This is a genomic window from Flavobacterium sp. LS1R10 (assembly GCF_003968825.1).
Lineage (GTDB): Bacteria > Bacteroidota > Bacteroidia > Flavobacteriales > Flavobacteriaceae > Flavobacterium.
This window is the reverse complement of record NZ_RYDH01000004.1, coordinates 230,686-288,356: the sequence shown is the minus strand read 5'-3', so window position 1 is coordinate 288,356 and position 57,671 is coordinate 230,686. Positions and strand designations below refer to the sequence as shown.

The following is a 57,671-nucleotide window of genomic DNA, read 5'->3' as shown; positions in this document are numbered from 1 at the left end:
TACTTTTTTTCTGTTGATGTATCCTAAAGCATCCACGGCATTGATGGCGGCTTCTGCATTGTCAACTAATTGCATCATGAAATTATCATTGGGCTCCGTTGTTCCTTCTCCAATGATAGGAAAAGCAGCGTCATCAAGAACGACATAGCCTTTGGTTACCCAATATACGAACGATCCATAACTAGGAAATGTAAATTCGTTCGGGTTTTGTGTGCTTTGTCCTGCTGAATTTTTGTCTTTATATTCAGCTGGATAAGCCCAAATCAACAATGGCATTTTCTCTTTTTTGATTTTGTCATAACCAACAGGTAAATATAACGTTCCGGATAATTCAACACCATCTTTACGCTTGTATTTAATCACTTCTTTACTCACATTTTTGATACTTTCAAAAGGATTTTTGAATGCGGTAATTGGTGTTAGTTTGTTTTTTTGTTTAATATTTCTAAGGTAATAATTAGGGTATTTATTTTTAGACTGGATTTGGACTAAAACCGTTCCTTTTTTGAAGTCTTCAATCTCCAAAACGTCTTCTTTTTTATCGGTGTAAGTCGAAGTATACAACCGTTTTGCTTGCAACGTTTTCAGATTAAATTCACTTATAAACGGGAATTGCCCGTTTTTAGTAAATCCATTACCAATAAGATATGCATTGTCATTTTCGATAGCCAAAACATACCTGTTGTATTGGTTTTTTCTGGTTTCAAAATTTCCAGGATCAGAATATACATCCTGTGAATTTCTGTCGAAAATTACTTTTGGAGCCTGACTTGGATTCGAGGGATTTATTGCATACGTTTTGGTATTACGGGTATCATACCATTCATCTGTAATTATAGCCACGGTATCATTTCCCCAAATTATTCGGTCGTAGCGTTGTGGTGTTTTTACCAATGAAGTAGCGGAAAGATTAAAAGGTGCGTTCCAAAGAAAAACTTCATCTCTGAATTCCACTTTGTTTGCAGGATCTCCACCGTCTAAAGCTTCAGCATAAGTTAATGTTGCGGGTTTGTCGGTTCTCCAGCTCATGTTTCTTTTTCCTTTTCGAACGGCCATAAATCCTTTAGGAATAATCTCCGTCAGCGGCACTTCATTGACTACTTTTACTTCGTTTCCAGCTTTGTCATAGATTACTGATTTTGAAGGAAAACGACTCAACGGGACAATGTATGAAAAGGGTTTTTGAATCGTAGTCAGCATTAGATAATTGCCGTCAGGGGAAAAACTTTCTCCCGCATACATAGCTGCATTTTTGAATAAAGTTGCTGTTCCGTTCAGGTTTACTTTGTACAATTCAGAAGTCATGATGTTCTCAAAATTGATTTCATCATTCTTGTTTTTCAACATATCCGGATAAGTTCTGTTCTGCGATTTTACACCATCGGCGTTTGAAATTATCGGACCGGTTGGTAAATCTTTTTTGGCATCCAAAAGAGCTGCTCTGTTTTTTGGTAACATTTTCACCAAAATAGTTTCGTTGTCATTCATCCAGCTGAACGGACTTCCAATATTAGCATTCACTGTTGCTTCCGTTAATTTGGTGGCTTTCGCCGAAGCAACATCGATAACCCAAAGTTCTACTCCGGAAGCTGTGGTGTGCGAAAATGAGATTTTTGTATCATTTGGAGACCAACCGATAGTACTGATACGAGGATTCGTTGGCAAACCTGTAACCTGTACTTCATTTTTGTCTTTTATTTTGCGTAATTTCAGGTTGTTCACGTATGTAACAGTACTGGAAATATTTGTAATTGGATTAATCCGCAATCCACCCAAACGCAGTTCTTCTTGGTTTAAATCGTCCAGTGATTTATACGTATTTCTGTACGTAAGCAACATGTATTCTTTTTTAGTATCCATCGATACTGAAGGTGCTCTTTCATAATCCGCTAAATCCAATATGGACTGAGATGGTTTTTGATAGGTTAAGTTTTCTTGTGCAAAAGTGGTTAAGCTCAGTCCAAGAAATAAAAAAAATGGAATTTTTAACTTCATAATTTGAATGATTTTAAATTAGCATTGGCAGTGTCAATAATTGGTCTAAAATAAATCAATCTTGTTACATTTGGAAACAAAAACTTTTTTTTAACGTTTGAGTCAGATCCGGATGAGGTCACAATAGTATTATTTTTAAGCACTTCAACAGATTGTATTTGTAAGTATAACAAGAAATTGCGCAAAAAAGCATAAAAGTTGTAAATTGCTAAAAAAGTAGTAATTTGTGTGCTCATATTTTCAAGTATGTTTTAAATTTGTACTCGTATTTTAATAAAATAACAATAATATATGTATCATTCAAAAATAGCAGGATTGGGTTATTATGTTCCCGAAAACGTAGTGACTAATGACGATTTGTCCAAAATTATAGACACTAATGATGAATGGATTCAGGAAAGAACTGGAATTCAGGAGCGAAGACATATTATAAAAGGAGAAGACACGACGACTTCTATGGGAGTGAAAGCTGCCAAAATTGCTATTGAGCGTTCTGGTGTTGCTAAGGAAGACATCGATTTTGTGGTTTTTGCCACATTAAGCCCTGATTATTATTTCCCTGGTCCAGGCGTTTTAGTGCAACGGGATTTAGGGTTAAGAACCGTAGGCGCATTAGATGTAAGAAATCAATGTTCTGGATTTGTTTATGCTTTATCAGTGGCAGATCAATATATCAAGACTGGCATGTATAAAAACGTATTGGTAATTGGATCAGAAGTTCATTCTACCGGATTGGATATGACCTCGCGCGGAAGAGGGGTTTCAGTAATTTTTGGAGATGGTGCAGGAGCGGCTGTTTTGAGCAGAGAAGAGGATTTGACCAAAGGAATTTTATCCACACACTTGCATTCTGAAGGGCAGCACGCCGAAGAATTAATTGTAAAAGCGCCCGGAATGGGAGGCCGTTGGATAACAGATATCTTGGCAGATAATGATCCGGATGATGAGAGTTATTTCCCGTACATGAACGGACAATTTGTATTTAAAAATGCAGTGGTTCGTTTTAGCGAAGTAATTAATGAAGGATTACAAGCAAATAATTTGCAGGTTTCGGATATTAATATGTTGATTCCGCATCAGGCAAATTTGAGAATTTCACAGTTTATCCAAAAGAAATTCAACTTGACCGATGATCAGGTCTATAATAATATTCAGAAATACGGTAATACTACCGCCGCTTCTATACCAATCGCTTTGACTGAAGCATGGGAAAAAGGCAAAATAAAATCAGGAGATACGGTTGTATTAGCCGCTTTTGGAAGTGGATTTACTTGGGGTAGCGCCATTATTAAATGGTAAATAGTAGTACAATAAATCGTATGTCGATTCCAATTGTTCTTTGATAAATAGTCTAAGCCTGCGCAAATTATTGTGCAGGTTTTTTTTATTTAAAGAGGAACCGTTATATTTATAGTTCAAAAGTGATGCAACCAATAGTAATACAATCAAAATGACTAATCGTAGAAATTTTTTGAAAACAGCTGCTTTCGCTTCCGCAGCTATGGCTTTACATTCATTCAAAGGGAAACCAGAGGAAGAAAATGATTTTTCATCTAAAAAAGGAAGTAAACCTATTGTGCTTTCGACATGGAATTTTGGAATCCAAGCGAATGCAGCCGCTTGGGAAATTTTAAAAAATAACGGACGAGCTTTAGATGCTGTCGAAGCCGGAGTAAAAATTCCAGAAGCCGATCCTACGGAACGGAGCGTAGGCTATGGCGGAAGACCAGATCGAGACGGTCGCGTCACACTTGATGCATGTATCATGGATGAAAACGCCAATATAGGCTCAGTAGGATGTTTGGAGTTTATAAAACATCCCATTGCGGTGGCTCGCGCTGTGATGGAAAAAACACAGCATGTCATGTTGGTAGGTGATGGTGCTTTGCAGTTTGCGTTGTCGCAAGGTTTTGTAAAAGAAAATTTATTGTTGGAAGAATCTGAAAAAGAATGGAAAGAGTGGTTGAAAACCAGCCAATACAAACCCATTGCCAATATTGAAAATCATGATACCATTGGGATGATTGCATTGGATGCTGACGGTAATCTTTCTGGCGCATGCACCACTAGCGGAATGGCTTTTAAAATGCACGGACGTTTGGGTGATTCCCCGATTATTGGCGCTGGATTGTATGTAGACAATGAAATTGGTGCGGCCACGGCCACAGGACATGGAGAAGAAGTGATTCGGATTTCTGGTTGTCACTTAGTGGTTGAGCTGATGCGCCAAGGAAAATCACCACAAAAAGCGTGTGAGGAAGCGGTGGCCCGAATCGTAAATTTGACCCGTAAAAGAAATAAAAATGTAAAAGATATCCAAGTTGGTTTCATTGCCTTAAATAAAAAAGGAGAATATGGCTCGTATTGCATTCAGGGCGGTTTCAACTATGCTGTCCATGATACATCTGGAAACCGATTAATTGATGCCGATTATTTTTTGAAATAAATGAAAAAAGCACAACTGGAAATTGCCTGTTTTAATTTAGAATCGGCTATAATTGCTGAAAATAGTGGTGCTGACAGGGTTGAATTGTGTGTCAATAGAACAGCGGGCGGAACAACGCCAGATTTAGAACTTACTAAAATTGTTCGCGATAAAATCACCATCGACTTGAATGTTATGATTCGGCCTCGTGGTGGGAATTTCGTTTATTCTGATTCTGAAGTGGCACAAATGAAATCAGAAATCTTGGCATTCAAAAAACTTCAGGTTGATGGTTTTGTTTTTGGAATTTTAAAAGAAGACGGTAGTATCAGTGAACAACAAAATAAGGATTTAGTTGCTTTGGCAAACCCATTGCCTTGTACGTTTCATCGTGCTTTTGATGGAGTAGAAAATAAATTTCAAGCACTTGAATCGCTAATCGGATGTGGTTTTAAAACCATTTTGACCTCTGGACAAGAAACAAATGTAGTTGACGGTATCGATGTTTTGGCAGCCTTAGTTAGAAAAGCAACTGACCGAATTATAATTATGCCGGGCGGCGGTTTGCGTTCTGTTAATATTACCGCATTAAAACAAAAAACAAAAGCTATTTTCTATCATTCTTCCGCAATTATTGATGCAGGGGAACTAGCAAATCAGTTGGAGATCCAAGCCCTAAAAGCAAATTTAGAATCCCTGTAAAACTTTATAAATCAAAAAACCCAGAGTTGGCATACTCCGGGTTTTTCTTTTTGTAACAAACTATTAAAATGAGTTTCTTTTGATTTAGAGTAGACTAAGGAAAGGCTAGTTTGTTACAAGCATTTTGCTTTTTTTATTTAAATAACAAAAAAAAGGTTTTATATTAATAAAAACCTTATAAAATAATAGAGAAGTTTTTATCGTTTCAAAGAAAAATGGGATTTATATTCTTTTAAAACAGAGTCCTCAGTATAGGAAATTGAAAACCAGTAATCATCCGCTGGGAGTGCATATCCATTGAAAGTTCCATCCCAACCGGAACCGTTAGGCAATAGTTCTTTCAATAGTTTTCCATAACGATCGAAAATATATAATTTTAAATTTTCTTGATTTGGTATTCCGGTGATGTTCCAGGTATCGTTAAATCCATCTCCGTTTGGAGTGAAGAATTTAGGACTGTTGATAAGTTTCACTGTTACTGGAATGGTGAAAGTTCCGCAATTGGCATCGCTGACCGTTATTTCATGAATTCCGGAACTCACATTGGTGAATACATTACGCTCTTGAGGGGAACCTCCATCTAATGAATATAAGAAATTGCTTCCATCACCTACAAATGGGACGGCAATAACAGTTATGGTTTGGTTGTCCGTGAACCACCCGCTGGTTGTATAAGTTACAGAGGCTGGTTTTGAAGATTCAATAACCGTAAAAGGGACGCTGTCAGCAGTACAGCCAAAAATGGATAAGTTCGTAACAGTGAGCGTATAGTTTCCAGGTTCATTTGTTGACAAATTCTCAGCTGTACCTACTAAAGTTCCATCTTCACTTTTCCATTCAAAGGAATATTGTGGTGCAGTAAATCCACTTTCAATCAAGGCATCGGTAGTGATTCCGGTATCAATATCGATACAAATGGTAGGAACGATAAGGACTGGTTTTGGTTTTTTGGTGATAGTAATTACCATCGGTTTTTCGGCAGGACAAATCACTGTTCCTGATGTTCCTGATTGGGCATAGCCATAAATAGTGGTTGAAACAGTGATGAAATCCCGTGGGAATTTTTCAGTGTTGTTGCTTCCTGGACCACCTGGATTAGTGAAATATCGTGTTACAGGAGCTGTATACGAAGGAAGTTCAAAAGATTCACATCTGGTGACAGGAGTAATAGGTGTTATAATTGGAGTGTTATAAATGGTGACAATAAAAGGGTCTTCATCAATGCAGGTAACTCTATTGTTGTTTTCTACATATACAAAAAGCGTTGCTGTGGTAGTTATTGGGGAATAAGGAGGCAGTAATTGCACTCCAGTTCCATAGGGACCATTTGAAGCGGTGTAATAACTTCCAATCCCTACTATGGTTGGTAAATTAAAACTATTGCAGGCATATTGATCTGCTATGTCATTTACAAAAGTGACTAAAACATATATGCTGTATTCCGATACACAGCTGTTAGTGACGGTAGCAGGAGCATAAACATAGATTGTTTTTGAGGTTTTCAAAATGGTACCGGGAGGTAAAACAGGATTTGTGGGCGATGGTCCGCCTGCAAATTCGTAATATTCTCCGTTTATCAAATTATCTAAAATATAATTTTGGCCACATCGAATAACTTCAACCGGTTTTGCATCAATTGCAGGCGATTTATTAATGGTAATTAAGAATTCTTCTTGCACATAACAGGGTCCGGAAGTAGCTTTGTCATAAAAATACATGATTTGCGTTGTCGTTACAGGATAGCCCACTGGCCGAAGCGCACCGGTTCCTAAAGTTCCCGTGAAATAATTTCCTGAATGTGCTACTGCAGGTAAATAATAGACGTCGCAATGCGGATCTGTATCTGCTAATACTGGTAAAGGAGTAATATTTACCGTAATGGTAAAATCTAAATTATCGGTACACGTTTGACCTGTGACATAAAACCAAAGTGTTGTAGTGGCATTAATGAATGTTCCGGCAGGAATAACTGTTCCGCCACCCGCAGGAGCAGTTCGATATTCTCCTACTGTTAATGCAGGCAGTTTGTAGGCAGAACAGGAATTTACATCTGTTGGAGGCGTTATGCTTAATAGATTAATAAAAACTTTAAATGTTTTTTCATCAGCACAATTTTTTGGAGACGTAGCTGTTTCTTTATAGACGTAGATTTGAGTAGTTGTATTTATTACTGTTCCTGCAGACAAAAGAGATCCGCTCTTGCTACTGCCTGTATAGTAGACGCCGCCATTGAGATTCGCCGGCAGGATATAGGATGTACATGCAAATTGATTTACATAATTCGGCAATGCAGTAAAGGGTATTATTGTGATGTCAAAAGGGTTTTCTTGTGTACAAGACGGGGTAACCGTAGTGTCCTCAAACCATACATATATCCTGTTTATTCCCGGAGTATTTATTGTGGATCCAGCAGCTAATTGTGTGTTTCCTGGGGCGCTACTGCCTCCGCTTTGAGTGAAATATTTACCATAGAGCAAAGGCGGAAGCTTATATTTTGTACAATAGGTTTCAGAAGCGGGTGTGATAGTACTTAAATTTGCAATAGTAATATTAAAAGAATCTTGGTTGGTACACACTCCGGATTGATTGAAAACATATAAATTAGTTGTCGTTGTAGATATCACGTTTCCGGCAAAAAGTTGTGTTCCAGTTCCACTAGTTCCAGTCCAATATTGTGCTCCGGCATTTAGCAATACAGGTAAGGTATAAGACGTACAAACAAACACATCGTTTAATACATCGACTTTAGGTAATGGAGATACTAATAATTGAAAACTAGTAACAACATAACAATTAGGATTTGTAATATTTTGTAAACGCACCCACAACGTTGCACTTGGCGATAACAATTGGTTGCTCGAATTTAGAGTTATGATGTTTGCATTGTTATTAGCTCCTACTAATGAGGAGTGAAAAGTAAGTATCTTGTCCGAGGTATTTTGAGAACCTATGATCGATGCAATTTGTGACGTCAAATTGAAATTAGCTTTTAAAGGGCTTTCAGATAAATTTCTGGAGCATAATGTTGCAGCTGCCGGGGTATTTGCAATTTGTGGTGGCGGAACAATAAGCAATTGGAAAGACCTGATTTCATAGCATAATGTATTTGGGTTTTCAATTCTGACAAAAATTTGCTTGCCACTTTCAATACTCGCAATCGTCTGAAGGATTGGTACTGCGCCAGTATTCCCAATGGCATCTCCATTAGTTAGGTGATAGGAAATAATAGTGTCTGCGGGCAAATCATCTAAAACACCAGCTGTTCCGGACGATTGGTTAACGCCGGCTAGAATGATTATGCTGTTTTTATTTAAATCAAAATCAGAGGATGAAGCTCCGGTATCACAGGCGTAAATGTTAGGAACGGTATTTAATACACCAATCTTAGGATAAATTTCTATAATGATTTCATCGGTAACCGCGATGCATTCAGGTTCTTTATACGTGACACTGTAGGTATGAATTCCGGAACTAACCAGTGGAGTAATTGTGTTGAGGTCTAATGTTTCTCCTGTTTGTGCCGGAGAAAATGCTATTCCTTGTTTTTTCCATACAAAAGTGGTTCCGGGACTTAAACCCATTGCAGATAATGTTGGTAAAGTATTTCCAGGACAAATAGCAGTATTGTTCGTCACTGTGTAATCAAATCCTAATACATCTTGTCCGATGTTAAAGCTATTTGCTTCTAAAAAAATGGCAGAATCATAACCTGTATTATTTCCTCCATCGGCAATAACTAATTTGATGCGATAAATATGGTTGATATCTAAACCGGTCGCTGAAGCTAACATTGAAACAGTTTGTCCATTAAAATTTATTGCAGGACCAAATCCACTGCCGTTAAAAGCTCCAAAATAGTTAGGATTGGCAGAAGGACAATTCTGATTATAGGCATCATCTCTTATTGTCTCCACAGAAACCGGAACAGTTGTATTTGGAATTACGGCTAAATTTATATTTGAACTTCCAGCCGTTACATCTTTTAAAAGAAATGCAAATGCATCAGAGAAGTTACATTGGGAGGTTCCGTACTCTTCTGAAGCAAAAACAAAGGAGAAATTAAAATTAGGTGTTTTTGGTTGAAAATCAAATTCAATGTAACTCGCATTTATAGAATTAATAGTTATTCCTGATTGAGAAAGTAAATTTCTTTCCAAATCAGTGTCGCCCAGCCAAGCTGAATTACCATCACTTAAAATAGTAGTATTGGGACTGATAATTTTATTAACATCTCCGGTACTCAAAACGACACCATTTGCGAACGGGAAATTTGCATTGCTGTTTTCAAAGTAACCAATACCATTTGTTGAGCCATAAAACGAACCGGATTTATAAGTGACATTGGTTCCGGATACACAAGGTGAATTGATTAAGATATCATTAATCAATTGATCCGCCGTGTAAGTAGATGTATTGATTGTTACCGATTGTGAAAAACAAACGGCATTAAATAATAATAAAAACAGGAGTTGAATTTTTTTCATATTATTAATTAATTGCATATTTCAAATATACAAAAAACCGATAAAAAGTAAATTAATACGATGCAATAGTATTTTTAAACATATTTGTAATTTTAATCCTATAATTTACTAAAAATTCTTCTCTGAAGAATAGAATCTTTAGTAATGCTATTATGAGTTTCCATATCGATTTTCTAAATGATTTTTCTAATTAAATACTATATTTGTAACCTTAAAATAAACACATAAAATGACATTATCACAAATTCTTACGCCTTCGATCGAAAAAGCGGTTCAAGCCATATTTGGCATTGCTATTGACAAAGTAGAATTTCAAACTACACGCAAAGAATTTGAAGGAGATATCACTGTGGTTATTTTCCCATTGTTGAAAGTAGTCAAAAGTAATCCTGTAGAGCTAGGGAATAAAATAGGAACTTATTTGGTCGAAAACATGGTAGAAGTGAGTCGATTTAATGTTGTTTCAGGATTTTTAAATATTGTTATTTCTGATGACTATTATTTGGATTTCTTTAATGAAATAAAAGACGATTTACGCTTTGGTTTCGTTACTCCATCCCGAAGCGTCGGGACTGAAGACAAAGCCGTAATGGTGGAATATTCTTCACCAAACACCAATAAGCCATTGCATTTAGGTCACGTACGCAACAATCTTTTAGGATATTCGGTGGCAGAGATTATTAAAGCTTCTGGTAAAAAAGTGTACAAAACCCAAATCATTAATGATAGAGGAATCCATATTTGTAAATCGATGTTGGCTTGGCAAAAATTCGGAAACGGAGAAACTCCAGAATCAACAGGATTAAAAGGAGATAAATTAGTTGGTAATTATTATGTTGCTTTTGATAAAAAGTACAAAGAAGAAATAGCGCAATTAATAAGCGCAGGTAAAACAGAAGAAGAAGCAAAGAAACAAGCACCAATTATTTTGGAAGCGCAAGAAATGTTACTAAAATGGGAAGCAGGAGATGAACAGGTAATCACGCTTTGGAAAACTATGAACCAATGGGTTTATGACGGTTTTGCTATTTCGTATAAAAACCTTGGAGTCGATTTCGATAAATATTATTACGAAAGTAATACCTATTTATTAGGAAAAGATGTTGTTCAGATTGGTTTAGACAGAGGCGTTTTCGAAAAAGATCCGGATGGTTCCGTGTGGATTGATTTAACGGACGAAGGTTTAGACCGTAAAATTGTATTGCGTTCTGACGGTACTGCAGTTTATATGACGCAAGATATTGGTACGGCAATCCAGCGTGTGAAAGATTATCCAGATGTAGGCGGAATGGTTTATACCGTAGGAAATGAGCAGGATTATCACTTTAAAGTGTTGTTTCTTATCTTGAAAAAATTAGGTTTTGATTGGTCTAAAAACCAATTTCATTTATCATACGGAATGGTAGATTTGCCTTCTGGAAAGATGAAAAGCCGTGAAGGAACGGTTGTTGATGCCGATGATTTAATGCAGGAAATGATAGATACGGCGCAAAAAATCGCAGAAGATTTAGGAAAATTGGATTCCTATTCTGCTGATGAAAAAGCAAAATTATACAACACGATTGGTTTGGGTGCTTTGAAATATTATATTTTGAAAGTAGATCCTAAAAAGCGAATCCTATTTAATCCCGAAGAATCGGTAGATTTTGCCGGAAATACCGGTCCGTTTATTCAATATACGTATGCCAGAATTCAATCTATTATTCGTAAAGCGAATTTTGACTTTTCGAATAAATCAAAAGTTGCAATACTTCATGAAAAAGAGAAAGAATTGGTGAAACAGTTAGCGTTGTTTCCTGAAGTGATACAAAATGCAGCACAGCATCACAGTCCGGCTTTGCTTGCAAATTTCACCTATGATATAGTTCGGGAATACAACTCATTCTATCAGGCGGTCCCTATTCTTGGCGAAGAAGATTTCGAAAAGAAAATTTTCCGAGTTCAATTATCTAAAAAAGTAGCAGATACTATAGCGGCTTCCTTTAAACTATTGGGTATTAGTGTGCCAGAAAGAATGTAATAATGGCATATTTTTTGCGTTAATAATTACTTAATAATTTAAAAATACGATTATGAAAAAAATTTCAATCTTAGCTTTACTTGCACTTGTAATAAGTTCTTGTACAAATGATCCCGCTTCAGGAGGGAATGTAACCTTGAAAGCCTCCGCGGTGTCTACAACAGCTAAGACTTCTCTAAATTCTCGTACTGCTGCCTCTACAGTAGTTTTTACTGATTTTAAAATTAATATTGGGAATATCGAATTTGAAACCGACATGGAAGATGCGATGTACAGTATGGATCCTAAATATGATGACGTTAAACTTAATGGGCCATTTTTATTAGACTTGCTTGATCCAAACCTAACGTTAAGTCCATTTATTACTTCTGTAAATGTTCCGAATGCGAGATATGAGGAAATCGAATTTAAATTCGAAAAATCTACTTTACTTGATGAAATGAATGGTAAGACTTATTTGATTAAAGGAACCATAAATGGGAAACCATTTATTATCTGGAGCGATGAGGATGCCGAACTTGAATTGGATTTTGAAGACCAAAACAAAGATTTCACTATCAACAGTAATGATTTGTCTTTAAACATTAAAATACATCTTGATGCTTTAATGAATAAATTAACAACTTTGGCAGACCAAGGCCTATTATTAGATACCGATGGAGACGGAGTTATCGAAATTAGTACTGGTAATGAAGATAGTCACAACGATATTGGCGACTTCATAAAAAATTTACTAGAAAATGAAACAGATTTAGACGACAACGATTAATCTAAAGTTAATTGATCGTATAATAAAAGAGGCTATCTGAAGAAGATAGCCTCTTTTTATTTATAATACTATTTAAACTTCAAAATCAAATGCTTAAATTTGCGCCTTAATTAAAGAGAAAAAAAAGTATGTTCGATAATTTAAGCGATAAACTAGATAAAGCCTTTCATATACTTAAAGGTCACGGAAAAATCACGGAAGTAAATGTAGCCGAAACGTTGAAAGAAGTTCGAAGAGCCTTGCTTGATGCGGATGTCAACTTTAAAATCGCCAAAGATTTTACCACCAAAGTAAAAGAAAAAGCAATTGGACAGGATGTATTGACAACGCTTCAACCTGGACAATTACTAGTAAAGTTAGTAAAAGATGAATTGACAGAATTAATGGGTGGTGATGTTGCCGGAATCAATCTTTCCGGGAATCCAACGGTTATTTTGATGGCTGGTTTGCAAGGTTCGGGGAAAACTACTTTCTCGGGGAAATTAGCGAATTATCTTCTTACAAAAAAGAACAAAAAACCACTTTTGGTGGCCTGTGATATTTACCGTCCAGCGGCAATTCAACAATTATATGTAGTTGGAGATTCGATAGGAGTGGAGGTATATTCTGAGCCAGAAAATAAAAATCCGGTTGAAATTGCTCAAAACGCAATCAAACATGCAAAAGCAAATGGATTCAATGTCGTGATTGTCGATACTGCTGGTCGTTTAGCTGTCGATGAGGAAATGATGAACGAAATAGAACGTGTTCATAAAGCCATCGAGCCACAAGAAACCTTGTTTGTAGTGGATGCAATGACCGGACAAGATGCTGTGAATACAGCAAAAACCTTCAACGAAAGATTAAATTTTGATGGGGTTATTTTGACTAAATTAGATGGAGATACGCGTGGTGGAGCAGCAATTTCGATCAAATCAGTTGTTAATAAACCAATCAAATTCGTAGGTACAGGGGAAAAGATGGATGCCATTGATGTATTCTATCCAATTCGTATGGCCGAAAGAATTTTGGGAATGGGAGATGTTGTGTCTTTGGTCGAAAGAGCCCAAGAGCAATTTGATGAAGAAGAAGCACGAAAAATCCAAAAGAAAATTGCCAAAAATGAATTCGGTTTTGATGATTTCCTTTCTCAAATTCAACAAGTAAAGAAAATGGGTAATATGAAAGATTTGGTTGGAATGATACCAGGTGCTTCAAAAGCCATGAAAGATGTGGAAATAGAAGACGATGCTTTCAAACATATTGAAGCTATTATTCACTCGATGACTCCAGTTGAAAGGAGCAAGCCGGCTCTAATTGACGTGAAAAGAAAAGCCCGAATTGCTAAAGGCTCCGGTACCAAAATCGAACAGGTGAATCAATTGATGAAACAGTTCGAACAAATGAGCAAGATGATGAAAATGATGCAAGGGCCAGGAGGTAAAAACCTTATGAAAATGATGGGTGGTATGAAAGGTGGAATGCCAGGAATGAGATAAAATGAGTCAAAAGCCGAAAGTCTTAAAGTTGTAATGACTTTAAGACTTTCGGCTTTAATACATTAAACTAAATAAAAATGCAATTACTAGACGGAAAAAAAACTGCGGAAGATATAAAAAGCGAGATTGCTATTCAAGTGCAGAAAATGAAAGCTGACGGGCAGAAAGTGCCTCATTTAGCAGCGGTTCTTGTTGGATCAAACGGCGCAAGTTTGACTTATGTTGGCAGCAAAGTAAGATCATGTCAACAAATAGGATTCGAATCTACATTGGTTTCTTTAGCGGAAGACATCTCGGAAGTTGAATTATTGGCAAAAATCAAAGAACTAAATGAAGATGATGAATTAGACGGTTTCATTGTTCAATTGCCTTTGCCCAAACACATCGACGAGCAGAAAATTCTGATGGCTATTGATCCTGATAAAGATGTGGATGGATTTCATCCAACCAATTTTGGAAAAATGGCTTTAGAAATGGAAACGTTTTTGCCTGCAACGCCTTATGGAATAATGGAATTGTTAGAACGTTACAAAGTAGAAACAGCGGGCAAACATACTGTTGTTATTGGACGAAGCCATATTGTGGGTCGACCAATGAGTATTTTGATGAGTCGCAAAGGTTATCCAGGGGATTCAACTGTAACTCTTACGCACAGCAGAACCAAAAATATAGAAGAATACACTAAAAATGCCGATATCATTATTACGGCTTTAGGAGTTCCTAATTACCTAAAAGCAGATATGGTGAAAGAAGGTGTTGTGGTTATTGATGTGGGTATTACCAGAGTGGAAGATAGTTCACATCCAAAAGGATATGTGATTACCGGTGATGTTGATTTTGAAAATGTAAGTAAAAAAGCATCGTTTATTACTCCGGTTCCGGGTGGAGTAGGACCTATGACCATTGCAATGTTATTGAAAAATACGCTTTTGGCACGGGAAATGAAAAGAAATAAATAAAGAGAAAATAGTTTTGATTGAAAGCCTTAGACACCAGTTTAAGGCTTTTTTTAGTTTAAAAATGTATAAAATTCTGATAATTGATGCGGAAATAGAATTTAAAGAATACTTTTGTACCACTTAAAAAAAGACCTTTAAAATGGACGATTATTATTCGGAAATGTTGAACTAATATAGCGCTTGAACGATTTTCAAGAGGCTGTACATAAACCTATAGAATTTTTGAAATGAGAGCTTTTTACAAAAACAATAACGGATTAATTGCCACCGCTGAATGGACTCCAAACTGCTGGATAAATATTGAATGTCCTACCAAAGCCGAAAAAAAATATTTACTCGACGAATTACAAATTCCTGAAGCATTTTATAACGACATTGAAGATATTGACGAAAGACCAAGGATAGAAATTGAAAATGGTTGGACTTTGATTATCATGCGAATTCCTGTGAAGAGTAATGATGTGAAGTTGCCTTTTCATACGATTCCTGTTGGAGTTGTTTTTAAAGGAGAAGTTTGTATTACCATCAGTTTTCATAAAACGGAAATGCTTACTGATTTTGTAACCTATACCAAACGTAAGAATATAAACATTAAAGACAACTTCGATTTAGTGCTCAAATTATTGCTTTCTTCCAGTGTTTGGTTTTTGAAATATTTAAAGCAAGTCAATCAAAAAATAAGATTAGCCGAGGACAATTTAGAAAAGTCAATTAAAAATGAAGAATTACAAGCGTTGCTTCAAATAGAAAAATGTTTGGTATTCTTTATGACTTCCTTGAAAGGGAATGATATCCTATTGCATCGAATCAAGAATATAAAGTCCCAAAAAGAATATTTTGATTTAGATTTACTGGAGGATGTTGAAATTGAATTGCGTCAGGCACAGGAAACCACTAATATTTATAGCGACATCTTAACGGGAACTATGGATGCGTACGCTTCTGTGATTTCTAATAACATGAATACGATTATGAAGCAGATGACTTCGATTTCGATTATTCTGATGATTCCAACATTGATTGCCAGTTTGTACGGAATGAATGTGCCTAATGATTTACAAGACAATCGTTATGGAATCTGGATTGTCATTTCTGTATCTGTTTTATTATCTGCTTTTGGTGTGTTTTTGTTCAAAAGAAAAAGATGGTTTTGATAGAAATAGATTTCAACTTTAAATTTCACTATTCCTGAGACTATGGATTTACTTTAATAGTGTATCAAAAAGTTTTAATTTTCCAAAATAATGATTTTGAAATAAAAGTATAATACTATGTTTAGGGTTAAATAATAGCTGTATACACCAAATAATGGTCTTTTTTAGAGTTAAAGCGCCTTGTTAATGATGGCTTTATGAAATATTTTTCGCATAATTTAGGATAGGCCAAATTTATAAACTACATTTATTTCTCAAATAAATTACTATCTAATGAGAAAAAAATTACTGTTTTTATTCGTACTTTGTTTTGGTATCACTCACGCTCAAAAGGACTACTTGAACTATGAAAACCTTACTAAAAGTCTAAAAGAGCTTGACGCCAAAAGTAAATATTGCACTGTAAAATCAATTGGTAAAAGTAGTGGAGGCAGAGAAATATGGGTAGTAACAATTTCCGAATCAACCACTCCAAAACCAGCTTTGCTTATCACAGCCGGGCTTGACGGAAAATACCGTGCTGGTACACAGATCACCTTAAAAATGATTGATAACGTATTGAAAAACGAGAAGTTAGCTGCGATTTTAAAAGAAAAAACGATTTATTTTGTTCCTGCTGTAAATCCGGATGCCATAGATGCTGCTTTTGGTGCTGTAAAAATGGAAAAGCGCGGTAACGATACCAAAACAGATGATGACAGAGACGGTAAAATAGGCGAAGACCCTTTTGAAGATTTAAATAAAGATGGTTTAATTACGCAACTTCGGATTGAAGATGTAACAGGAAGTTTCATTGAAAGCCCAGAGGATTCCCGTGTTTTAATAAAAGCAGATCCAACAAAAAATCAGGTTGGCAAGTATGTTTTAATTTCAGAGGGAATTGATACCGATAAAGACGGAATGTTTAATGAAGATTTTTCAGAAGGAGTCAATATCGACAAAAATTTTACTTTTGACTATCCTGCTTTCGAAAAAGGGGCAGGAGTTTATGTAGCTTCTGAGCCAGAAACCAGGGCACTTCTTGATTTTTTATATTTGAATCAGAATATTTATGGTGTACTTACTTTTGGGATGCACAATAATTTATCTGAGACTCCAAAGTATGATAGTAAGTTAGCTAGTTCTAGAATTATTAAAGGATGGTTAGAAAAAGATAGTAAAGCAGCAGAGCAGGTTTCTAAATTATATACCCAAAAAGCGACAATCAAAGGCGGCCCTAAAATGCCGATGACCAAAGGAAATTTTGCGCAAACCGCTTATTTCCATGCAGGGAGATTCAGTTTTTCAACACCAGGCTGGTGGGTTCCTAAAGTAGAGGCTAAAAAAGATTCGCTGTATTCTAAATTAGAAAAGCCAGCAGAAAAAGATAAAGAGGAATTGAATTCAGAAGTCTCTTTTTTAAAATGGGCTGATAGCCAAAATATAAAAAATGTTTTTGTTGACTGGTCAGTTATTAAACATCCTGATTTTCCAAATCAAAAAGTAGAAGTAGGAGGTTTTATCCCTTATGCTCTGAACAATCCACCTGTGAAATTTTTAGAAGAAACAGCGAATAAACATGTGCTTTTTGTGGAAGAACTTTTGGCAGCCATGCCAAAAATTGAAACAAATGTTCCCGAAGTAGAAAAGATAAAGGAGAACTTATACCGCGTCACTATAAAAGTGGCCAATAAAGGGTTGCTGCCTACTTATACTGAAATAGGAGACAAAATCCGATTTGTTTCTAAAATGAAAACAGAAATTCTACTCCAAAAAAATCAAATCATGGTTTCTGGCAGGAAATATTTTATCCGTAATAGTATGCAAGCGGATGAATCAGAGGAATATTCATGGTTGATTTCAGGTACAGGAAAAGTGACGATCACTACAGGTTGTGCCACTGCAGGATTTAAAGAGGTAATTGCTGATTTGAAATAATAAGTTGACTTCAAAAAAATAAAAAAGGATATTGAATCCTCACCGATAAAAAGTAAAAAAATGAAAAAATACATACTATTCAGCTTGTTCAGTTTTGTTTTTTGGGTTACTAATGCTCAAAAAAATGGTATTGCTCCACAAGATTTAAATGGCATCCGTGCCATTGGTTCCCCTGCTAATCCCAAAGTAAAAATGACTTGGGATCAGTACCATGATTATGCACAGGTGACTCAGCTAGGAAGAGATTTGGTGAAAGCCTATCCAAATTTAGTTAAAATGGAATCCGTAGGGAAATCCTATGAAGGAAGAGATCTTTGGGTATTAACGATCTCTGATTTCGATTCCGATAAAGTTGAAAACAAGCCTGGTTTTTATATCGATGGCGGAATTCACGCAAATGAAATGCAAGGTGTTGAGGTTGCCATGTATACGGCATGGTATTTAGCGGAGAGTTTTCAAACTATTAAATTCATAAATACTTTATTAAAAGAAAAGGTGTTTTATATTGTAATGACTATCAGTCCTGACGGGCGGGAAAATTTTATTTACAAACCGAACAACTCTAATACCTCTCGTTCAGGAATGCGTCCTTTTGATAATGATGGTGACGGTCTGGTGAATGAAGATACGCTTGATGATTTAGATAACGACGGGAATATCGTGATGATGCGCAGAAAATCAAAAATAGGACGATGGAAAACAGATCCTAAATATCCTACTCGCATGTATCAGGTCAAAGGAGATGAAATAGGAGACTATGAAATGTTAGGGTATGAAGGTTTAGATAACGATAAAGATGGTTTAGTAAATGAGGATTTGATTGGGACGTATGATCCAAACCGAGATTGGGGATGGAATTGGCAACCTAATTATGTTCAAAATGGGGCATTGTTTTATCCAGGTACACTTCCTGAAACCCGTGCTATAAAAGCCTTTATTATCAATCATCCCAATATTGCCGGAGCACAAAGCTACCATAATTACGGCGGAATGTTTTTAAGAGGTCCCGGCGCTGCAGAAGACGATGCGTTATTTGCTCCACAAGATATTGAAGTGTACGATAATATTGGAAAGTTAGGGGAAAAAATGATTCCCGGTTATAATTATTTTGTAATTCACAAAGACTTGTACACTGTTTATGGTGGAGAAATTGATTTTTTGTCTTTGACTCGAGGGATATTTACTTTTAGTAATGAATTGATGACTTCCTATAAGTTATTTAACCAAAAAAATACCGCTGGACGATGGGATAATGATGAATTCAATGAATTTGATAAATACCTGTTGTTTGGTGATGGCTATGTAGAATGGAAGGAGTTTAATCATCCGCAGTTTGGCGATATTGAAATAGGAGGTCCTAAAAAGAATTACATTCGGAATCATCCGGGGTTTATGATTCAGGAAGATGCACACAGAAACATGGCGTTTTCATTGTACCATGCGTATCAGACTCCAAAATTAGAAATTGTAGGTATTGAAACTGAAAAGCTTTCAGGGGATTTAGTTGCAGTGACTGCCACAATTATGAATACAAGGATCATTCCAACCCATTCGCGACATGATGTAAAAAACAAGATAGAGCGTCCTAATTATATCAGTTTAGCGGGTAGTACCGTTGTAGCGGGTATGACAGTTCAAAACGAAGATTTGAATTTATTTACAGAACAAAAATTCAGTCCAGAGACCATTGCAGTACCTATTATTGAAGGGATGGGTAATGTAAAAGTAAGATGGATCGTTAAAGGAAATCCTTCAGGAGCAACGGTAAACGTTTCCAGTGCCAAAGGCGGAACAGTCTCTGAGAAAGTAAAATAGATAAATACTACTGTGGTTTTTAATCAGTACAAACGTGTAATTTGTTTTAGAGTGAAGTGCTATTCAGTACGCTTTAAAATGGTTTCTAAAAACCCAGACTAGCTCTGGGTTTTTTATTTATAATTGTTTTTTAATAATCGCCTCGTCCTTTAAATCTAGGATCATCTCTTTTGATAAATTCCGTTCTTCTTTTTGGTACTTCTGTTTTTGGTAAACTGGCTTCTTCGGTTTTGATCGAAGGTTCGATGAGTTCGTTTAATTCTTTGATTTCGGCATCAGTCAAATCACGGAAACGACCCACAGGAATGTCCAGCGAAATATTGATAATTCGGATGCGTTTTAATGCCGTAACTTCATACCCCAGGTATTCACACATTCTACGAATTTGACGGTTTAAACCTTGTGTCAACACGATTTTAAAAATGGTAGAACTAATTTTTTCTACCTTACATTTTCGGGTGACGGTGTCTAAAATTGGTATGCCATTTCCCATTTTTTCAATAAAACGATCGGTGATGAGTTTGTTGACCGTTACGGTATATTCTTTTTCGTGATTGTTTCTTGCACGTAGTATTTTATTGACGATATCGCCGTCATTGGTCATAAAAATCAATCCTTCACTGGCTTTGTCTAATCGTCCTATAGGAAAAATACGTGTGGGATAATTAATGTAATCTACAATATTATCGCGAACCTCCAGATTTGTGGTGCATTCAATTCCTACCGGTTTGTAGAAAGCAAGATATACAGGTTTTTCATTTTTCTCACGGATTAGTTTACCGTCAATACGCACTTCATCATTTGGTGAAACTTTAGTGCCTAATTCCGGTACAACTCCATTGAGGGTTACTCGACCTTCTGCAATGATTTTGTCAGCTTCGCGGCGGGAGCAATACCCGGTTTCTCCTATGAATTTATTGAGTCGTTTTAGATTTTCTTCCATGATACAAAAGTAATGAATTTGGAAATAGTTATAGGAGTTTTGTATAATCTTTGTCATTTGGACAAAGCAGAAATGGCATAACGATCATACTATTCTGATGGTGTTTGTTTTACTCCGTTTCAAATAAAAAGCGGGAGACTTTTTTATACAACCCATCGTCATGCATGCTATGCCCTAACCCATTAGTTTCAATGAAAATAGAATTTTTCCAGGTGCTGGCTATTTTTTTTCCTTCTTCAAATAAAACAACTGTATCATTAGTGTCATGAGCGATTAATCCTTTTGTTTTTATTTTAGTAGCAAAATGCTTGGCTGAGAATTTTTCAAGTTTTAGTTTAAAATGGTGTAGATAATGTGCTTCAAGTCCTTTTGAAATTTTAGAGTTTAAACTCAACATTGCAATATAATTATCGAGAATGATTTTGAAATCACTCGGCGATCCTAAAATCACCATTTTCTCAATAGTGTTGTTTTGATAAACAGATTGATAATACAAGCAGGTTTTTCCTCCTAAGGAATGGCCAATTAGGTATTGCGGTTTAAATTTTTGAACTATAAAATCAATAGATTTAGCATATTGGGGAATATTAAATTCCTTTCCACTTGATAAGCCATGAGCAGGAGCGTCGATTGCTATGATTGTACTACCGGATTTTTTTAAATAGGGTACCATTTTTTTCCAGCGTGAGGCATTGCTTTCCCATCCATGCACGAGGAGTATTACAGTATTATTTCCTTTCCAAGTATAGGTTTGAATGTCGTGTCCGTTATGCTGAAAAGTTTCCGCAGCTGTTTCTTGTAGTATTTTAGGAAGTTTTGCAGCAGTAAGCCTGCCTTCTCGGGGTTCGCTAAAAAGAGAATAAGCAAGTTGGGTTGCCTTGTCAAGAAATACGTAGCTTAATAAATTTACGTATAATCCAATAGTTTTAGTAAACAGATAATAAAGTATTTTTTTCATAAAAAAAAAGTCCCGATTGGTATCGGGACTTAACTATAATTAGAATTTAGAAAACAATTGTTCCATTTTCTCTTTTTCTTCGTCAGCCAATACACTGTCGACTAATATTCTTCCGGAGTGTTCATCAGTAATGATTTTTTTTCTGGAAGCAATTTCTACCTGTGTTTGTGGGGGTATCGTGAAGAAAGATCCTGCAGAGGCTCCTCTTTCGATAGAAACAACAGCTAAACCATTGCGAACACTTGTTCGGATTCTAGTGTACGCTTTTAGCAATCGTTCTTCTATTAAAGCTTGGTATTCTTGTGATTTCTCAGTTAAGAACGCTTCTTCTTTAGCTGTTTCTGCCATAATGGCGTCTAACTCTGATTTTTTATGCTTTAAGTGATTTGACTTCGCTTCTAATCTTTCTTTAGAACTAGAAATTACTTCTTTCTTGTGTTCGATTGAAGCTTTCATTTCTTTAATTTGTTTTTCAGACAACTGAATTTCTAATTCTTGAAATTCAATTTCTTTAGTCAACGAATTAAATTCTCGGTTGTTACGAACCGTTTCTTGTTGCTTAGTATATTTTTTGATGGACTCTTTGTGCTCATCAATTGCATTCTTTTTTACTTTGATTAGATCCTCAACAACTTCGAGTTCTCCTTTCAGTTTTTCTGAACGGGTGCTTAAACCTGCAACTTCATCTTCTAAATCGTCTACTTCTAAAGGAAGTTCTCCTCTTACGTTTCTGATTTCGTCAATTCTAGAGTCAATAAGTTGTAAATCATAAATTGCTCTTAACTTGTCCTCAACACTTAATTCTTTCGTATTCGCCATATTCTATAAGTACTTAACTGGATTTGAATTTTCTTCTGATAAAATAACTGCAAAATTAAGGATTTTTTTCCGAAGATACTCAACAATATAATTTTTTGTATAACGTTCGCTTTCAAAATGTCCTATATCGGCCAAAAGCAACTTGTTTTCGGCCTCATAAAATTGATGGTACTTCAAATCGGCAGTCAAATAGGCGTCTGCTCCGGCCTGAATTGCATTTTTTATGGCAAAACTTCCCGCTCCGCCAAGCACAGCTACTTTTTTAATTGTTGCACCTGTAAAACCGGAATGCCGAATTCCGCCGCACTCCATTTTTTCTTTTGCAAAAAGCAGAAACTCTTTTTCATTCATGGGATTTTTTAATTCGCCTATCATGCCTAAGCCAATATTTTGGTGTTGGTTTTGCAATTCATAAATTTCATAGGCCACTTCCTCATAGGCGTGGCTATTGAATAAGGCTTTCAGGATTTTTTTTTCTAAATGTTTTTCGAAAGTGACTTCGATTTTGATTTCGTCACCTTGTACAAATTCAAATCGTTCTCCAACCTGCGGATTGCTGTGCTCGTTTCCCATATAGGTTCCAATTCCTTTCGAATTAAAACTGCAATTTGCATAATTCCCAATCGTTCCCGCTCCTGCGTCAAAGAGGGCATTTCGTACTTCTTCCGCATTTTTAGGAATCGTGTAGGTTACTAATTTCCGAATGAAGTTTTGCTTTGGAATCAGGATTTTAGTATGTATTAATCCTAATGCATCACTAAATATTTTATTTACACCTTCTTGATGATTGTCTAGCGCAGTGTGAACGGCATATATAGCTATGTCATTTTTTATGGCTTTGATAACAGCGCGTTCCACGTAGTTTTTACCCGTTATTTTTTTCAATCCAGAAAATAAGATGGGATGAAAACAAACCACCAGATTGCATTTTTTTGCAATTGCTTCGTCAATTATATTTTCTAAAGCATCATGGCAAACTAAAATACCTGTAGCCTCCGTTTCCTGATCGCCAACCAATAGTCCTACATTGTCAAAATCTTCAGCATAGGCGAGTGGCGCCATTTCTTCGAGTACGTCTATTATTTCTTTGATTTTCATGTTTTTGACTCTGATTTACACAGATATATATTTATACACAGATTCAAAGTTATTTTTAATTTGCGAAAATTTGTGAAATCTGTGTTAGATTTTTAAATCAAAGATAATTTATTCTACTTTCGTAAAATGAATTTACTTCGAAAATTACTATTCCCTTTTGCCGTTTTGTATGGTTTAGTAACGTGTATTCGAAACTTTCTTTTCGATAAAGGGGTTTTAAAATCATACTCGTTTGAATTGCCCATTATTGCTGTTGGGAATCTTAGTGTTGGAGGAACCGGAAAAACGCCCCAAATTGAATATTTGATTCGCTTGCTTTCGGATAAATATAAAATTGCTACACTAAGTAGAGGCTATAAAAGGCAATCTAAAGGTTTTATTTTGGCAGAAGCCACTTCGAATGCAGAAACCTTGGGAGATGAACCTTTTCAGTTTTATCAAAAATTCCCATCGATTCAAGTTGCGGTTGATGCCGACAGAAAAAATGGAATAGAGCAATTGCTTTCGCAATCCATAAAACCAGAAGTGATTTTGCTTGATGACGCTTTTCAACATCGAAAAGTAAAAGCGGGTTTTTATATTTTATTGACTTCTTATGGTGATTTATATTCGGATGATTGTATGTTGCCAACCGGGAATTTACGCGAAAGCCAAAGCGGAGCGGCAAGAGCGAATGTGATTATGGTGACTAAATGTCCTCATAACCTTTCATTTGAGGAGCAGGATGACATTAAAAAGAGGCTAAAAGTTGGTAAAAATCAAGAATTATACTTTACTTTTATAACATACGATGGTTATATTTATGGTGAAAATTTAAAGATAAAGGGGAATGAAATTCAAGATGCTGCTAAGGTACTAGTGGCAGGAATTGCAAAACCGGAACCATTTTTCGCCTATTTTAAGGATACTAATGAGGTCTGTTTGTCTTTTCCGGATCATCATAATTTTACCGATAAAGACATTTTAGAAATTAAAAAGTTAGCTCAAAACAACATGATTATCACTACCGAAAAAGATTATATGCGATTGAAAGGAAGTTTACCAAGCGGACAACTCTTTTATCTGCCTATAAAAAGTACTTTTATTTCCGGGAGTGAAAATTTTGATAAAACAATTACAGATTATGTGGGAACAAGTACAGGAAACCGTTAGTTACATTAAGCAAAGAATTGATTTTACGCCAGAATATGGTGTGATTTTAGGATCAGGATTAGGGAGTTTTACCGATGAAATGAAGGTAGAATATACACTGCCCTACAATGAAATTTTAAATTTCCCTGTATCGACGGTACAAGGTCATAAAGGGGCCTTGGTTTTTGGAACAATAGGCGGTAAGAAAGTAGTGGCCATGCAGGGACGGTTTCATTTTTACGAAGGCTATTCGATGACTGAAGTGACTTTTCCGGTGCGAGTGATGAAGTTTTTAGGGATTGAGAAATTAGTGGTTTCAAATGCATCAGGCGGTGTGAATCCGGCTTATAAAGTAGGCTCTATTGTGATGCTTACGGATCATATCAATATGACGCCGGAGCACCCTTTACGTGGGAAAAATGACGAACGTTTTGGGCCTCGTTTTGTAAATATGAGTGAGCCGTATTCGAGAAAAATGATTGCAAAAGCGACTGAATTAGCTAAGCAACTTCATATCGAGGTTCATGAAGGAATTTATCTGGGGCTTCAAGGGCCTACTTTTGAAACTTTGGCTGAATATAGAATGGTCAAGATTCTTGGTGCAGATTGTGTTGGGATGTCAACCGTTCCTGAAGTAATTGTGGCCCGTCACATGGATCTGGAGACCTTTGGAATTTCTGTAATTACGGATATGGGTAATGAAGAAAGTATTGGCACTATTTCACACGATGAAGTATTGGAAGCAGCAAAAAAAGCTGAACCGCAAGTGAGGAGTCTTATTAAAGAATTGATTTTAAACTATTAATGACTAGATGTATTCAGCGATTGTTATGTAAAATTCCTCTGGGGCGAACGGTTTTGTAATGACTTCATTCATTCCAAAAGACAAGAGCATTTTGCGGTTTTCATGCAATGTGATCGCCGTAAACGCTATGATGAGGGTGGTTTTATCAAATATTCTAATCAATTCTGTAGCGATCGTGCCGTTGATACCCGGTAAATGAACGTCCATAAGAACCAAGTCAAATTTGTTTTTCCGAACTAAATCAATGGCATCTTCCCTATTGTCAACTAATTCACAAATGATTCCTTTATTGATCAGCATCTTTTTAGTGATCATTTGGTTAATTTTATTGTCCTCTACCAAAAGTTTTTTTTTATATAATAATTTAGAATCATAGTTTGCTTTTGGTTTGGTTTCCTCTTGTAACGGTTGCTCACTTATTTTAAAGTCCGGCAGGAATGAAAATGTAGATCCTTCTCCTACAGTACTTTTTAGTTTAATTTGGCCACCCAGTATTTTAATTAATTTTTTTATAATAGTTAATCCTAGCCCCGTGACGCCATATTTTCGATTTACTTCTATGGAACTTTGGGAAAAATTGTCAAAAACACTTGCCAGTTTATCTTCGGGGATTCCAATTCCGGTATCAGTAATTTCATAATATAAAGTTGCATTTTCATTCTGCAAAGAGTGCAGTTTGGTAATTACGTGTACGGCTCCGTTTTGTGTAAATTTTAGCGCATTGTTGATTAAATTTCATTTGGGTTTTCTACCAATAACAAATGGGTAATTCCGTTGATGGCATTCAGAGGGGTTTAAAACTTGAAAATAAAGTCGCGCTCTTAGAGAACGTTTCTATGTTGTTATCATACTCTTTTAAATCAAAATAAATTTTATCCAGATTATAATTCTGAAGTGCTTGATCTTCTATGTTTTTATTTCGAGTCGCATAAAGGATTGCTTTTTGAGGGTGTAGCAGTGCCTCTTTTAATTGTTAGTTTGAATGCTGGAGTTCCTTAACTAGTGTAATATAAAATACTGTCCGTTTTCTCTGTAGATTGAGGAAACAGTGAGGAGTAAAAAACAATAATAAACACGAAAAAATAATTCATTTGTAATTAAATTTTTTCGTGGTTATTTTCTGTCAATAGTATTAGGTCAATTATTCTGGATGAATAACCAATTTCATTATCATACCATCCAACTACTTTTACCATTTTATCAATAACCGAAGTGAGTTGAGCATCGAATATACAAGAATTTTTATTGCCAATGACATCAACTGAAACAATTGGGTCCTCGGTATAATCTAAAATACCTTTTAAAGTAGTTTGTGCAGCATTTTTGAAGGCGGCATTTATTTCCTGTATTGTTACTGTGCGCTTTACATTGAATGTGATGTCAGTCAAGGAGCCGTCAGGGACAGGTACCCGGATGCCGCAACCGCCAATTTTACCTTCAAACTCGGGAAATATTTTTGTCAACGCTTTTGCAGCGCCAGTTGTTGTGGGTACAATAGATTGACTTGCTCCTCTGGCGCGACGCAAGTCTTTATGTGGTTGGTCGTGCAGACTCTGGTCTGTGGTGTACGAGTGAATCGTAGTAATGTAGGCTTGTTCTATACCGCAAAGGTCATTGATTACTTTGATCATTGGAGCGGCATTATTGGTAGTACAGCTGGCATTTGATATAATGGTTTCCGTTCCGTCAAGTATACAGTCATTGACACCTAAAACGACTGTTTTGATAGTGTCTACTTCTGATGGTGCGGAAAGGATTACTTTTTTGGCCCCAGCCAAGATATGGGCATTCAGCGCTTCAAAAGTCTTGTATTTACCTGTGGATTCGATTACGTAATCAATGTCTACACTTTTCCAGTCCAGATTGGAAATAGTTTTTTCATGGAAAAACAAAAAATGATTTCCGTCTACCAGAATTCCTTTTTCATCATCGCTGACCGTAAAGGGTAACACCCCGTGAATACTATCATATTTCACTAAATGGGCCATTGTTTTCTTGTCGGCAATATCATTTATGGCAACAACTTCTATTGAGGGATGGTTTAAAAGTAATCGGAATAAATTTCGGCCGATTCTTCCAAAACCATTTATGGCAATTCTTGTTTTCAAATGGATTCATTTATTCGTTTATTCGTTTATTTGGTTAACCGATTAAACAAATAAACGAAGAAACTATTTATAATATATGTTTTTGTGCTTTGTAAGAGGACCGAACTAATGGTCCGCTTTCTACATGACGGAACCCTAGTTCTAAACCAAATTTCTCGTATACTGCAAATTGATCGGGTGTTATGAATTCTTTTACCGGCAAATGTTTTTTGCTGGGTTGCAAGTACTGACCTATTGTAACAATATCCACATTGGCTTCCCGCAAGTCCCGCATGGTTTGAAAAACTTCGGCTTCCTGCTCGCCCAGACCTAGCATAATACCTGATTTTGTTCTCTTAATTCCTTTTTCTTTCAAGTAGCGTAATACGGCTAAACTTCTGTCGTATTTTGCCTGAATGCGGACTTCACGGGTTAATCGGCGTACCGTTTCTACGTTATGCGAAACTACTTCAGGATTGGCTTCTACGATACGGTCAATATTTCTTTCGATACCTTGAAAATCAGGAATCAGCGTTTCCAGTGTTATATTGGGGTTCATTCTTCGAATGGCTTTTACGGTTTCTATCCAAATGATTGAGCCGCCATCTTTTAAGTCATCTCTGTCAACGCTGGTAATCACGGCGTGTTTGATATTCATGATTTTGATAGAACGCGCTACCTTCTCGGGCTCATCCCAATCTACGGTTTCGGGTCTTCCTGTTTTTACCCCGCAAAAACCACAAGAGCGCGTACAAGTGTTTCCCAGAATCATAAAAGTTGCTGTTCCTTCACCCCAGCATTCACCCATATTAGGGCAACTTCCGGAGGCACAAATTGTATTTAAGCTATATTTGTCCACTAAGCCACGAAGCTCAGTGTATTTTTTTCCTATTGGGAGTTTTACCTTCAACCATTTTGGCTTTGCAGTTGGTAAAGTATTTTCTAAAACTATTTCCATATTTAAATTTTCAAAGTACAAAGATAAGGAATAGAGTTTATTTGTAGATTCGTTTCGTTGTTTATTTGAATAAAGAGATACGGATACTTTGGCAGTACTAGAGTCGCTTTTCTTAGGAAGTAGTCGTTCTGATTTTCGGTATATCCATGCTTTTTGCTATGTTTCTCGAAATGGCGGCAAGGGATACCACTACCATCAGAGCTCAATTAGATTAAGGTACACTCGTAAAAAAAATCAGGTATAAAAAAGCTTCAAAATGAATGGAATCTTTTTTATATCTGCTATTTGTTTTCTATTTCATTTTTGGAATTATTCAATTTGTTAGAGTTTTATGGAATAATGAAGTATATGTTTTTCATGGTTGTGAAGATGTAGAAAATTCTCAAGGATATGTAAGTAATTATAAAGAAGGAGATATTATAGGAAGACCGTTAGTTTATTTTACTTTTTTTGGAATAGTGACGAGTCTGATAATAGACATATATTGAATTTAAAAAACAAGATAAACTTTTTAAGTAAGTTACCCTTTTTGATATTTCCAATAATAATTTTGAGGCTTTTATATTCTTTTGGTTTAGATAATAAATTTGAAAATCAAAAAATAGATTTGCTATATTCTTTAAGATAAATTTACCTTCTACTTTTAATGATTTCTGCCAATAATTTCTTGGCACGAAGCAACTTAATTTTGACATTACTTAGCGGCTCATCAATCTTGTTAGCAATTTCCTGGTAACTCATTTCCTGAAAATAACGCAACTGTATCACCTCTTGATAATGGGGTTTCAATTCTTTAATGAATTGCAGTAATCGGGAAAGATTTTGTTCCGTTATCAATTCATCTTCCGCAGATGGAGTAGTGTCGGCAATATTGTAGGCTTGCTGGTCGTGTTCATCGGTAATTTCTACAAAAAGACTCGATTTTTTTTTCCGCAATAAATCGATGTGAACGTTTTTTGCAATAGCAATAAGCCAGGTGTTGAACTGGAATTCCGCATTGTAAGTGGCTATTTTATCAAAAGCTTTCGAGAACGTCTCAATGGTGATATCTTCGGCATTGGTTTCGTTTTCGGTGCGTTTCAGCATAAAACCATATACTTCATTCCAGTAATGATTCAACAGAAAAGTGAAGGCAACTTGATCGCCTTGTTTTGCTTTTTCTATCTGTTCGTTTATTTCCAATGGACTGGTTTTGAGAATGTATTTGTTATAAAAATATTGATTTGAGTAAATAGCAATACCAATTCAATTATTGGATACCAATATACAACATCTTTTTCTTTTAATTTGCCTGCCGAAAATCCGATGACAATCCATGTTACAAGATACCGAAGCGCAATTAAACTAAGCACTAATATCCATTGGAATTGAAAAGACAGCAATACAATGGGCAATAAAATGAATAACAATTGCGAACAGTAAAACAGACCTAATTGTAATTTATCAAAAGGTTTGTAATAATTTGCCGTAGCCACATGTCGTCTTTTTTGAATCAGCCAGTCTTTGTAAGTTTTTTTTGGTCTGGAAAGCGTAATGCTTTCCGGCGTGAAAGCAATAGTGGTATTTCTAGCATTTGCCGCCTGGTTTACAAATAAATCATCGTCACCGGAACGAATTTGCATGTGATCAATAAAACCATTTACATTGAAAAACTCTTCTTTTTTATACGCTAAATTTCTTCCTACACCCATGTACGGATGTCCTGTTTTTGCCCAGGAAAAATATTGAATCGCGGTTAACAAAGTTTCAAAACGAATTATTTTATTCAGGAAAGAATTGGCAATTTTTTCATATTTCCCATACCCCAACACGATAGTTTTTTGCATCGTAAATTGAGAACTCATGGCTGTTATCCAGTCCTTTGAAGTGGGATAACAATCCGCATCAGTGAATAGTAAATACTCTTTTTTTGCGGCTTTTATTCCTAATGTCAACGCATATTTTTTGTTTCCCCAAAAGGCTTCGTTGTTTTGTACTTTTACCAAACGAATATTTGGATATTGTTTTTCAAAACCTTCAAAAATAGCCAGAGTAGCATCACTTGAGGCATCGTCAATCAAGACAATTTCAAAATCAGGATAGTTTTGTTCCGCCAGTAAAGGGATGAAATTTGCTGCATTTTCTTCTTCGTTTTTGGCACAAACAATAACTGAAATGGGGATTCTTTTTGGTGTTATTTTTTGGATTTTGGCGAAAGCAAATTTCCCAAAAACACCTAGATAATATAAAATTTGAACCGCAATAATAAAAATAAAAAAGTAAAGAATTAGTATAAGCATCTGAGTTTAATGAGTGTTTAAATCCCCGATCCCGAAGCTTCGGGACGGCAGAGTGCAAAGGTATGAATAGAATTAGGAATTGTAAATTATAAATTATGATTTTTAAAAGAATTTATAGTGGGCATTTCTTCATCTCATTTGCAACTGCTATTGACTGAAAATCTTTTGTTTTTTCTAACTCAGAAATGATGTTTTGATGGTTTTTTTCGTCTCTGTTTTGAGATAATTTTTTTGTGGCTTGAATTTCAGTTATTTCAATTTCAAAGGCGACAATACCGCGAGTTTGCATCATGGTTTTTTTAGATAAATCTGCTATACGAATCGGGTTTTCAGAATTCTGTTCGTACTTATCGACCAGTTTTTTTAAGGATTCAATGATGGCTTCTCCTTCAATAATTTTTATTTTTCCGTACACATGAACCGCAATATAGTTCCATGTTGGAACATTTTCATGATCGTACCAAGAAGAAGAAATATAACTGTGAGGTCCGGAAAATACAGCTAAAATTTCGTCGTTGTCTATAAAACCATTCCATTGTGGGTTTTCTTTAGAAATGTGCCCACATAAAATTTCCTTGCCTTCTTTGTTGGTTTCCAGTTCCAAAGGAATATGTGTGGCACACAATTTCCCATTGGTTTGATTGATTAAAATACCAAAACTATTCTCTTGCAGAAATTTTTTGATTTCTTCCTGATTTTCGTTTTTGTAGATTTCTGGAGTGTACATTTTAGGATTGGGTTTTTGGGAATTAGGAATAGGGATTAGTAAAACGATTTTAAAATTTATTGGACTAATGCCAAGCACCTAAATCACATTTACTTCGGCCTCAATATGGATGCCAAAAATTTTAAAAATAGTGTCCTGAATATTTTTAGAAACATTCAAAATTTCCTGTCCGGTTGCATGACCATAATTCACTAAAACCAGCGCTTGATTTTTATGGATTCCGGCATCGCCAAAACGTTTTCCTTTGAAACCGGCCTGTTCTATCAGCCATCCAGCAGGAACTTTTACTTCAGTTTCTGAAATATCAAAATATTTCATTTCAGGAAATTTCTTGTAAATTTTTTCGAAATCGGATTTTAACAGAATCGGATTTTTAAAGAAACTGCCACTGTTTCCCAATACTGCCGGGTCGGGTAATTTGCTTTGTCGAATGGTAATTACAGCATTGCTGACGTCCTTTAAAGTCGGATTGCTGATGTTATTTTTGGTTAATTCAGCCGAAATATCGCCGTAAGAAGTATTGATTTTATGGTTCTTTTTAGTCAATTTAAAAACAACTGATGTAATGATGTATTGGTTTTTTATTTCGTTTTTGAAAACACTTTCCCGGTAACCAAAATGACATTCGTCCTTTGTGAAAATTTTTATTTCCTGATTTGCTACCGTCATTGCTTCACAGGAAACAAAAGTATCTTTGATTTCAGTTCCGTAAGCACCAATGTTTTGGACCGGCGTAGTCCCTACATTTCCGGGAATTAGTGACATGTTTTCTAATCCTCCAAAATTTTGATCGATGGTCCAAAGCACAAATTCATGCCAGTTTTCGCCCGCCTGACTTCTGACCCACACAAAGTCTTCGTTTTCTTCAAGGATTTTTTTGCCTTTCAAATCGATATGAATCACAAGGGCATCAATGTCTTTTGTCAAAAGCATGTTGCTACCTCCGCCCAAAATAAATTTTTGCTGCGTTTTATTTTCTTGTAAAATAGTTATCAAATCCTGTATAGAATGAATGGCGACAAACTGTTTTGCTTTGGCTTCAATACCAAATGTGTTGTATTTTTTTAAAGAGAAATTAGGTACTATTTCCATAAAAGAAAGGGCGTTTTGTGTTGTTGAATCCTGCACCAAAAGTAAGGATTAAAATTTAGTTGCATACGTTTTCATCCAGATATGCATCATAAACAACGGCATTATGTACGGCGTCATTCTGGTGTCGCCTTTTTGTAAATTCATTATCAGTTTCTGGATGTGAATATGTTCAAAATAAGGGATTTGAAACAGATCACTTTTTGCAAAAGACTCTAGTTCATCTTTAAAGGCGTGACTCTTTGTGATATAATCGCCCCAAGGCGCACTCAAACCTACTTTTCTGAAATTCAGAATTTCATTTGGTAAACGTTCTTCCATTGCTTTTTTTAGAATGAATTTCCATTTTTTTCCTGAGAAGAGCCACTTGTCATCCAATGATCCTAGACCAATAATTAATCTTGGGTCCAAAAATGGTTCTCTACACTCAATGGATGCGCCCATTGTACAGCGATCGTTCCTGTCCAGTAGTGAGCATAAATAGGTGTGTTGGTCAAAATAAAGGGCTTGTCTCCGTAAGTTGTCAGGATACAAAGATTTCGCTTCTTTGTAAATTTGTTTTCGGTATTCGTTTTCAGGAGGGGTATTAATACCAAAAGTTTCCGCAATATCATTTGGATAAATAGTAGAGCCATTGTAAATAACCAAATCAGATTTTTTACTAATTTGAGCATAACGACGCAGCTTTTCATACCTCGGTTTTTTAGAAAATAATTCGATGTTGCTGATGGTTGCAATTGAATTTAACAAAGACGGATATTTCAAAGCTTTGTAGCGTACATAACCCCCCATTAACTCATCAGCACCTTCGCCGGAAAGCAATACTTTTACGGCAGGTTTTGCCATTTGAGACACTGCTAAAATATGTGGTTCGCTTAAATGCATGATGGGTTCATCCTGAAAATAAGTGGAACGTATTAACTGATCATAAAGATTCTCATCTTCTAATTGCATGGTGTGAAATCCATAATTGAACTTCTCGGCCATCATTTTTGCTAAATGCGCTTCATTGTGTTCCTTTTCTTTGAAACCCATATTGAACGTCTGAATGTCTTTATATTTTTGATGGTGTAACGAGGCTAAAACAGAGGAGGAATCCAGTCCACCACTCAATAAAACACCTACAGGCACGTCACTTACCATGCGCATTTTAACTGAATCATCAAAGGTTTCCCGAAACCATTCGACCGGATTTTTTATTTCAGGGTGGTTTTGAATTTCCTTTTTTAGATTCCACCAGTTTTCCATAATGGTTTTTCCGCCTTCTTCAATAATTAGGCTATTGCCAGGCAACACCTTTTTTACGTTTAGGTACAGCGTGTTTTCTCCAGCTACAAATCGGTTAAAAACATATTCTTCCAGTCCGTCTTGCGCCATTTTAAGCGGAACTCCAGCCGTGAAAAGTGCTTTTTGTTCCGATGCAAAATAAAATGTTTCGTTATAAAAAGAATAATATAGCGGTTTAACGCCCATTCTGTCTCGAACAAGAGTCAGCTTTTTTTCTAATGTATCCCAAACAGCAAAAGCAAACATACCATTTAGGCGGTGGAGCATTTTTAAACCGTACAATTGAAATAATTTCATCAAAACCTCCGTGTCTGAGGTCGTTCTGATATCAAATCCATTACTTTTTAACTCTGGATAAAATTCTTTGTAGTTATAAATTTCGCCATTATAAATGAGCACATATCTTCCGTCTTCGGATAGGAAAGGCTGGTGTCCGGCTACTGAAACATCCAAGATTGAAAGTCTTCGGTGTCCAAAACCAATATTGTTTGCTATAAATAATCCTTTGTCATCCGGGCCGCGATGTTTCAGAGAATCCCGCATATTAGTAAGAACGCGTTCGTTTACTTTTTTCTGAGATTGTAAATGCAAGATTCCATTAATTCCACACATAATTAATTGGATTGATTTTGGTTGATTAATTCGTGGTATTTATGGGCAATAATCTTCATGTTAATACTATAATCAGCATTTTTTTCAACAATTTTTCTATTCATAAAAACAGCTTCGTTTCGGTATTTATCGTTTTCAAATGCCCAAATTAATTCTTCGGCAAGTTTATTGTAATCATCTACGGGGACTAATTGCCCGTTTTTGCGGTGTTTAATCCAGCTTTTATTTCCGGAAATAGCACTTACAATTGGATAACAATTTGTTGCCATTGCTTCAAATAAGGATGCCGAAACGCCTTCCGTTACGGGCATACTGATGTAAATGTTTGATTCTTGCAATAGCTTTGGCAATTCCGTATTCAGAATTCTTCCGGTAAAATTGACTTTATTTTCAATGTTTAACTTTTTTGCTAACTCTTTTAATTTAAAAAGTTGTGTTCCGTCTCCTACAATGGTAAGGACGAAATCTATCCCTTTTTGGTTTAAAACAGCAAACGCTTTTAAAATAATAGCATGGCAGTATTCAGGCATCAAAGAGCGGGTGACGATAGCGCAAATTTTTTCAGGATTGGCAGTGTTTTGATTGCCAAATTGTACCAAATCAATTCCCTTTGGTAATACCAAAACTTTACTCATGTCAACTTTAGCCTCCAGCATAGATGAAATCATCACGGGTCCCCAAGCGTGAATTAAATCGGCTTTTTTGAAAGCGTAATGCTGAATTATTTTTTTTAATGGAAGTGAAATAGATTTTTCCGGCCACAAATCTGTTCCGCCTTGTTGTGCGATTGCAACTGGTTTTACTCCGGACAATGCAGCAAGAAAACCATAACTGGTGGTTCGTTCCGCGATTACCATATCCGGTTTTTGCAGTTGGATTATTTTTCTGATTTTTAAAACAGCAAGTTCAAATTCGAAAATCCGTAGTATTCGGTTCTTAAAACTATCGCTAGGCGTTTTTAATTCCCATGTTATAATTTCGAAATCACCAAATTCCTTGAGTCCATTCATCCAGGTGATGGCATCGGCTCTGTAGGATTCCCCCAAAAAAAGTATCCTTCTCTTTTTTGTCGATATCATTTGAATTACTCGGAAGTTAAGGCTCGATTGATGAAATCGTTCAATGGTTTTAGCACAATCAGTTTTTGACTCATTACGGCAACAAAATCTTTTTTGGCAGCTGCCGAAAAATCAATTTTCTGTGAAGACTCAAAACTCTTTAGTTTTAATAATTCAATAGCCGGATGTTCTTTTTCGTACCCTCGTGGCGGGTTTTTCAGGGTATTTTTTTCATTACGATCAAAGTCGTTAAATTCTTTTTTGAAATCTTTCTTCTCAAGAATAGCTTCCAGATCCTCATGAAAAAATGCTATTTCTTTGCGCATTTTTTTTAAGTCATGGGATTCCGGGCAGTACAATCCGCCGGCAATAAAACTCGCGCCTTTTTCCAGATGAATGTAATAGCCGGAACGATTCAGCCCTTTGGCACCAGACGAAAGCCAGATTCCCAAATGCGATTTGTAAGGCGTTTTGTCCTTAGAAAACCGAATGTCGCGATTGATTCTGAACGTACAATTTTTAATTTCCAGCATTTCCAACGATGGATCCAGAGGTTTCATGGCGTCCAGTAAATCCCCAACTAGTTGTTGGTAGTCTTTCTTGAACCTTTCGTAGCGTTTTTTGTTTTCCAGAAACCAATCCCGGTTGTTATTGGCTTTTAAATCATCAAGAAATTGCAGTGTTTCTTTTGAAAGCATCTTGTACTATTGTATTTGTTTTCTTAATTCTTCTTCGCTAATGAAACCGGATTTTCTCCATTTTACTGCTGCTTTTTCATACAATAATAGAGTAGGAAGTTCACTGATTTTCATTTCGGTCATTAAGGTTTTGTTTTTGTCGGCATCCAATCGTATGATGGTTACGCTATCTGCTAGTTCAGTTTGCATTTTTGTGATGTAGGGCGTCATTTTTTTGCATGGCGCACACCATTCTGCATAAAAACTAACCAATATTTTTTTATCAGAGTCTACTGATTTATTGTAGTCCTGCAAAGTCATTCCAGTGATTTTGTTGCTTGGTTTAGACAGTCCTGCAGCGTCCCATTTTAATATTCCGCCTTGTAATTGGTAAACATTTGTAAAGCCAAGTTCTTCCAGTTTTTCAACGGCACTTTGACTTCTTCCGCCGCTTTTGCAGTACACGAAAACAGGTTTTGTTTTGTCTAGTTTTTCGGTGCCTGCAACAAAGCTGTCTCCGAGCCAATCTACATTTACGGCTTTATCGATATGATCTGACGAAAATTCCGCAGGCGTTCGTACATCCAGAATTTGTGGATTTGGTGTTGCCGCAATTTTTTCGCTAAAAGCTTTTGCATCGATAGTTTGACTTTCTTTTGATGCTTGTCCATTACAAGATAAAAAAGCAAAAGATATGATTAATACGAATATTGAACTGAATTTCATTGTAATTTGATTTATAATTGAATACGCTAAATTAGGTGTTTTTTCAATTTTCAGGCCTTATAAAGTACTAAATAAAAGTTATAAGTTGAAAATTTTATAGCTCTGATGGGTCAATTTTAGAATAACTTCCGTACGTTCCGGATGGGTATCTGAAATGAAAAGTTGACCAAAAGTATCGCTGTTGACCATTTCGATTATTTTGGCCACGCGACTTTCGTCTAATTTATCAAAAATATCATCAAATAACAGAATTGGTTTTACACCGCTTTGTTTTTTTAAAAACTCAAATTGCGCTAATTTTAAAGCGATCAAATACGATTTTTGTTGGCCTTGCGAGCCAAATTTCTTTATTGGATGTTGGTCAATTTCAAAGGCTAAATCGTCTTTATGGATTCCTACACTCGTATAATGTAACGCTCGGTCTTTATTGATATTTTCCTGTAAAAGGGTCAACAAGTCTTTTTCGAATAAATGGCTTTCGTAAACGAGTTGCACGGTTTCCTGTGAACCCGTTATAGCTTGATGATGGGTATTGAAAATAGGAATGAATTGTTCTATAAATGCTTTTCTTTTTTCGAAAATATAGTTTCCAAAACCATTGAGTTGTTCATTATATATGGAGAGCGTGTCAGTATCGAAAACATGATTTAACGCAAAATATTTCAACAAAGCATTGCGCTGACTCATTACTTTCTGGTATTGAATAAGTTGCTGTAAATAGTGGGAGTCCAGTTGCGAAATCACACTGTCCATGAATTTCCGTCGGGTTTCGCTGCCTTCCACAATCAAATCTCTATCGGCCGGAGAAATAATCACTAAAGGAATAAACCCAATATGATCTGAGAATTTGTCGTAGGCTTTGCCGTTGCGTTTCAATATTTTTTTCTGTCCTTTTTTAAGGCTGCAGACAATTTGTTCCGTTCTTTCGTTTTTTTCAAATGCAGCATCTATAACGAAAAATTCGGCTCCATGTTTGATGTTTTGTACCGCCAATGGATTAAAATAGCTTTTTCCGTACGATAAATGGTAGATTGCATCGAGCACATTTGTTTTGCCAATACCGTTTTTACCTACAAAGCAATTTATTTTAGAGTCAAAATCAAAATTAGCTTCAGAAAAATTCTTATAATTGAACAGTGAAATTTTTTTTAAATACATGGGTAAGGCTTGCTGGTATTGAGAACTTTGCTGTTTTTGAACAGACTTTTCAAAGTGGGTGCAAATTATTGAAAAATATCGATAAAACCGTCTTTTCTGTTTTTTCTATGAGAATTATTTTGTCTTTGGAAACAAAGAATCTGATAAGATATTTTTTTTAAATATAAAAGCATATTTTTTGTGTGGGTTTGAATAAAAATTTTATTTTTGCGACTCACTAAATTAAATTTAAATGGCTACTTACAATAAAAGAGGATATAAAGCACCAAAAGAAAAAGAAACAAAAGACGGCGTTGAAGCAGTAGTAATTGATGATAAGGACAGTACAACAGCAGAAGTATTTTCTAAATTAGATCAAACCGCTACAATAACGGAGGATTGGGTAGCTAAAAACCAAAAAATTATTATTGGATTAGTTGCCGCTGCTACCCTATTTACTATTGGATATTTAGCCTACCAAAGATTTATTGCTGCGCCACAACAAGAGGAAGCCGCTAATGAAATGTTCGTGGCACAACAAAATTTTCAAAAAGCAACTGATGGAGTGGCAAGTGACTCCTTATATAAGCTGTCTTTGGATGGTTCAGAAGGTAAATTTGGATTCCTGAAAATTGCAGATGAATATTCTGGAACTGATGCTGGAAATTTAGCTAATTATTATGCGGGAATTGCCTATTTGAATACCGGAAAATATACTGAAGCGATTGATTATTTAGGTAAATTTAAATCGGATGATATTGTTTTAAGTGCGTTGGCAAAAGGAGCAATTGGAGATGCTTATTCTCAAAAAAATCAACCAAAAGAAGCGTTAGAGAATTATGTAAAAGCGGCAGGATCTAATAAAAATGATTTTACAACACCACGTTTCTTATTGAAGGCCGGAAAAACAGCTTTGGCTCTAGGAAATAAAGAAGAGGCATTGAAATATTTTACTGACATCAAAGAAAATTATGAGGGCGCTCCAGAAGCTGCTTCAGTTGACGTTTTAATAGGATTGGCACAATAATATAAAAGTTAATAGTCACAGTTTTTAGTTTCCAGAAACTGCATACTGCGACTGTGACTGAAAACTAAATAAGATGGCTACCGAAAATAAAAATTTATCCGAGTATGACAAAAATATGGTTCCAGACGCGAAAAAATTTCGTTTCGGAATTGTAGTTGCAGAATGGAATGACACCATCACCGAAGGGCTTTTTGATGGGGCATTCAAGACATTATTAGAAAATGAAGTTCCTTCCGGACAAATCATACGGTGGAATGTTCCAGGGAGTTTTGAACTTGTCTATGGAGCCAAAAAAATGTTGCAAACTCAAAATGTGGATGCTGTTATTGTTATAGGGTGCGTCATCCAAGGACAAACCAAACATTTTGATTTTGTGTGTGAAGGCGTTACGCAGGGAATAAAAGATTTGAATGTTCAAACGGATGTTCCGGTTATCTTTTGTGTTTTGACAGATAATACCATGCAACAATCAATTGATAGAAGCGGAGGAATTCATGGAAATAAAGGGACTGAAGCAGCTATTGCTGCTATAAAAATGGCTTATATCCGCCAGCAGGCATCCTTGAATCATCAGTTCGATAACCAACAGTTACTGTCTTCCGGTGCTTTGCAAATTGAAAATTTGCCATTGGAATTAAAAGAATAAGAATAAAAATTTATAATTCTTTAACCTATACTATTGCATATATAGTATAGGTTTTTTGTTTTATTTATGATTAAATACGCTACCATTCCCCGTAGAAATTCATTAAATTTGTGCTTCTTGGTTTTATAATAAACTATTGTCGCCCGGAGAAGTCTATACTGAGCGAAGTCGAAGTACAGTCAAAGGGATAAACTTTAAACCTAATTTTTTTAATGTCGAGTATAATTCAATTACTTCCGGATCATGTTGCCAATCAAATTGCTGCTGGCGAAGTCGTTCAAAGACCCGCTTCGGTAGTCAAAGAATTGCTCGAAAACGCGGTAGATGCCAGAGCAACGGATATCAAACTAATTATTAAAGATGCCGGAAAAGCATTGGTTCAAGTCATTGACAATGGTTTAGGGATGAGTGTTACTGATGCGCGTTTGTGTTTTGAGCGCCATGCTACCTCCAAAATCCGTCATGCCGAAGATTTATTTTCACTGCATACCAAAGGGTTTCGTGGCGAAGCATTAGCATCTATTGCGGCAATTGCCCATGTGGAAATGAAAACCAAACAAGATCAGGAAGAACTTGGAACCCATATTATTGTTGAAGGCAGTAAATTCGTATCTCAAGAGGTAGCTGTTTTGCCTAAAGGAACTTCATTTGCCGTGAAAAACTTGTTTTTTAATATTCCAGCACGACGGAATTTCTTAAAGTCGGACACCGTAGAATACCGCCATGTAGTGGATGAGTTTCAGCGTGTGGCTTTGGCTCATCCAAAAATACATTTTACATTTTATCACAACGGCAGTGAAATGTTCAACTTGCCTCCATCAACTTTACGACAACGAATTGTGAATATTTTTTCAGGTAAAACCAATGAAAAATTAGTTCCGGTTCAGGAAGAAACTGAAATTGTAACAATTCAAGGATTTGTAAGCAAACCAGAATTTGCCAAAAAAAATCGTGGAGAACAATTTTTCTTTGTCAATGACCGTTTTATAAAAAGCGGTTATTTGCATCATGCGGTTATGGCTGCCTATGACGGAATCTTGAAAGACGGTGCGCAGCCCAGTTATTTTTTATATTTGTCAGTGCCACCCAACACTATTGATATCAATATTCATCCCACTAAAACGGAAATTAAGTTTGATGACGAACATGCTTTATATGCTATTTTACGATCTTCAATAAAGCATAGTTTGGGCCAGTTTAATGTGGCTCCAGTATTAGATTTTGATCGCGATTCAAATTTAGATACGCCGTATCATTACAAAGATTTAGAAGGTGCTACACCGACGATTCAGGTAGATGGCAACTTCAATCCGTTTTCTGAAGAAAAACCCAGTAAGCAATTTTCCAGTTATAGAAAACCAGAACCAACCGCTAATTGGGAAAGTTTATACGTAGGCTTAAAACAGGATACGGATGAAATAGGGCATTTGACTTTCGAAAATGAAGAAGTTACCTCGTCTTTATTTAATGACGAAGAAGTGGAGCATTCTGTTCATAAAACGTATCAAATACATAAAAAATATATTGTTTCCTCCATCAAATCCGGAATGGTAATTGTCGATCAGCAGCGGGCGCACCAACGTGTTTTGTATGAACAGTTTTTGGTCAATATGACGGTTAATCAAGCCTCAAGTCAGCAGTTATTATTTCCTTTGAACCTATTTTATTCGTCAAGCGAAATGGAGCTTATCGGGGAATTACAATTATCATTAATGAATACCGGATTTGTTTTTGAAGAAAATAATACCGATCATATTGTTATTTCAGGAATACCGGTAAATGTAACGGAGAGTGAAGTTTCACTGGTTTTAGAACAATTATTAAGTGATTTGCAGGACGGAATACCAGAAAGCAGTTTCAGCCAGAACGATACGATTGCCAAATCGATGGCCAAAAGTTTAGCCGTGAAAACAGGAACACACCTGACAGAAAAAGAACAGGAAAATTTGGTCAACGGACTTTTTGCCTGTAAAGACCCAAATGTTTCCCCATTCTATAAACCCACTTTCATCACCATGCGTGTGGAAGATTTAGATAAAAAATTTGCATTATGAGAAACGTTACTGAAACCGTAAAACAATTAATTATTATCAATGTATTGTTTTTTGTAGGGACACTGATTATAAAAGAGCCCGCCTATAAAATATTAGCATTGTATTTTCCGGAAAACCCAAGTTTTCAATTGTGGCAACCGGTGACGCACATGTTTATGCATGGCGGTTTTATGCATATTTTTTTCAATATGTTTGCGTTATATTCTTTTGGATCTGCTTTAGAGCAAATGTGGGGAAGTAAGAAATTCTTATTTTTCTATGTTTCCTGCGGATTAGGTGCAGCGTTGTTGCATACCGGAGTCAATTATTACTATTTTCAAGACGGATTGAATACGCTAATGGCTAATGGTTTTTCTAAACAAGAAATTTTGCAAATTTTGAACGAAGGTAAGATTGATACCAGATGGCAGGAGATCTTAGCGGTTTCTGATTTTCAGAATTTCACAAGTGCCTATGTAGGTACTGCAGTGGGAGCCTCTGGCGCTATTTATGGAACGATAGTAGCCTTTGCCTTTATGTTTCCTAATGCTGAGTTGTCTTTGATGTTTATTCCTGTACCCATAAAAGCAAAGTATTTTGTTCCGGGTTTAGTGTTAATCGATTTGTACCTGGGTATTTCAGGAAAATCAATTTTTGGTGGTGGCGGAATTGCCCATTTTGCCCACGTTGGTGGCGCCTTATTTGGTTTTATTATTACGTGGTACTGGAAGAAAAATCAGTTCAATAAGAACCGTTGGAATTAAAAGTCTAACAGCTTTTAAAGTAGTATATAACCTAAACAGCAGCTCTTAAATCCCAATTAACTTATGAATATTATCGACGACCTGAAATTACAATACAAAATGGGAGGAATAGTGACTCAGCTACTCTTTTGGAATGTCGCTTTGTTTGTGCTTCCGTGGTTGTTTTTTGCACTTTTATCCGTGTTGAGTGTCCATATTGATCATGTTCAATATGTGAGTTTGTCGTCTAATCCGTTGGATTTGCTCTGGAAACCATGGTCGTTGCTTTCGTATGCTTTTTTTCACAGCGGCATCATGCATATTGTTTTTAATATGATTGTTTTGAATTTTTCAGGCAGATTGTTTATGACGTTTTTTACCTCCAAACAGTTGTTGGGCTTGTATCTTCTGAGTGCCATTTTTGCGGGGATTTGTTATATTCTGGTGTTTTATGTTTTAAATATCAATGCACCAATGGTAGGGGCTTCAGCTGCTATCATGGGTATTTTAGTAGCTGTTACAACTTATTATCCGTTGATGAGCGTACAGCTTTTGATTATTGGAAATGTCAAATTATGGCATATAACCGCTGTAATTATTATTATTGATTTGATGCAGCTGCGTTCCGAAAATATGGGTGGACATATTTCTCACCTTTCCGGAGCTCTTTTTGGTTTTATTTTTATTAAATTGCTTCAAAATGGAACGGATTTAAGTACAGTTGTATCTCGTAGTTTAGATTTTTTTACAAATTTGTTTCGTAAAAAACCTACTACACCGTTCAAAAAAGTACACAAAAATTACCGTAAACCTGTTGAAAAAACGGCTTCAAAAATAATTGAAAAAGATAAAGCACAGCAACAGATTGATGAGATTTTAGATAAAATCAGCCAGTCCGGTTACGATAGTTTGACTAAAGAAGAGAAAGAGTTCTTGTTTAAAGTAGGTAAATAAGCTTTTTAAAGTGGTTAACATTTTTGTTTAAATATAAAATATAGAAAAAAATGAAAAATCTTTCATGGTTTAATAAAGGAATGTTTTTTTTGAACATAGTCCTTACCCTTGTGACTTTTACTGCCTATGTTTTGCCTTTTCTAGCCCCTAAATCGTTTCCTTTTTTGTCAGTTTTGACACTTTTTATGCCTCTTTTTTTTATATTAAACGGCTTGTTTTTTATGTATTGGGCCATACAATTCAAAAAACAGTTGATTGTATCGGGTTTAGTATTATTGATTGGCATTACTTTTATAAATAAATTCTATAAGTTTTCAGCACCGGAAGTAATTAAAGAAGAAAAAGATTTTACTATAATGAGCTACAATGTGCGCTTGCTAAATGTTTTTAAGTGGATCGATAGAGATGATGTGCCCTCAGATATTTTAAACTTTATAAATGATAAGAATCCAGATATAGTGTGTATTCAGGAATTTTCATCTTCGGGTAATATTGATTTAAAGGTATATCCACATCGTTATATTTTTATGAATGGTGATAAAATTAAAACAGGACAAGCAATATTTTCAAAATTTCCAATCCTTAATCAAGGGAAAATAACGTTTCCTAACTCCAGTAATAATGTGATTTTTGCTGATATAAAAAAAGGAAAGGACATTATCAGAGTCTATAACATGCATTTACAATCTATCAAAATTTCTCCCGATGTAGATGAAATTGATGAAAATATTGAGGTCATTAATCAACAAAAATCGCAAATGCTTTTTATCAGAATCAGCAAAGCGTTCAAACAACAGCAACAGCAAGCAGAGATTTTTAAGGAACACAAAATGAAATGTATTTACCCTACAATTATTTGCGGAGATATGAATAATAGTGCGTTTTCTTACGTGTACCGTAACATAAAGGGCAACATGAAAGACAGTTTTGAAGAAGCCGGAACCGGTTTTGGAGAGACGTATAAATTCAGGTATTACCCGGCCAGAATTGACTATATTTTTGCCGATGAGAAAATGTCAGTAAAGAAATTTGAAAACTTTCCTCGATTTATTAACTCGGATCATTTTCCTATTATGGCACGATTGTCTTATGAGTAGCAAGTAGAAAAATGCTTTATTTGATAATCAATTCTTGTTTTTTTAAATAATCCATCGCGTATTTTCCTTCATTAAACAGCAAATCCAGAACACTCAAATTGTTGATAAAACCATGTTTATCATCAAAAACCTGTGTGTAGTTTTCAAATATCGAAAGATCTTTTTTTCCGTTGACCAAAGCTCTTAAGTCGGTAGTTGTCTCGGTATCAACCTCGTGAAAGTATTCCGTGGTTGTAGTGTAATCCAGTTTTATTCGGAAACATTTGGATAGAAGGGCTACAATTTCAAAATTTAAATCCAATAAAAATAGTTGTTTTTTTTCAAAAATGGGCCGAATATCATCTTCAAAATATTCAAAAAAAGGAGAATTTCTATAAGCTGCTTTTAGTGATTTGAAATGTTGTTTCTGCCAGTCAAAATCAGTTTCTATCCTGATGTCTTTTGTTTATGTTCAATTTTTCAACTTGATATTATTTTAAAAAATCCAATAAAGAAATATATAAACATTTACAATCTGTTGATAATTAGAAAACTGTGTTTTTTTTTTAACTTGTTCTATTCTCATTAAGTTATTAATAATAGTGCAAAATAAAACACTTGTAAAGTAATTACTACAGATATTTTTTTATTACTTTCATTTATGTAATTTTTTCTATAGTAGCTATTTATCTGATTCTTGTTTCTTTTACGAAATTAATTTCAGAATATATTTATAAAAATTCTCTAAAAAAGTTCTCATATAGAAGAAAAATTGTATGTTTGTGAAAATCATTAACTTATCTTTAATTTTGAATTTTTCAATAATGACAAATAAAGTTTATAAAATTCAAAAAGTAATTGCAGAAATTATTTATCTTTTTTTAATTTTCTTTTTTTGCTATACTGCGGTAAATAAGTTAGTGAAATTAGATTCCTTTAAAAACAATTTAATTAAAACTACTTTGTTTAGCAAAGATTTAGCAGATGTATTTTCTGTTGTAATTATTGCTTTAGAAGTTTTTATAATTTTGATATTAATGTTTTGTAAAAAGAAAGGTCTTTTGATTTTTGGCTTCACAATGTTAATTTTTACTTTATATATTTCCTTGCTAAGATTCAAAGGATTGTATGAAGTTTGTGGTTGTGGAGGTGTATTAAATGGTCTTAAATACCAATATCACTTATTGATCAATGTAGTTTTAACTATTGGTTCTTTGTATTCTTTTTACATATTTAATATTATTGATGATGAAAAATAAATTTCTAGTAGGTGTGGTTACTTTTTTTACTGCTATAATTCTTAGTGTAATTGTCCTTAATATTTTTGATTCAAGTACTAAAAAAGATTATTTTTTTGATAGAAAATTTGTAGCTGAGAGTCCACTAAAATTTGATAAAAAGTTTGAAAAAATGAATAGTAGTGAATACATAATGTATATCCCTTCCGATTATTCATTAGTAGAACGTGATAAAATGGTTATTGATGCTGAAAAAGCTGAATATAAATTTTATTTTTCGGATTTGGTTTTTACAAAAATAGTTACAAAAACGGCCATATTACCGAATTTTTGCAGCATCATATTATATGATAAAAATCGGCTTTTTTATATTGTTAAGTTTCAATTATTTGTATATGATTTTGAAACAAAAAAATCAAAAAAAATTGGTTCAAACAATTTCAAAGCATTTTCGTTAAAAGTAATTCCTAATTCAAAAACTAAATTTTTATGTTTTGGCGAATCATTTGAAAATAGCAGTTATAATACAGGTTTCCATATTATTGATATAGATACTAATGAAATATTTTCTACTAAAATTCTTCAAAATAATGATCAAAGCGAAATGACAAAAAATTGTTTGATTTATTCGGGTAATTTTACTAAGACATATGATAAAAATATAATTGCTTATGCTTGTGATAAATATTCTAAAATTTATTTTTTTGATAGTAATGGCTTATTTACCAAAGAACTAAATACAAATGATAATGTACCATTACCAGATATATTGACTAATCAAAAAGGATATAATTTTTATAGTAGAGGAGGTACTTGGGCTACTAATGTAGGTATGTTTATGAAAGATGGTGATATTTTTGTGTTCTCAGCAAGATCAGATGATAATAATACGATAATAATAGACCAGTACTCTTATTATACATTGCAATATGTGCAGAGTTATAAATTGAATTACAATAATTTGAACTCTAAAAGAATCATGAATGTTTTTATCGATAAGGATAAAATTATTCTTGTTTTTGAATTTAATTATGCATCCTTTACATTCTCGAGATATATAAGATGATTTATTTATTAACTAAAAAATTTTTCAACATGAAAAACTATTTGAAATTTGTTGTTGCAGTGTTCGGAGTAACAATTGCAACTTTTGGAACGATTACTAATGCTACTGCTAAAATTGCACCGATTGATAATTCTTGCGATAACAGTATTAAAAATTGTGGTACTACACCTGATGGACAAAATATAACAGGAAATTACTCTTAGCGGTGTAGGCATTTAAACTACTAAATATTCATTAAACCTTTCCTAGTGATTTTTTACTAGGAAAGGTTTTAATATAAAAAAAAATGAAAAATTATTTAAAATTTATATTTGCAGTTTTCGGAATAACAATTGCAACTTTTGGATCCATTACTGATGCCACTGCTAAAATTGCACCTATTATGGATGGATGTGATAACAGTAGTAGGACTTGTGGTACAACACCTGATGGGGCAACTATAACAGGAAATTGTACTGCTATGCAATCGGAATAAATATTTGGGCTTAGTTTAAACATTTTCTTAAAAATTCCCGATACTTTTTAATAGGGAATTTTTTTTACTTTTATTTTTATAAATAAAATTATTTTATGAACTCAAAAATATTTATTTCTGTTGTGTTATTACTTATTTCTGGAAGTATTTTTTCTCAACTAAAGATTAACATTTCAGGAAAAATTTCTGCGGCTAATGTAAATCTACCAGATGCAATTGTAGAATTGAAAGTTAATGGAACTTCAAGATTTGTCCTAGCAAATAATAAAGGTTTATATGAATTTCTAGATATTAATTATGTTGAAACTGACAGTTTGTCTTTGAGAGTGAAATATTTGGGTTATAAACAATATGTGCAACTATTAAAAAATGTACAAAAGAACAATGTTTTTGATGTAAATATGACTTCCAGTGAGCCCGAAAATTTAAAGGAAGTCATAGTGAATACTAAAGAAAAAATAATCAATTCGGCTCGGAAATCATCGTATAAAATAGATTCAAAAGATTTTATAAAAAACGCCAAAGTGGGAGAAGTTTTGAATACAGTTCCTAATGTCTATATTGATCAGCAAGGTGAAAGTGCTATTGTTGACGGTACTTTAATCGCAAAAATATTTATTGATGGAATAGAAATGATGCCCAAAGAAGTTAACATGATTGATGCCGCTGATATTGACAGAGTAGAAGTAATGAACAATCCATCGGCAGTTTATGGAACTGAATTTTTGGGAGCCGTCATAAATATTATTACCAAAAAGAAAACAGAAGAATTTATTAAAGGAAGTCTAGGTGCTATAAGCGGTATAAGTAATGATTTTTGGGCTTTAAATCCTTCTTTGTCTTATAAAAGAGGAAGATTTATTATTAAATCAAATTACCAATATTTGCAAAACACTCAAAAGATAGATTATAGTTCTACAAGATTTGATAATAATGGTTCTTTTTATCAAAATAATGTAAATAATTCGAGAAACATTCAACAAAACTATAACAGTCGAATAGGTATTAAATTATCAGAAAAATCAAATATTACATTAACTAATAGCCTTTACGGATATAAATTTATAAGTAAGGCTAATGGCTTGTCGATTTTAAATAATGATGCTCCTGATTATTTTTTAAAAAATAATGAAAATAGTACGAAAACTTGGAAAATAGCTTCTGTTTACAATTATAGAATTAAGGAAAATAAAATTTTTTTTGTTAAAAGCTCTTATTCAATTTATGACAAAGGAGATCGTAGTACATTCAATTATAGTAATGGGGACTCAGATTTTTTTAATATTCATTCAAAAAATAAAGAATTTTCAGTGGATGTTGATTATGAAGCCGAAGAATTGACTATTATGAAAAGGAAAATGGGATTTTATTCTAATTTAAAATTTATCAATAGGAATTTTAATTTTTCAAATACAGATTTTTATATCAATCAGAACGTAATTAGTGGTTCAACAGAATTGGATACGGAATGGTCTGAAAAATTTTCTACTGAAATGGCACTTACTCTTGAAAACACATCTAATTTTAATGCCACTTTGAATCAAAATTATAGTTTGATTTTACCAACATTTAATTCGATTTATCATTTTAATAATAAAATTGATGTTAAATTTAGCTATTCCAGAAAAGTTTTGAGACCAAGTGCCAACGATTTGAATGATGCGGTGCTGATTATATATCCCGGTGTAGCAAGGCAAGGAGACTCTAATTTAGATCCACAAATAAGGAGTTATAATTCAATTACGTTAAGCAAAGGTGCTAAAGCTGATAATTATTCTTTGAAGTTCTATAATGAATCCATTAATAATGCCATTACGGATGTATATAGAACGCAAGGAAATTTGTTAATTCAAACTCTTGATAATGCTGCAAAATACAATGCTGTAGGTCTGAATATGGGTATTAGGACAAAATTATTCAAAAAAGTGATGGCCAATCTTAGTTCAGGATTTGATTATAATACTTTTGAAGACAATAGTTCTTCAGCAGTCATCAAAAAAAATAGTGGCTATACTTTTAGAGGGAACATCTTTCTGAGCACCACATTGTTTAAGGATAAACTATCAATTTCCTTTTCAGGAAGACAAGATGGTCCAAATTATTCTTTATTGTCAAAAAGAATGACGAACCCTTATTTAGATTTTACTTTAAGCACAAACGTATTTAAAGATAAATTAAATATTAGTTTATATGGTAAAAATTTACTGGGGAAAATAGCTAGTGGTTTTTCTGACATAAGTACAGACACTAATTTTTACCAAAGAATAGATACGAGCAATAATTCTTCAAATTTATTGTTGACTTTGACTTATAATTTTGGCAAAAAATTTAATGATAAAATTGATGATAATGACATCAATAATAATGATGTTAGACGTTAATTAAAATCTCTGATTTTTTTAAATAATCCATCGCGTATTTCCCTTCATTAAACAGCAAATCCAGAACACTCAAATTGTTGATAAAACCATGTTTATCATCAAAAACCTGTGTGTAGTTTTCAAATATCGAAAGATCTTTTTTTCCGTTGACCAAAGCTCTTAAGTCGGTAGTTGTCTCGGTATCAACCTCGTGAAAGTATTCCGTAGTTGTAGTATAATCCAGTTTTATTCGGAAACATTTGGATAGAAGGGCTACAATTTCAAAATTTAAATCCAATAAAAATAGTTGTTTTTTTTCAAAAATGGGACGAATGTCATCTTCAAAATATTCAAAAAAAGGAGAACTTCTGTAGGCGGCTTCCAATGATTTGAAATGCTGTTTTTGCCAGTCAAAGTCGGTTTCGATTTTGATGTCTTTAGTTTTTTGATGACTTTCTTTTGAATGCTTCACGGGAATATTCAACAGCTGAATCCCATTGGGACTATAAATATAAGCGCGGTTGCGATTGGTTTGTTTCTGAAAATTATCTGCAACCTCAAAGGTGATGCTCTCCGATTGTACCATGGCAGCAAAATTGCTAATCGAGGGGAAGTAAGTTGGGTGTATGAGAATATTCATATTTGTCTAAAGTTTTTAAAGTTATAAAGTCCAAAGTCATAAAGTTAGATTAGATTCTAACTTGATGACTTTCGACCTTGAAACTTTGGACTAATTTTTTGCCTCTTTTCTTTTTTTCCAAAAATATTCTCCTACGAAGAAAATAACGAGTCCTAACAGGAATAATTTAAAATACGACTGCGGTTGCCCTTCACCGCTAACCGTTGTGAAAACCCTGTCCCAGCGTACTTTTTCTAATCCTTTGCCATTAGGATCGATACTGAGCCATATAAATATAGGTTTCCCTACAATGTGATTTTCGGGTACAAATCCCCAATAACGACTGTCTTCAGAGTTATGACGGTTGTCTCCCATCATCCAGTAATAATTTTGTTTGAAGGTGTATGTTTTTACAACGGCACCGTTTAATCTGATTTCGTTTCCTGTAACCTTTAGATCATTTTTTTTACCATCCTCATTCATTTCATAATCAGTAATGATTGCTTTGTAGAAAGGCAGCGTTTCAGTGGTTAACGCAACCGTTTTTCCTTTTTCCGGAATGTAAATCGGGCCAAAATTATCACGATTCCATTTATTGATATGCGGGAAGATTGTGTTGTCCGCATCCTTTGCTATCTGTCTGATTACAGCCGTGATACCTGGTGTGTTTTTTAATCGTTCTGCACCTGCTTCAGTCAAGGCACTCAGAAAAAGGGTGTCTCTTTTTGTTTGATCTATAAATCCAGCAGGATCCGTCACATCTAAATCCTTAAATATTGATTCAAAATCGATAGGTGTTTTTCCGTCCAGAGCTACTTTATAGGAGAACTGTGGTTTAGCTCTTTCGGGCATTTGCAAGAGTTTGCCATCAATATAAATCATGCCATCCTTTATGGACAAGCTGTCTCCGGGTATTCCCAGACATCTTTTTACATAATTCGATTTCTTATCAACGGGCTTGTAGGCACGTCTTTTTGAAGTATCAAAAAATCTATAAACGGTATCAACCGGCCAGTTGAACACAACAATATCCGTACGATCAATATTCTGAATGCCGGGCAGTCTCATGTACGGCAATTGTGGCCAGATGAGGTATGATTTACTTTTTGTCAAAGGAATAGAGTCGTGTACCATTGGGAATGCTACTGTGGTCATGGGAACTCTCGCGCCATAATTCATTTTGCTTACAAATAGAAAATCACCGACTAATAAGGATTTTTCTAAGGAGGAGGTAGGGATGGTATACGGTTGAATGAAATAGGTATGAACAACTGTGGCTACAATTACAGCAAAAAGCAAGGAGCTAATAGTGTCTGCCGTTTTGTTTTCAGGACTAAGGCTTCTGTCAGCATTATAATTTAATTTTTGGGTATAATTAATGTAGTATATATATAATCCAAAAGTAATTATTCCCAGAAAAGTATCTAATCCGGATCGTTTTCCAAAACTGCGTAGCGTTTCTACCCAGATTACCGGAAATACAATGAGATTGATGATTGGAATAAATAGCAATACAGTCCACCAAGTGGGACGCCCTATTATTTTCATTAAAACAATTCCATTGTAAACAGGAATAGCGGCTTCCCAACGTTTTCTGCCGGCGCTCTCATATAGTTTCCAAGTTCCTAAAAAGTGAACAATCTGGACTAGCAGAAAAAATACAAACCATTGGTATACTGACATAGTTTTTTGTTTAAAGTTTGAGATTTAAGATTGTTTCGCTAGAAATGTACTCAAACAGGTGAATAATTTTATTTTAATTCTAATACATCTTTCATTGTGAAAACGCCTTGCTTTCCTACAATCCATTCAGCGGCAATGACTGCCCCAAGCGCAAATCCTTCACGATTGTGCGCGGTGTGCTTCATTTCGATTGCATCCACAGCAGAATTGTAATTAACGGTATGCGTGCCAGGTATTGTACCAATTCTTTTGGCTTTTATAGGAATTTGTTTTTCCAGTTCGTTTGGGCTCAAGTGATTTGCTTCCGGTTTTTCTAAGGTCCAGTTGGTGTAAGAACTATTTGCAAGTATTCCGTTGGCCAATGAAATAGCAGTTCCGCTAGGTGTATCCAGTTTTTGGGTATGATGAATTTCTTCAATCGCTACTTTGTACGTGTCAAATTTCGACATGATTTTAGCCAGATATTCATTGAGTTCAAAGAAAATATTTACTCCTAAACTAAAGTTAGAACTGGAAATAAAAGCGCCTTTTTTTTGATTGCAAAGTGCCACCATCTCCTCATACTGTTCCAGCCATCCTGTGGTTCCTGAAATAACGGGCACATTGGCCTGGAAACAACTGGAAATATTGCTCACTGCAGCAGTTGGAACACTGAAATCAATAGCCACATCAGCTGCTGAAAGTCCATCAAAAGTGTTCTTTTCTTCTTTTTTCAAAACGATTTCATGCCCTCTTTCCAGTGCAATCCGTTCAATTACCTGACCCATTTTTCCGTATCCTAAAAGCGCAATTTTCATTTTTTATTATTTTTTGAATAGTGTACAATTCCTATTAGTAGTAATCCTATTAAAAGACCGGCGATAAAACCAGAAAAGAAATCATTCATTCGGATCGAATCAAACGCTTTAATTTCTGAATAATTCACTAAGGTGAGCAGCAGTAAAACGGTAGTGAGGATAAAAAAATATTTCTTTCCTATTTTAGTACCTAATAACATAAGCAGCGGTTCTTTTTTTGTATTTAAGCTTTCCGGTTTTGTGTCTAAAACTGATAATTAAATGTTAGTCCTACATTCGTCTTAAATGTTACATTATCTGGATAAAGAACGGGTCTTACGGATAAGTTTTCATCAACATTAAATTGTAATAAAGCTGCATCTACATTCGCATCAAGAATATTCAGGGCGTAAAAGGCAATTGTTATCAAAGCGGACAAATCACGATTTCGCTGGTAAAATTTTTGGCCAGCAATTAATCGATTGTTGTCTAAGAATGCTAAATCGTCAGTGGTGTAGCCTTCTAGGCGACTTTTATAGGCGTCTCTGTATTGGTGGTATTTTTTATTACTGTCGATGTAAAAGTAAAGACTGGTTCCTATGGCGCCATAAACCAGCGGTATTTTCCAGTATTTTTTATTGTAAGCCTGGCCTAATCCCGGTAAAATTGCAGAGAAAAAAGCAGCTTTTGCTGGGGTCAACGGATCAATGTCATTTGATTTCAAAGTGTCTTTTGCCACCAAAACCGCCTCAGTTCCCGTTTGGGAAAAAACAGTGTGATTTCCTAAAGTGAAAAGAAGCAGACTTATGAAAATGATTTTATGCACTATTCGTTTATTAGTTTAATGATTCTTTTGAAGTCTTCTTCAGAGTGAAATGGAATTGTGATTTTTCCTTTACCATTTCCGGCTACTTTCACATCGACTTTAGTTCCAAAATAATTTGTAAAAGCGCTCTTTTGAGTATCTGCAATTTCAAAGGAGGCAGTTTTTGGTTTTCCGGCGACTTTAGGTTTTAAACTTTCCTGATAGTTTTTTACCAAAGCTTCCGTATCACGAACCGATAGATTTTGACTGACAATTTTTTGATAAATATCAGTTTGAATATCCTGGTCTTCAATATTGATTATCGCACGACCGTGACCCATACTGATAAAACCATCTCGAATTCCGGTTTGGATTATCGGATCCAGTTTCAAAAGCCTCAAATAATTAGCAATAGTAGAGCGTTTTTTCCCTACTCGCTCACTCATTTGTTCCTGAGTCAGTTGAATCTCATCGATCAAACGTTGGTAGGATAAGGCAATCTCAATAGGATCTAAATCGTGGCGCTGAATATTTTCGACTAAGGCCATCACCAGCGATTCGTTGTCATTTGCAATCCGAATGTACGCAGGAACAGTAGTCAATCCCACAAGGGTAGAGGCACGAAGACGGCGTTCTCCTGAAATCAATTGGTATTTATTGAAATCTAGTTTTCTAACAGTGATTGGTTGAATAACACCTAATTCCTTGATAGAAGTTGCTAATTCCCGCAATGATTCCTCATTGAAATTGCTTCTGGGCTGGAACGGATTTATTTCAATAGCTTCAATATCAAGCTCAATAATGTTTCCTACAACTTTATCGGCATTTTTATCATTTACGGATTTTATATCGTTTTCCGGATCTTTCAATAACGCAGATAATCCTCTTCCCAGGGCTTGTTTTTTTAGTGCTTTTGCCATAAAACTATTTGCTGTTTTTCTTTATAACTTCTTGAGCTAGATGCAGGTAATTGGTAGCTCCTTTGCTTGTTGCATCGTAGTTTATAATGCTTTCGCCAAAACTGGGTGCTTCACTCAATTTGACATTTCTTTGAATAATAGTGTCAAAAACCATGTCGTTAAAATGTTTCTGAACCTCTTCAACCACTTGGTTTGACAAACGCAAACGGGAGTCAAACATGGTCAATAATAATCCTTCGATATCTAAATCCGGATTGTGAATTTTTTGGATACTTTTTATGGTATTCAGTAATTTCCCTAGTCCTTCTAATGCAAAATATTCACACTGAATAGGAATAATTACGGAGTCAGCGGCCGTCAACGCATTTAAGGTAAGTAATCCCAATGATGGCGCACAATCTATGATAATATAGTCGTAATCGTCTTTGATACTTTCTAATGCTAGTTTAAGCATATATTCTCTATTCTCCTTATCGACTAATTCAATTTCAATAGCAACAAGATCAATATGCGATGGAATCACATCCACGTTTATAGCAGAACATTTTATGATGGCCTCTTTTGGTGTGTGACTGTGTTCTAAAATTTGATACGTACCTATTTCTACGGATTCCACGTCAATACCCAATCCGGAGGACGCATTAGCCTGAGGATCAGCATCAATAAGTAATACTTTTTTTTCTAAAACACCCAATGAAGCAGCAAGATTAACTGACGTAGTAGTTTTGCCAACCCCTCCTTTTTGATTAGCAATCGCGATGATTTTGCCCATTTATTTTTCTAAATTTTGAACCGTAAAAATACAATTATTTATGGTTTCTAAAAATCTATTTTGTTAACATTTGTTAATGCTTGATTAGTCGCTATTTGACCATTCCTGTTTTGAAAACGAATTTCATTTTATGGGAGCTATTTCAGCTGTGCACTACAATCCCGATTGTTCGGGACTTGAGTTGCAATGTGGGCTAGGGGAAGTTGTGGATTCATTCTGCTTTGAAAAAATATTTTTATTTAGATTTTTATATTGATTTTCCAAATAAATAATTTTAGTTCTTAATTTCAGCAATAGTTTTGCTAAAGCAAAAAATAATGCTATCTTTGCACCCGCTTACGGGGTGTAGCGTAGCTCGGTTATCGCGCCTGCTTTGGGAGCAGGAGGCCGCAGGTTCGAATCCTGCCACCCCGACAAAAGCCGAACAAGTGTGTTCGGCTTTTTTTATTTTATAAATATGTACATTGTATACATAATTCAGAGTGAAATTACTTTTAAATATTATATTGGTCAAACGGACCATCTTACAAATAGATTATACCGGCATAATTCTGGATTTAGTTTGTCTACAAAATCTGGGAAACCATGGTGTTTGATTTATGAAGTTGAACTTCCAACACGATCAGAGGCAATGATTTTAGAGCATAAAATAAAAAAAAGAGGAGCGAAAAGATACTTGGCAGACGTAGGTTTCTTTAAATAAATAGTTAGTGGCTCGGATATAGCGTCCCGCAATGGCGGGAAGGCCGCAGGTTCGAATCCTGCCACCCCGACAAAAGCCGAACAAGTGTGTTCGGCTTTTTTTATTTTATAAATATGTACATTGTATACATAATTCAGAGTGAAATTACTTTTAAATATTATGTTGGTCAAACGGACCATCTTACAAATAGATTATACCGGCATAATTCTGGATTTAGTTTGTCTACAAAATCTGGGAAACCATGGTGTTTGATTTATGAAGTTGAACTTCCAACACGATCAGAGGCAATGATTTTAGAGCATAAAATAAAAAAAAGAGGAGCGAAAAGATACTTGGTAGATGTAGGTTTCTTTAAATAAATAGTTAGTGGCTCGGATATAGCGTCCCGCAATGGCGGGAAGGCCGCAGGTTCGAATCCTGCCACCCCGACAAAAATCCATTCTGTCTCAACAGAATAGATTTTTTTATTAAAGCATAACAAAAACTGATACTTCCAGTTCTTTATTCCAGCAATAATATCTTATTTTTGCACTGTTAAATCCAAAAAAAACATCACTATGTCTGATACAATCGAAAAAATTAAATGTCTTATTATAGGTTCTGGTCCAGCAGGGTATACTGCCGCTATTTATGCTGCTAGAGCAAATATGAATCCTATTTTATACCAAGGAATGCAACCGGGTGGCCAACTAACGACTACTAACGAAGTAGAAAATTGGCCTGGTAATCCTGAAGGGATAACGGGTCCGGAGATGATGGTAGGATTGCAAGCACAAGCGCAACGTTTTGGTACGGATGTACGTGATGGTTGGGCTACAAAAGTAGATTTTTCAGGAGATATTCATAAAGTTTGGATCAATGATACAATAGAATTGCATTGCGAAACAGTAATTATTTCTACCGGGGCAACCGCTAAATATTTAGGCATGCCATCTGAACAACACTATTTAAAGATGGGTGGCGGAGTTTCGGCATGTGCCGTCTGTGATGGATTTTTCTATAGAAATCAAGAAGTAGTAATCGTGGGTGCAGGAGATTCAGCTTGCGAGGAAGCACACTATTTATCTAAACTTTGTAAAAAAGTAACCATGTTGGTGCGAAGCGAAAAATTCAGAGCATCGAAAATCATGGAAGAGCGCGTTCGCAAAACAGAGAATATCACCATATTGATGAATCATGATACTGTTGAAGTGTTAGGAGATGAGCAGGTTGTTACCGGAGTAAAAGCTTTAAATAAAACAACTAATGAAGTTTTTGATATTCCTGCCACTGGTTTCTTCGTAGCTATTGGTCACAAACCAAATACAGATATCTTCAAAGATTTCATTTCATTAGATGAAACGGGTTATATTATCAACACTCCCGGAACTTCAAAAACGAATGTGGCAGGCGTTTTTGTGGCAGGTGATGCCGCGGATCATGTGTATCGTCAAGCAATAACTGCAGCCGGAACAGGTTGTATGGCCGCTCTTGATGCCGAAAGATATTTGGCCGCTAAATAATCATAGTTAGGAAAGTTAATATTGAAAAAGTCCCATTTGCCATAGCAAGTGGGACTTTTTGTATAACATCAATCCGGTTTTTCTCCCTCTCTTTTGGAGAGGGTTGGGGAGAGGATTATTTCAATTTTTTCGCCAATTGAGCTTCATCAGTAAATTTCCGTATT

Annotated in this window: 51 protein-coding genes, 1 tRNA gene and 1 pseudogene (2 of these 53 only partly in view); 27 read left to right on the top strand and 26 right to left on the bottom strand. The window is 35.1% G+C overall.

All coding sequences use genetic code 11. The features are described 5' to 3' along the window. Window positions 1-1,995, bottom strand: the 5' portion of a protein-coding gene (locus EKL96_RS09890; protein WP_126461559.1) for a prolyl oligopeptidase family serine peptidase. 417 nt of this gene lie to the left of the window's left edge; only the first 1,995 of its 2,412 coding nucleotides appear in the window; its start codon is at window positions 1,993-1,995; the stop codon falls past the left edge of the window. A gap of 291 nt (window positions 1,996-2,286) precedes the next feature. Between EKL96_RS09890 and EKL96_RS09885 the strand changes: the two genes are divergently transcribed. From EKL96_RS09885 to EKL96_RS09875, 3 genes are all read left to right on the top strand, one after another. Next, window positions 2,287-3,294 carry a 3-oxoacyl-ACP synthase III family protein gene (locus tag EKL96_RS09885; RefSeq protein WP_126453562.1) on the top strand — a complete coding sequence of 336 codons (1,008 nt, stop codon included), beginning with the start codon at window positions 2,287-2,289 and terminating at the stop codon, window positions 3,292-3,294. Window positions 3,295-3,445: 151 nt separating this feature from the next. Next, window positions 3,446-4,441 (top strand): isoaspartyl peptidase/L-asparaginase family protein, encoded by a 996-nt coding sequence (locus tag EKL96_RS09880; protein WP_126461556.1) that lies wholly within the window; start codon window positions 3,446-3,448, stop codon window positions 4,439-4,441. Beyond that, window positions 4,442-5,122: a copper homeostasis protein CutC gene (locus EKL96_RS09875; protein ID WP_126461553.1), complete on the top strand. Its 681-nt coding sequence runs from the start codon at window positions 4,442-4,444 to the stop codon at window positions 5,120-5,122. Window positions 5,123-5,319: 197 nt separating this feature from the next. Here EKL96_RS09875 and EKL96_RS09870 read toward each other — a convergent pair whose 3' ends face one another. Further along, the gene (locus EKL96_RS09870; protein WP_158615226.1) at window positions 5,320-9,606 is read right to left on the bottom strand and encodes a T9SS type B sorting domain-containing protein; all 4,287 of its coding nucleotides are present in this window, start codon (window positions 9,604-9,606) and stop codon (window positions 5,320-5,322) included. Window positions 9,607-9,835: 229 nt separating this feature from the next. Between EKL96_RS09870 and argS the strand changes: the two genes are divergently transcribed. From argS to EKL96_RS09835, 7 genes are all read left to right on the top strand, one after another. Continuing rightward, window positions 9,836-11,626 (top strand): arginine--tRNA ligase, encoded by a 1,791-nt coding sequence (gene argS, locus EKL96_RS09865; RefSeq protein ID WP_126461547.1) that lies wholly within the window; start codon window positions 9,836-9,838, stop codon window positions 11,624-11,626. A 52-nt stretch (window positions 11,627-11,678) separates the two neighbouring features. Then, on the top strand, window positions 11,679-12,395 hold the full coding sequence (locus tag EKL96_RS09860; protein WP_231507371.1) for a hypothetical protein: 717 nt from the start codon (window positions 11,679-11,681) through the stop codon (window positions 12,393-12,395). 128 nt (window positions 12,396-12,523) lie between these two features. Next, on the top strand, window positions 12,524-13,873 hold the full coding sequence (gene ffh / locus EKL96_RS09855) for a signal recognition particle protein (protein ID WP_126461544.1): 1,350 nt from the start codon (window positions 12,524-12,526) through the stop codon (window positions 13,871-13,873). Window positions 13,874-13,950: 77 nt separating this feature from the next. Next, complete coding sequence (locus EKL96_RS09850) at window positions 13,951-14,832, top strand: bifunctional 5,10-methylenetetrahydrofolate dehydrogenase/5,10-methenyltetrahydrofolate cyclohydrolase (RefSeq protein ID WP_126461541.1); 882 nt, start codon at window positions 13,951-13,953, stop codon at window positions 14,830-14,832. A gap of 227 nt (window positions 14,833-15,059) precedes the next feature. Then, window positions 15,060-15,986 (top strand): magnesium transporter CorA family protein, encoded by a 927-nt coding sequence (locus tag EKL96_RS09845; RefSeq protein ID WP_126461538.1) that lies wholly within the window; start codon window positions 15,060-15,062, stop codon window positions 15,984-15,986. A 273-nt stretch (window positions 15,987-16,259) separates the two neighbouring features. Further along, window positions 16,260-17,903: a M14 family metallopeptidase gene (locus tag EKL96_RS09840; RefSeq protein ID WP_126461535.1), complete on the top strand. Its 1,644-nt coding sequence runs from the start codon at window positions 16,260-16,262 to the stop codon at window positions 17,901-17,903. Between the two features lie 60 nt (window positions 17,904-17,963). Beyond that, entirely contained in the window at window positions 17,964-19,718 is a 1,755-nt protein-coding gene (locus EKL96_RS09835) for a M14 family metallopeptidase (RefSeq protein WP_126461532.1), read from the top strand. A 130-nt stretch (window positions 19,719-19,848) separates the two neighbouring features. Here EKL96_RS09835 and rluF read toward each other — a convergent pair whose 3' ends face one another. The 4 genes from rluF to EKL96_RS09815 all read right to left on the bottom strand — a co-directional run bounded on the left by rluF (window position 19,849) and on the right by EKL96_RS09815 (window position 23,536). Further along, on the bottom strand, window positions 19,849-20,661 hold the full coding sequence (gene rluF, locus EKL96_RS09830) for a 23S rRNA pseudouridine(2604) synthase RluF (RefSeq protein WP_126461529.1): 813 nt from the start codon (window positions 20,659-20,661) through the stop codon (window positions 19,849-19,851). A 109-nt stretch (window positions 20,662-20,770) separates the two neighbouring features. Then, on the bottom strand, window positions 20,771-21,619 hold the full coding sequence (locus tag EKL96_RS09825; protein ID WP_126461526.1) for an alpha/beta fold hydrolase: 849 nt from the start codon (window positions 21,617-21,619) through the stop codon (window positions 20,771-20,773). Window positions 21,620-21,658: 39 nt separating this feature from the next. Further along, entirely contained in the window at window positions 21,659-22,438 is a 780-nt protein-coding gene (locus tag EKL96_RS09820; protein WP_126453591.1) for a zinc ribbon domain-containing protein, read from the bottom strand. Window positions 22,439-22,441: 3 nt separating this feature from the next. Further along, window positions 22,442-23,536, bottom strand: coding sequence for a Nif3-like dinuclear metal center hexameric protein (locus tag EKL96_RS09815; protein WP_126461523.1), 1,095 nt, complete (start codon window positions 23,534-23,536; stop codon window positions 22,442-22,444). A 126-nt stretch (window positions 23,537-23,662) separates the two neighbouring features. Here EKL96_RS09815 and lpxK point away from each other — a divergent pair, with 126 nt between their 5' ends. Further along, window positions 23,663-24,688, top strand: a complete 1,026-nt coding sequence (gene lpxK, locus EKL96_RS09810; RefSeq protein WP_126461520.1) for a tetraacyldisaccharide 4'-kinase — start codon at window positions 23,663-23,665, stop codon at window positions 24,686-24,688. Continuing rightward, window positions 24,660-25,472, top strand: a complete 813-nt coding sequence (locus EKL96_RS09805; RefSeq protein WP_126461517.1) for a purine-nucleoside phosphorylase — start codon at window positions 24,660-24,662, stop codon at window positions 25,470-25,472. The genes lpxK and EKL96_RS09805 overlap by 29 nt, the downstream gene beginning before the upstream one ends. 3 nt (window positions 25,473-25,475) lie before the next feature. Here EKL96_RS09805 and EKL96_RS09800 read toward each other — a convergent pair whose 3' ends face one another. The 12 genes from EKL96_RS09800 to recF all read right to left on the bottom strand — a co-directional run bounded on the left by EKL96_RS09800 (window position 25,476) and on the right by recF (window position 38,130). After that, window positions 25,476-26,147 carry a response regulator gene (locus EKL96_RS09800; RefSeq protein ID WP_233579288.1) on the bottom strand — a complete coding sequence of 224 codons (672 nt, stop codon included), beginning with the start codon at window positions 26,145-26,147 and terminating at the stop codon, window positions 25,476-25,478. 422 nt (window positions 26,148-26,569) lie between these two features. Continuing rightward, a complete protein-coding gene (gap, locus tag EKL96_RS09795; protein WP_126461511.1) occupies window positions 26,570-27,580 on the bottom strand; it encodes a type I glyceraldehyde-3-phosphate dehydrogenase in 1,011 nt (336 codons plus the stop codon). 67 nt (window positions 27,581-27,647) lie between these two features. Next, on the bottom strand, window positions 27,648-28,517 hold the full coding sequence (lipA, locus tag EKL96_RS09790; RefSeq protein ID WP_126453603.1) for a lipoyl synthase: 870 nt from the start codon (window positions 28,515-28,517) through the stop codon (window positions 27,648-27,650). A 630-nt stretch (window positions 28,518-29,147) separates the two neighbouring features. After that, window positions 29,148-29,699, bottom strand: coding sequence for an RNA polymerase sigma factor (locus EKL96_RS09785; RefSeq protein ID WP_126461508.1), 552 nt, complete (start codon window positions 29,697-29,699; stop codon window positions 29,148-29,150). Further along, complete coding sequence (locus EKL96_RS09780) at window positions 29,690-30,796, bottom strand: glycosyltransferase (RefSeq protein ID WP_126461505.1); 1,107 nt, start codon at window positions 30,794-30,796, stop codon at window positions 29,690-29,692. Before EKL96_RS09780 ends, EKL96_RS09785 begins: the two co-directional genes overlap by 10 nt. Before the next feature lie 112 nt (window positions 30,797-30,908). Next, window positions 30,909-31,523: an FMN-binding negative transcriptional regulator gene (locus EKL96_RS09775; protein ID WP_126461502.1), complete on the bottom strand. Its 615-nt coding sequence runs from the start codon at window positions 31,521-31,523 to the stop codon at window positions 30,909-30,911. A 78-nt stretch (window positions 31,524-31,601) separates the two neighbouring features. Continuing rightward, window positions 31,602-32,615: a UDP-N-acetylmuramate dehydrogenase gene (gene murB / locus EKL96_RS09770; protein ID WP_126461499.1), complete on the bottom strand. Its 1,014-nt coding sequence runs from the start codon at window positions 32,613-32,615 to the stop codon at window positions 31,602-31,604. 48 nt (window positions 32,616-32,663) lie between these two features. Beyond that, complete coding sequence (asnB, locus tag EKL96_RS09765) at window positions 32,664-34,511, bottom strand: asparagine synthase (glutamine-hydrolyzing) (protein WP_126461496.1); 1,848 nt, start codon at window positions 34,509-34,511, stop codon at window positions 32,664-32,666. Between the two features lie 2 nt (window positions 34,512-34,513). Then, window positions 34,514-35,590, bottom strand: coding sequence for a glycosyltransferase family 4 protein (locus EKL96_RS09760; RefSeq protein WP_126461493.1), 1,077 nt, complete (start codon window positions 35,588-35,590; stop codon window positions 34,514-34,516). Window positions 35,591-35,595: 5 nt separating this feature from the next. Beyond that, a complete protein-coding gene (locus tag EKL96_RS09755) occupies window positions 35,596-36,267 on the bottom strand; it encodes a DUF2461 domain-containing protein (RefSeq protein WP_126461490.1) in 672 nt (223 codons plus the stop codon). A gap of 6 nt (window positions 36,268-36,273) precedes the next feature. Next, window positions 36,274-36,972, bottom strand: a complete 699-nt coding sequence (locus tag EKL96_RS09750; protein ID WP_126461487.1) for a thioredoxin domain-containing protein — start codon at window positions 36,970-36,972, stop codon at window positions 36,274-36,276. 78 nt (window positions 36,973-37,050) lie between these two features. Next, window positions 37,051-38,130 (bottom strand): DNA replication/repair protein RecF, encoded by a 1,080-nt coding sequence (gene recF / locus EKL96_RS09745; RefSeq protein ID WP_126461484.1) that lies wholly within the window; start codon window positions 38,128-38,130, stop codon window positions 37,051-37,053. 232 nt (window positions 38,131-38,362) lie between these two features. On the opposite strand from recF, the gene EKL96_RS09740 reads away from it, so the two are divergent. From EKL96_RS09740 to EKL96_RS09715, 6 genes are all read left to right on the top strand, one after another. Next, window positions 38,363-39,136 carry a tetratricopeptide repeat protein gene (locus tag EKL96_RS09740; protein ID WP_126461481.1) on the top strand — a complete coding sequence of 258 codons (774 nt, stop codon included), beginning with the start codon at window positions 38,363-38,365 and terminating at the stop codon, window positions 39,134-39,136. Window positions 39,137-39,209: 73 nt separating this feature from the next. After that, window positions 39,210-39,782 carry a 6,7-dimethyl-8-ribityllumazine synthase gene (gene ribH / locus EKL96_RS09735; RefSeq protein ID WP_126453629.1) on the top strand — a complete coding sequence of 191 codons (573 nt, stop codon included), beginning with the start codon at window positions 39,210-39,212 and terminating at the stop codon, window positions 39,780-39,782. A gap of 212 nt (window positions 39,783-39,994) precedes the next feature. Beyond that, window positions 39,995-41,836, top strand: coding sequence for a DNA mismatch repair endonuclease MutL (gene mutL / locus EKL96_RS09730; protein ID WP_126461478.1), 1,842 nt, complete (start codon window positions 39,995-39,997; stop codon window positions 41,834-41,836). After that, window positions 41,833-42,579 carry a rhomboid family intramembrane serine protease gene (locus tag EKL96_RS09725; RefSeq protein ID WP_126461475.1) on the top strand — a complete coding sequence of 249 codons (747 nt, stop codon included), beginning with the start codon at window positions 41,833-41,835 and terminating at the stop codon, window positions 42,577-42,579. Before mutL ends, EKL96_RS09725 begins: the two co-directional genes overlap by 4 nt. Window positions 42,580-42,642: 63 nt before the next feature. Next, window positions 42,643-43,512: a rhomboid family protein gene (locus EKL96_RS09720; protein ID WP_126461472.1), complete on the top strand. Its 870-nt coding sequence runs from the start codon at window positions 42,643-42,645 to the stop codon at window positions 43,510-43,512. A gap of 50 nt (window positions 43,513-43,562) precedes the next feature. Beyond that, on the top strand, window positions 43,563-44,609 hold the full coding sequence (locus EKL96_RS09715; RefSeq protein WP_126461469.1) for an endonuclease/exonuclease/phosphatase family protein: 1,047 nt from the start codon (window positions 43,563-43,565) through the stop codon (window positions 44,607-44,609). A gap of 16 nt (window positions 44,610-44,625) precedes the next feature. Here the strand turns inward: EKL96_RS09715 and EKL96_RS09710 are convergent. After that, window positions 44,626-45,054 (bottom strand): annotated as a pseudogene (locus EKL96_RS09710) (WbqC family protein); the annotation flags it as partial. A gap of 316 nt (window positions 45,055-45,370) precedes the next feature. Between EKL96_RS09710 and EKL96_RS09705 the strand changes: the two are divergent. The 5 genes from EKL96_RS09705 (at window position 45,371) to EKL96_RS09690 (ending at window position 49,748) form a co-directional block, all read left to right on the top strand. Continuing rightward, window positions 45,371-45,847 carry a MauE/DoxX family redox-associated membrane protein gene (locus EKL96_RS09705; protein WP_126461463.1) on the top strand — a complete coding sequence of 159 codons (477 nt, stop codon included), beginning with the start codon at window positions 45,371-45,373 and terminating at the stop codon, window positions 45,845-45,847. After that, window positions 45,837-46,892 (top strand): hypothetical protein, encoded by a 1,056-nt coding sequence (locus EKL96_RS09700; protein WP_126461459.1) that lies wholly within the window; start codon window positions 45,837-45,839, stop codon window positions 46,890-46,892. Before EKL96_RS09705 ends, EKL96_RS09700 begins: the two co-directional genes overlap by 11 nt. A gap of 29 nt (window positions 46,893-46,921) precedes the next feature. Next, complete coding sequence (locus EKL96_RS14210; RefSeq protein ID WP_158615225.1) at window positions 46,922-47,095, top strand: hypothetical protein; 174 nt, start codon at window positions 46,922-46,924, stop codon at window positions 47,093-47,095. Window positions 47,096-47,178: 83 nt separating this feature from the next. Beyond that, window positions 47,179-47,367 (top strand): hypothetical protein, encoded by a 189-nt coding sequence (locus EKL96_RS09695; RefSeq protein ID WP_126461456.1) that lies wholly within the window; start codon window positions 47,179-47,181, stop codon window positions 47,365-47,367. Window positions 47,368-47,462: 95 nt separating this feature from the next. Next, complete coding sequence (locus EKL96_RS09690) at window positions 47,463-49,748, top strand: TonB-dependent receptor (protein ID WP_126461452.1); 2,286 nt, start codon at window positions 47,463-47,465, stop codon at window positions 49,746-49,748. Here EKL96_RS09690 and EKL96_RS09685 read toward each other — a convergent pair. The 6 genes from EKL96_RS09685 to EKL96_RS09655 form a co-directional block, all read right to left on the bottom strand. Continuing rightward, entirely contained in the window at window positions 49,738-50,367 is a 630-nt protein-coding gene (locus EKL96_RS09685) for a WbqC family protein (protein ID WP_126461449.1), read from the bottom strand. The two genes, EKL96_RS09690 and EKL96_RS09685, sit on opposite strands and share 11 nt — an antisense overlap. A gap of 90 nt (window positions 50,368-50,457) precedes the next feature. Next, entirely contained in the window at window positions 50,458-52,029 is a 1,572-nt protein-coding gene (lepB, locus tag EKL96_RS09680; protein WP_126461446.1) for a signal peptidase I, read from the bottom strand. A 68-nt stretch (window positions 52,030-52,097) separates the two neighbouring features. Continuing rightward, window positions 52,098-52,826: a 4-hydroxy-tetrahydrodipicolinate reductase gene (dapB, locus tag EKL96_RS09675; protein ID WP_126461443.1), complete on the bottom strand. Its 729-nt coding sequence runs from the start codon at window positions 52,824-52,826 to the stop codon at window positions 52,098-52,100. A 244-nt stretch (window positions 52,827-53,070) separates the two neighbouring features. Continuing rightward, window positions 53,071-53,631, bottom strand: a complete 561-nt coding sequence (locus EKL96_RS09665) for a DUF5683 domain-containing protein (RefSeq protein WP_126461437.1) — start codon at window positions 53,629-53,631, stop codon at window positions 53,071-53,073. Then, a complete protein-coding gene (locus tag EKL96_RS09660; protein ID WP_126461434.1) occupies window positions 53,631-54,530 on the bottom strand; it encodes a ParB/RepB/Spo0J family partition protein in 900 nt (299 codons plus the stop codon). Before EKL96_RS09660 ends, EKL96_RS09665 begins: the two co-directional genes overlap by 1 nt. A 4-nt stretch (window positions 54,531-54,534) precedes the next feature. Further along, on the bottom strand, window positions 54,535-55,302 hold the full coding sequence (locus EKL96_RS09655) for a ParA family protein (protein ID WP_126453649.1): 768 nt from the start codon (window positions 55,300-55,302) through the stop codon (window positions 54,535-54,537). 339 nt (window positions 55,303-55,641) lie between these two features. On the opposite strand from EKL96_RS09655, the gene EKL96_RS09650 reads away from it, so the two are divergent. The 4 genes from EKL96_RS09650 (at window position 55,642) to trxB (ending at window position 57,507) form a co-directional block, all read left to right on the top strand. Further along, a tRNA-Pro gene (locus tag EKL96_RS09650) sits at window positions 55,642-55,716 on the top strand. A gap of 43 nt (window positions 55,717-55,759) precedes the next feature. Continuing rightward, window positions 55,760-56,005 carry a GIY-YIG nuclease family protein gene (locus EKL96_RS09645; RefSeq protein WP_126461431.1) on the top strand — a complete coding sequence of 82 codons (246 nt, stop codon included), beginning with the start codon at window positions 55,760-55,762 and terminating at the stop codon, window positions 56,003-56,005. A 113-nt stretch (window positions 56,006-56,118) separates the two neighbouring features. After that, on the top strand, window positions 56,119-56,364 hold the full coding sequence (locus EKL96_RS09640; RefSeq protein WP_126461428.1) for a GIY-YIG nuclease family protein: 246 nt from the start codon (window positions 56,119-56,121) through the stop codon (window positions 56,362-56,364). 198 nt (window positions 56,365-56,562) lie between these two features. After that, the gene (trxB, locus tag EKL96_RS09635; protein ID WP_126461425.1) at window positions 56,563-57,507 is read left to right on the top strand and encodes a thioredoxin-disulfide reductase; all 945 of its coding nucleotides are present in this window, start codon (window positions 56,563-56,565) and stop codon (window positions 57,505-57,507) included. A gap of 115 nt (window positions 57,508-57,622) precedes the next feature. Here trxB and EKL96_RS09630 read toward each other — a convergent pair whose 3' ends face one another. Beyond that, a protein-coding gene (locus tag EKL96_RS09630; RefSeq protein WP_126461422.1) for a GIN domain-containing protein crosses the window boundary here: on the bottom strand, window positions 57,623-57,671 show its final stretch. The gene runs 785 nt beyond the window's last position; the window shows 49 of its 834 coding nt (coding positions 786-834); its start codon lies beyond the right edge, outside the window; its stop codon occupies window positions 57,623-57,625.

What these genes read in the sequence shown, in the direction of transcription:
- EKL96_RS09885 (WP_126453562.1), top strand. Translation starts at nt 2,287, where the DNA reads ATGTATCATTCAAAAATAGCAGGATTGGGTTATTATGTTCCCGAAAAC.
- EKL96_RS09880 (WP_126461556.1), top strand. Translation starts at nt 3,446, where the DNA reads ATGACTAATCGTAGAAATTTTTTGAAAACAGCTGCTTTCGCTTCCGCA.
- EKL96_RS09875 (WP_126461553.1), top strand. Translation starts at nt 4,442, where the DNA reads ATGAAAAAAGCACAACTGGAAATTGCCTGTTTTAATTTAGAATCGGCT.
- EKL96_RS09870 (WP_158615226.1), bottom strand. Translation starts at nt 9,606, where the DNA reads ATGAAAAAAATTCAACTCCTGTTTTTATTATTATTTAATGCCGTTTGT.
- argS (WP_126461547.1), top strand. Translation starts at nt 9,836, where the DNA reads ATGACATTATCACAAATTCTTACGCCTTCGATCGAAAAAGCGGTTCAA.
- EKL96_RS09860 (WP_231507371.1), top strand. Translation starts at nt 11,679, where the DNA reads ATGAAAAAAATTTCAATCTTAGCTTTACTTGCACTTGTAATAAGTTCT.
- ffh (WP_126461544.1), top strand. Translation starts at nt 12,524, where the DNA reads ATGTTCGATAATTTAAGCGATAAACTAGATAAAGCCTTTCATATACTT.
- EKL96_RS09850 (WP_126461541.1), top strand. Translation starts at nt 13,951, where the DNA reads ATGCAATTACTAGACGGAAAAAAAACTGCGGAAGATATAAAAAGCGAG.
- EKL96_RS09845 (WP_126461538.1), top strand. Translation starts at nt 15,060, where the DNA reads ATGAGAGCTTTTTACAAAAACAATAACGGATTAATTGCCACCGCTGAA.
- EKL96_RS09840 (WP_126461535.1), top strand. Translation starts at nt 16,260, where the DNA reads ATGAGAAAAAAATTACTGTTTTTATTCGTACTTTGTTTTGGTATCACT.
- EKL96_RS09835 (WP_126461532.1), top strand. Translation starts at nt 17,964, where the DNA reads ATGAAAAAATACATACTATTCAGCTTGTTCAGTTTTGTTTTTTGGGTT.
- rluF (WP_126461529.1), bottom strand. Translation starts at nt 20,661, where the DNA reads ATGGAAGAAAATCTAAAACGACTCAATAAATTCATAGGAGAAACCGGG.
- EKL96_RS09825 (WP_126461526.1), bottom strand. Translation starts at nt 21,619, where the DNA reads ATGAAAAAAATACTTTATTATCTGTTTACTAAAACTATTGGATTATAC.
- EKL96_RS09820 (WP_126453591.1), bottom strand. Translation starts at nt 22,438, where the DNA reads ATGGCGAATACGAAAGAATTAAGTGTTGAGGACAAGTTAAGAGCAATT.
- EKL96_RS09815 (WP_126461523.1), bottom strand. Translation starts at nt 23,536, where the DNA reads ATGAAAATCAAAGAAATAATAGACGTACTCGAAGAAATGGCGCCACTC.
- lpxK (WP_126461520.1), top strand. Translation starts at nt 23,663, where the DNA reads ATGAATTTACTTCGAAAATTACTATTCCCTTTTGCCGTTTTGTATGGT.
- EKL96_RS09805 (WP_126461517.1), top strand. Translation starts at nt 24,660, where the DNA reads ATGTGGGAACAAGTACAGGAAACCGTTAGTTACATTAAGCAAAGAATT.
- lipA (WP_126453603.1), bottom strand. Translation starts at nt 28,517, where the DNA reads ATGGAAATAGTTTTAGAAAATACTTTACCAACTGCAAAGCCAAAATGG.
- EKL96_RS09780 (WP_126461505.1), bottom strand. Translation starts at nt 30,796, where the DNA reads ATGCTTATACTAATTCTTTACTTTTTTATTTTTATTATTGCGGTTCAA.
- EKL96_RS09775 (WP_126461502.1), bottom strand. Translation starts at nt 31,523, where the DNA reads ATGTACACTCCAGAAATCTACAAAAACGAAAATCAGGAAGAAATCAAA.
- murB (WP_126461499.1), bottom strand. Translation starts at nt 32,615, where the DNA reads ATGGAAATAGTACCTAATTTCTCTTTAAAAAAATACAACACATTTGGT.
- asnB (WP_126461496.1), bottom strand. Translation starts at nt 34,511, where the DNA reads ATGTGTGGAATTAATGGAATCTTGCATTTACAATCTCAGAAAAAAGTA.
- EKL96_RS09760 (WP_126461493.1), bottom strand. Translation starts at nt 35,590, where the DNA reads ATGATATCGACAAAAAAGAGAAGGATACTTTTTTTGGGGGAATCCTAC.
- EKL96_RS09755 (WP_126461490.1), bottom strand. Translation starts at nt 36,267, where the DNA reads ATGCTTTCAAAAGAAACACTGCAATTTCTTGATGATTTAAAAGCCAAT.
- EKL96_RS09750 (WP_126461487.1), bottom strand. Translation starts at nt 36,972, where the DNA reads ATGAAATTCAGTTCAATATTCGTATTAATCATATCTTTTGCTTTTTTA.
- recF (WP_126461484.1), bottom strand. Translation starts at nt 38,130, where the DNA reads ATGTATTTAAAAAAAATTTCACTGTTCAATTATAAGAATTTTTCTGAA.
- EKL96_RS09740 (WP_126461481.1), top strand. Translation starts at nt 38,363, where the DNA reads ATGGCTACTTACAATAAAAGAGGATATAAAGCACCAAAAGAAAAAGAA.
- ribH (WP_126453629.1), top strand. Translation starts at nt 39,210, where the DNA reads ATGGCTACCGAAAATAAAAATTTATCCGAGTATGACAAAAATATGGTT.
- mutL (WP_126461478.1), top strand. Translation starts at nt 39,995, where the DNA reads ATGTCGAGTATAATTCAATTACTTCCGGATCATGTTGCCAATCAAATT.
- EKL96_RS09725 (WP_126461475.1), top strand. Translation starts at nt 41,833, where the DNA reads ATGAGAAACGTTACTGAAACCGTAAAACAATTAATTATTATCAATGTA.
- EKL96_RS09720 (WP_126461472.1), top strand. Translation starts at nt 42,643, where the DNA reads ATGAATATTATCGACGACCTGAAATTACAATACAAAATGGGAGGAATA.
- EKL96_RS09715 (WP_126461469.1), top strand. Translation starts at nt 43,563, where the DNA reads ATGAAAAATCTTTCATGGTTTAATAAAGGAATGTTTTTTTTGAACATA.
- EKL96_RS09700 (WP_126461459.1), top strand. Translation starts at nt 45,837, where the DNA reads ATGAAAAATAAATTTCTAGTAGGTGTGGTTACTTTTTTTACTGCTATA.
- EKL96_RS14210 (WP_158615225.1), top strand. Translation starts at nt 46,922, where the DNA reads ATGAAAAACTATTTGAAATTTGTTGTTGCAGTGTTCGGAGTAACAATT.
- EKL96_RS09695 (WP_126461456.1), top strand. Translation starts at nt 47,179, where the DNA reads ATGAAAAATTATTTAAAATTTATATTTGCAGTTTTCGGAATAACAATT.
- EKL96_RS09690 (WP_126461452.1), top strand. Translation starts at nt 47,463, where the DNA reads ATGAACTCAAAAATATTTATTTCTGTTGTGTTATTACTTATTTCTGGA.
- EKL96_RS09685 (WP_126461449.1), bottom strand. Translation starts at nt 50,367, where the DNA reads ATGAATATTCTCATACACCCAACTTACTTCCCCTCGATTAGCAATTTT.
- lepB (WP_126461446.1), bottom strand. Translation starts at nt 52,029, where the DNA reads ATGTCAGTATACCAATGGTTTGTATTTTTTCTGCTAGTCCAGATTGTT.
- dapB (WP_126461443.1), bottom strand. Translation starts at nt 52,826, where the DNA reads ATGAAAATTGCGCTTTTAGGATACGGAAAAATGGGTCAGGTAATTGAA.
- EKL96_RS09660 (WP_126461434.1), bottom strand. Translation starts at nt 54,530, where the DNA reads ATGGCAAAAGCACTAAAAAAACAAGCCCTGGGAAGAGGATTATCTGCG.
- EKL96_RS09655 (WP_126453649.1), bottom strand. Translation starts at nt 55,302, where the DNA reads ATGGGCAAAATCATCGCGATTGCTAATCAAAAAGGAGGGGTTGGCAAA.
- EKL96_RS09645 (WP_126461431.1), top strand. Translation starts at nt 55,760, where the DNA reads ATGTACATTGTATACATAATTCAGAGTGAAATTACTTTTAAATATTAT.
- EKL96_RS09640 (WP_126461428.1), top strand. Translation starts at nt 56,119, where the DNA reads ATGTACATTGTATACATAATTCAGAGTGAAATTACTTTTAAATATTAT.
- trxB (WP_126461425.1), top strand. Translation starts at nt 56,563, where the DNA reads ATGTCTGATACAATCGAAAAAATTAAATGTCTTATTATAGGTTCTGGT.